General features: G+C 63.1%; 48 protein-coding genes and 2 tRNA genes (1 of these 50 only partly in view). 23 read left to right on the forward strand and 27 right to left on the reverse strand.

Annotated features, from left to right (window positions below):
- Window positions 1-97: 97 nt before the first annotated feature.
- The 3 genes from ABS761_RS12330 to ABS761_RS12340 are packed head-to-tail and all read left to right on the forward strand — an operon-like array spanning window position 98 to window position 6,079.
- Window positions 98-1,654, forward strand: coding sequence for a type I restriction-modification system subunit M (locus tag ABS761_RS12330; RefSeq protein ID WP_350408628.1), 1,557 nt, complete (start codon window positions 98-100; stop codon window positions 1,652-1,654).
- Complete coding sequence (locus tag ABS761_RS12335; RefSeq protein WP_350408629.1) at window positions 1,651-2,907, forward strand: restriction endonuclease subunit S; 1,257 nt, start codon at window positions 1,651-1,653, stop codon at window positions 2,905-2,907. The genes ABS761_RS12330 and ABS761_RS12335 overlap by 4 nt, the downstream gene beginning before the upstream one ends.
- A 1-nt stretch (window position 2,908) precedes the next feature.
- Window positions 2,909-6,079 carry a type I restriction endonuclease subunit R gene (locus ABS761_RS12340; RefSeq protein ID WP_350408630.1) on the forward strand — a complete coding sequence of 1,057 codons (3,171 nt, stop codon included), beginning with the start codon at window positions 2,909-2,911 and terminating at the stop codon, window positions 6,077-6,079.
- A gap of 72 nt (window positions 6,080-6,151) precedes the next feature.
- Here ABS761_RS12340 and ABS761_RS12345 read toward each other — a convergent pair whose 3' ends face one another.
- The 8 genes from ABS761_RS12345 to ABS761_RS12380 form a co-directional block, all read right to left on the reverse strand.
- Window positions 6,152-7,135 carry a hypothetical protein gene (locus ABS761_RS12345; RefSeq protein WP_350408631.1) on the reverse strand — a complete coding sequence of 328 codons (984 nt, stop codon included), beginning with the start codon at window positions 7,133-7,135 and terminating at the stop codon, window positions 6,152-6,154.
- Between the two features lie 889 nt (window positions 7,136-8,024).
- On the reverse strand, window positions 8,025-9,251 hold the full coding sequence (locus ABS761_RS12350) for a hypothetical protein (RefSeq protein WP_350408632.1): 1,227 nt from the start codon (window positions 9,249-9,251) through the stop codon (window positions 8,025-8,027).
- On the reverse strand, window positions 9,248-10,117 hold the full coding sequence (locus ABS761_RS12355; protein ID WP_350408633.1) for a TrbG/VirB9 family P-type conjugative transfer protein: 870 nt from the start codon (window positions 10,115-10,117) through the stop codon (window positions 9,248-9,250). The genes ABS761_RS12350 and ABS761_RS12355 overlap by 4 nt, the downstream gene beginning before the upstream one ends.
- Window positions 10,118-10,284: 167 nt before the next feature.
- Complete coding sequence (locus ABS761_RS12360) at window positions 10,285-11,598, reverse strand: extracellular solute-binding protein (RefSeq protein WP_350408634.1); 1,314 nt, start codon at window positions 11,596-11,598, stop codon at window positions 10,285-10,287.
- 7 nt (window positions 11,599-11,605) lie between these two features.
- Window positions 11,606-12,859, reverse strand: coding sequence for a D-amino acid dehydrogenase (locus ABS761_RS12365; protein ID WP_350408635.1), 1,254 nt, complete (start codon window positions 12,857-12,859; stop codon window positions 11,606-11,608).
- Entirely contained in the window at window positions 12,856-13,902 is a 1,047-nt protein-coding gene (locus tag ABS761_RS12370; RefSeq protein ID WP_350408636.1) for a CDP-6-deoxy-delta-3,4-glucoseen reductase, read from the reverse strand. The genes ABS761_RS12365 and ABS761_RS12370 overlap by 4 nt, the downstream gene beginning before the upstream one ends.
- Before the next feature lie 41 nt (window positions 13,903-13,943).
- Window positions 13,944-16,247, reverse strand: a complete 2,304-nt coding sequence (gene parC, locus ABS761_RS12375; protein ID WP_350408637.1) for a DNA topoisomerase IV subunit A — start codon at window positions 16,245-16,247, stop codon at window positions 13,944-13,946.
- A 10-nt stretch (window positions 16,248-16,257) separates the two neighbouring features.
- On the reverse strand, window positions 16,258-18,219 hold the full coding sequence (locus tag ABS761_RS12380; RefSeq protein ID WP_350408638.1) for a DNA topoisomerase IV subunit B: 1,962 nt from the start codon (window positions 18,217-18,219) through the stop codon (window positions 16,258-16,260).
- A 258-nt stretch (window positions 18,220-18,477) separates the two neighbouring features.
- Between ABS761_RS12380 and trxA the strand changes: the two genes are divergently transcribed.
- From trxA to ABS761_RS12405, 5 genes are all read left to right on the forward strand, one after another.
- Window positions 18,478-18,804, forward strand: coding sequence for a thioredoxin TrxA (trxA, locus tag ABS761_RS12385; protein ID WP_350408639.1), 327 nt, complete (start codon window positions 18,478-18,480; stop codon window positions 18,802-18,804).
- 83 nt (window positions 18,805-18,887) lie between these two features.
- On the forward strand, window positions 18,888-20,144 hold the full coding sequence (gene rho, locus ABS761_RS12390) for a transcription termination factor Rho (RefSeq protein ID WP_350408640.1): 1,257 nt from the start codon (window positions 18,888-18,890) through the stop codon (window positions 20,142-20,144).
- A gap of 13 nt (window positions 20,145-20,157) precedes the next feature.
- On the forward strand, window positions 20,158-21,498 hold the full coding sequence (gene gdhA / locus ABS761_RS12395) for an NADP-specific glutamate dehydrogenase (RefSeq protein ID WP_350408641.1): 1,341 nt from the start codon (window positions 20,158-20,160) through the stop codon (window positions 21,496-21,498).
- Between the two features lie 200 nt (window positions 21,499-21,698).
- Window positions 21,699-22,928, forward strand: a complete 1,230-nt coding sequence (locus tag ABS761_RS12400; RefSeq protein ID WP_350408642.1) for a DUF3422 domain-containing protein — start codon at window positions 21,699-21,701, stop codon at window positions 22,926-22,928.
- Window positions 22,929-22,950: 22 nt separating this feature from the next.
- A complete protein-coding gene (locus ABS761_RS12405; protein WP_350408701.1) occupies window positions 22,951-24,093 on the forward strand; it encodes an AI-2E family transporter in 1,143 nt (380 codons plus the stop codon).
- On the opposite strand, the gene ABS761_RS12410 is transcribed toward ABS761_RS12405, so the two are convergent.
- Window positions 24,044-24,412: an MAPEG family protein gene (locus tag ABS761_RS12410; protein ID WP_350408643.1), complete on the reverse strand. Its 369-nt coding sequence runs from the start codon at window positions 24,410-24,412 to the stop codon at window positions 24,044-24,046. The two genes, ABS761_RS12405 and ABS761_RS12410, sit on opposite strands and share 50 nt — an antisense overlap.
- A gap of 81 nt (window positions 24,413-24,493) precedes the next feature.
- On the opposite strand from ABS761_RS12410, the gene ABS761_RS12415 reads away from it, so the two are divergent.
- The 7 genes from ABS761_RS12415 (at window position 24,494) to ABS761_RS12445 (ending at window position 31,291) form a co-directional block, all read left to right on the forward strand.
- Window positions 24,494-24,569: transfer RNA gene (locus ABS761_RS12415), tRNA-Thr, on the forward strand.
- A 401-nt stretch (window positions 24,570-24,970) separates the two neighbouring features.
- A complete protein-coding gene (locus ABS761_RS12420) occupies window positions 24,971-25,489 on the forward strand; it encodes a Csu type fimbrial protein (protein ID WP_350408644.1) in 519 nt (172 codons plus the stop codon).
- 26 nt (window positions 25,490-25,515) lie between these two features.
- Entirely contained in the window at window positions 25,516-26,262 is a 747-nt protein-coding gene (locus tag ABS761_RS12425) for a fimbrial biogenesis chaperone (protein ID WP_350408645.1), read from the forward strand.
- Entirely contained in the window at window positions 26,246-28,606 is a 2,361-nt protein-coding gene (locus ABS761_RS12430; RefSeq protein WP_350408646.1) for a fimbria/pilus outer membrane usher protein, read from the forward strand. Before ABS761_RS12425 ends, ABS761_RS12430 begins: the two co-directional genes overlap by 17 nt.
- Window positions 28,607-28,685: 79 nt before the next feature.
- A complete protein-coding gene (locus ABS761_RS12435) occupies window positions 28,686-29,669 on the forward strand; it encodes a Csu type fimbrial protein (protein WP_350408647.1) in 984 nt (327 codons plus the stop codon).
- Window positions 29,670-29,728: 59 nt separating this feature from the next.
- Window positions 29,729-30,127 carry a hypothetical protein gene (locus ABS761_RS12440; protein WP_350408648.1) on the forward strand — a complete coding sequence of 133 codons (399 nt, stop codon included), beginning with the start codon at window positions 29,729-29,731 and terminating at the stop codon, window positions 30,125-30,127.
- A 60-nt stretch (window positions 30,128-30,187) separates the two neighbouring features.
- Window positions 30,188-31,291, forward strand: coding sequence for an ADP-ribosylglycohydrolase family protein (locus tag ABS761_RS12445; protein ID WP_350408649.1), 1,104 nt, complete (start codon window positions 30,188-30,190; stop codon window positions 31,289-31,291).
- Here ABS761_RS12445 and ABS761_RS12450 read toward each other — a convergent pair.
- Both ABS761_RS12450 and ABS761_RS12455 read right to left on the reverse strand, forming a co-directional pair.
- Entirely contained in the window at window positions 31,269-31,982 is a 714-nt protein-coding gene (locus tag ABS761_RS12450) for a hypothetical protein (protein WP_502881429.1), read from the reverse strand. The two genes, ABS761_RS12445 and ABS761_RS12450, sit on opposite strands and share 23 nt — an antisense overlap.
- Window positions 31,982-32,914, reverse strand: a complete 933-nt coding sequence (locus tag ABS761_RS12455; protein WP_350408650.1) for a 2-hydroxyacid dehydrogenase — start codon at window positions 32,912-32,914, stop codon at window positions 31,982-31,984. Before ABS761_RS12455 ends, ABS761_RS12450 begins: the two co-directional genes overlap by 1 nt.
- Window positions 32,915-33,044: 130 nt before the next feature.
- Between ABS761_RS12455 and ABS761_RS12460 the strand changes: the two genes are divergently transcribed.
- Window positions 33,045-33,734: a class I SAM-dependent methyltransferase gene (locus tag ABS761_RS12460; RefSeq protein ID WP_350408651.1), complete on the forward strand. Its 690-nt coding sequence runs from the start codon at window positions 33,045-33,047 to the stop codon at window positions 33,732-33,734.
- A gap of 81 nt (window positions 33,735-33,815) precedes the next feature.
- On the opposite strand, the gene ABS761_RS12465 is transcribed toward ABS761_RS12460, so the two are convergent.
- The 8 genes from ABS761_RS12465 to ABS761_RS12500 all read right to left on the reverse strand — a co-directional run bounded on the left by ABS761_RS12465 (window position 33,816) and on the right by ABS761_RS12500 (window position 42,395).
- Window positions 33,816-34,829: an asparaginase gene (locus ABS761_RS12465; protein WP_350408652.1), complete on the reverse strand. Its 1,014-nt coding sequence runs from the start codon at window positions 34,827-34,829 to the stop codon at window positions 33,816-33,818.
- Between the two features lie 115 nt (window positions 34,830-34,944).
- A complete protein-coding gene (locus ABS761_RS12470) occupies window positions 34,945-35,721 on the reverse strand; it encodes an IclR family transcriptional regulator (protein WP_350408653.1) in 777 nt (258 codons plus the stop codon).
- Between the two features lie 142 nt (window positions 35,722-35,863).
- The gene (locus ABS761_RS12475; RefSeq protein WP_350408654.1) at window positions 35,864-37,138 is read right to left on the reverse strand and encodes a TRAP transporter large permease; all 1,275 of its coding nucleotides are present in this window, start codon (window positions 37,136-37,138) and stop codon (window positions 35,864-35,866) included.
- 30 nt (window positions 37,139-37,168) lie between these two features.
- A complete protein-coding gene (locus tag ABS761_RS12480; protein WP_350408655.1) occupies window positions 37,169-37,681 on the reverse strand; it encodes a TRAP transporter small permease in 513 nt (170 codons plus the stop codon).
- 25 nt (window positions 37,682-37,706) lie between these two features.
- Entirely contained in the window at window positions 37,707-38,726 is a 1,020-nt protein-coding gene (locus ABS761_RS12485; protein WP_350408656.1) for a TRAP transporter substrate-binding protein, read from the reverse strand.
- Window positions 38,727-38,880: 154 nt separating this feature from the next.
- Window positions 38,881-39,900: a TRAP transporter substrate-binding protein gene (locus tag ABS761_RS12490; protein ID WP_350408657.1), complete on the reverse strand. Its 1,020-nt coding sequence runs from the start codon at window positions 39,898-39,900 to the stop codon at window positions 38,881-38,883.
- 54 nt (window positions 39,901-39,954) lie between these two features.
- Complete coding sequence (locus tag ABS761_RS12495) at window positions 39,955-41,472, reverse strand: LVIVD repeat-containing protein (RefSeq protein WP_350408658.1); 1,518 nt, start codon at window positions 41,470-41,472, stop codon at window positions 39,955-39,957.
- 32 nt (window positions 41,473-41,504) lie between these two features.
- Entirely contained in the window at window positions 41,505-42,395 is an 891-nt protein-coding gene (locus tag ABS761_RS12500) for a polysaccharide deacetylase family protein (protein WP_350408659.1), read from the reverse strand.
- A 360-nt stretch (window positions 42,396-42,755) separates the two neighbouring features.
- Between ABS761_RS12500 and ABS761_RS12505 the strand changes: the two genes are divergently transcribed.
- Together ABS761_RS12505 and ABS761_RS12510 are read left to right on the forward strand one after the other, a co-directional pair.
- A complete protein-coding gene (locus tag ABS761_RS12505; RefSeq protein WP_350408660.1) occupies window positions 42,756-43,961 on the forward strand; it encodes a CynX/NimT family MFS transporter in 1,206 nt (401 codons plus the stop codon).
- A gap of 309 nt (window positions 43,962-44,270) precedes the next feature.
- Window positions 44,271-44,346 (forward strand) — tRNA-Lys (locus tag ABS761_RS12510).
- Between the two features lie 77 nt (window positions 44,347-44,423).
- Here the strand turns inward: ABS761_RS12510 and purB are convergent.
- Window positions 44,424-45,800, reverse strand: a complete 1,377-nt coding sequence (purB, locus tag ABS761_RS12515; RefSeq protein ID WP_350408661.1) for an adenylosuccinate lyase — start codon at window positions 45,798-45,800, stop codon at window positions 44,424-44,426.
- Between the two features lie 196 nt (window positions 45,801-45,996).
- On the opposite strand from purB, the gene ABS761_RS12520 reads away from it, so the two are divergent.
- Entirely contained in the window at window positions 45,997-46,614 is a 618-nt protein-coding gene (locus ABS761_RS12520; protein WP_350408662.1) for a glutathione S-transferase N-terminal domain-containing protein, read from the forward strand.
- Between the two features lie 21 nt (window positions 46,615-46,635).
- Here ABS761_RS12520 and mnmA read toward each other — a convergent pair whose 3' ends face one another.
- The 6 genes from mnmA to aroG are packed head-to-tail and all read right to left on the reverse strand — an operon-like array spanning window position 46,636 to window position 54,166.
- Complete coding sequence (gene mnmA / locus ABS761_RS12525) at window positions 46,636-47,754, reverse strand: tRNA 2-thiouridine(34) synthase MnmA (RefSeq protein WP_350408663.1); 1,119 nt, start codon at window positions 47,752-47,754, stop codon at window positions 46,636-46,638.
- Window positions 47,747-48,979 carry a glycolate oxidase subunit GlcF gene (glcF, locus tag ABS761_RS12530; RefSeq protein ID WP_350408664.1) on the reverse strand — a complete coding sequence of 411 codons (1,233 nt, stop codon included), beginning with the start codon at window positions 48,977-48,979 and terminating at the stop codon, window positions 47,747-47,749. The genes mnmA and glcF overlap by 8 nt, the downstream gene beginning before the upstream one ends.
- Before the next feature lie 9 nt (window positions 48,980-48,988).
- Window positions 48,989-50,083 (reverse strand): glycolate oxidase subunit GlcE, encoded by a 1,095-nt coding sequence (gene glcE / locus ABS761_RS12535; RefSeq protein ID WP_350408703.1) that lies wholly within the window; start codon window positions 50,081-50,083, stop codon window positions 48,989-48,991.
- Between the two features lie 29 nt (window positions 50,084-50,112).
- Window positions 50,113-51,606: an FAD-linked oxidase C-terminal domain-containing protein gene (locus ABS761_RS12540; RefSeq protein WP_502881430.1), complete on the reverse strand. Its 1,494-nt coding sequence runs from the start codon at window positions 51,604-51,606 to the stop codon at window positions 50,113-50,115.
- Window positions 51,607-51,623: 17 nt separating this feature from the next.
- Complete coding sequence (locus ABS761_RS12545; protein WP_350408666.1) at window positions 51,624-53,042, reverse strand: FAD-binding oxidoreductase; 1,419 nt, start codon at window positions 53,040-53,042, stop codon at window positions 51,624-51,626.
- Between the two features lie 32 nt (window positions 53,043-53,074).
- Window positions 53,075-54,166: a 3-deoxy-7-phosphoheptulonate synthase AroG gene (gene aroG, locus ABS761_RS12550; RefSeq protein WP_350408667.1), complete on the reverse strand. Its 1,092-nt coding sequence runs from the start codon at window positions 54,164-54,166 to the stop codon at window positions 53,075-53,077.
- A 343-nt stretch (window positions 54,167-54,509) separates the two neighbouring features.
- On the opposite strand from aroG, the gene ehuB reads away from it, so the two are divergent.
- Genes ehuB through ehuA form a run of 4 tightly spaced genes read left to right on the forward strand, consistent with a single transcriptional unit; the run spans window position 54,510 to window position 57,533 of the window.
- A complete protein-coding gene (ehuB, locus tag ABS761_RS12555) occupies window positions 54,510-55,370 on the forward strand; it encodes an ectoine/hydroxyectoine ABC transporter substrate-binding protein EhuB (RefSeq protein WP_350408668.1) in 861 nt (286 codons plus the stop codon).
- 13 nt (window positions 55,371-55,383) lie between these two features.
- The gene (ehuC, locus tag ABS761_RS12560; protein WP_350408669.1) at window positions 55,384-56,055 is read left to right on the forward strand and encodes an ectoine/hydroxyectoine ABC transporter permease subunit EhuC; all 672 of its coding nucleotides are present in this window, start codon (window positions 55,384-55,386) and stop codon (window positions 56,053-56,055) included.
- A gap of 3 nt (window positions 56,056-56,058) precedes the next feature.
- Window positions 56,059-56,751, forward strand: coding sequence for an ectoine/hydroxyectoine ABC transporter permease subunit EhuD (ehuD, locus tag ABS761_RS12565; RefSeq protein WP_350408670.1), 693 nt, complete (start codon window positions 56,059-56,061; stop codon window positions 56,749-56,751).
- Window positions 56,748-57,533 carry an ectoine/hydroxyectoine ABC transporter ATP-binding protein EhuA gene (gene ehuA, locus ABS761_RS12570; protein WP_350408671.1) on the forward strand — a complete coding sequence of 262 codons (786 nt, stop codon included), beginning with the start codon at window positions 56,748-56,750 and terminating at the stop codon, window positions 57,531-57,533. Before ehuD ends, ehuA begins: the two co-directional genes overlap by 4 nt.
- A gap of 42 nt (window positions 57,534-57,575) precedes the next feature.
- Here ehuA and thpD read toward each other — a convergent pair whose 3' ends face one another.
- On the reverse strand, window positions 57,576-57,671 hold the 3' end of the coding sequence (gene thpD, locus ABS761_RS12575; protein ID WP_350408672.1) for an ectoine hydroxylase. 831 nt of this gene lie beyond the right edge of the window; only the last 96 of its 927 coding nucleotides appear in the window; its start codon lies beyond the right edge, outside the window — the gene reads right to left on this strand; its stop codon occupies window positions 57,576-57,578.

A 57,671-nucleotide genomic window follows, 5' to 3' on the forward strand; every position in this document is an offset into this window, starting at 1 on the left:
GCGAGCCTTACCTCCAGTATCATGTAACAGGCTTGTGAGGAGGCTGAACGCCCCTCGCAACAAGCACATCTGCTGACGCATGACCTGAGGTATTCCATTGTCTGTCGACCTTCACGACCTTTCCCGGCGCTTATTCGCTACGGCAAACCAACTCTGGACAAACACAGAGTTACGGCCGGATCAATACGCCCAGCCGGTGTTGGCATTGATTGCCCTTCGGCAAATGGAAGCCAGATTTAATGTTGTCGATGCGGAGCTTCCTCGTGGTGGCCGACTGGGTAATCCGACCCCTCCCGACTACCATGCGAAAGGTGCGATTTTTCTTCCACCACATGCTCGCTTTTCTTATCTGATCGGCCTGCCTGAGACGGAGAACCTGGCGGAAGCGCTGAACAAGGCGATGCAGGCAATCACTGAGCACAACCCTGATCTGGCGGGAGTCCTACCTCAAGGTTACGGGACTTTGCCCAACTCAGTGCTGCGCGAACTTCTACGGCTACTGCAACCCTTGGAGATTGATGGCGATGCGTACGGGTTGATCTTTGAGTACTTCATGGGAGAGTTCGCTTCCGCCTTCATGCAGAAAGGTGGCGAATACTTCACCCCCAGCTCCATCGTGAGGCTCATCGTTGAGGTAATAGAGCCCTTCTACGGCCGCATCTTTGATCCTGCCTGCGGCTCCGGAGGTATGTTCGTGCACTCGGCTGAGTTCGTGAAACGACATAACGAAAACCCCGCCAGAGCCATCAGCATCTACGGTGTAGAAAAGATGGCTGACACGCAAAAGCTGTGCCGGCTTAACCTCGCCGTTCACGGGCTTTGGGGCGATATTCGCGTTGCCAGTAGCTATTACGAGGATCCCCACCAGATGGTGAGGAAGTTCGACTTTGTCATGGCCAACCCTCCGTTCAACCAGAAGGAGGTGGATACCACCCGCCTGATGAACGACGCAGGACGCGTGGATGCTCGTTTTTCACTGGGGGTGCCGAGTGTTAACAATGCGAACTACCTTTGGATTGGCTTGTTCAATGCGGCGCTCAATGAGACGGGCCGTGCCGGTTTCGTAATGGCCAACTCAGCCTCGGATGCAGGTAACTCCGAACGAGAAATGCGCAGGAAATTGGTAGAAAGCGGAGCCGTTGACGTCATCATCTCCACCTCGCCCAATATGTTCTTCACCGTCACTCTTCCTGTGACTCTGTGGTTCCTGGACAAGGGCAAAAAAGGGAGCGCCCGCGAGGACCAGGTTCTCTTTATTGACGCTCGCCATATTTTCCGCCAAGTCACACGAGCCCATCGAGATTTGACCCCTGAGCAGATCGAATTTCTCGGTAATATCGTTCGGCTGTGGCGAGGCGACACCGTTGAATCGGGGGCTGGTAGTGTTAAGGATATGGAGGTGCATTTCGGCGATGGGATCTATAAAGACATTGCTGGCTTGTGCAAAGCAGTTGGCCGTGCCGATATTGCTGAACAAGATTGGAGCCTGAACCCGGGCCGATATGTGGGTATTGCCGCTGGGGAACGGCCTGACGAAGAAGATTTTCGCGAACGGCTAGAGGCGTTGCAAGAGGAGCTAGAAGGGCTGAATGCCGAAGCCGAACGGTTGCAGAGTTTGATCGCAGCAAGTGTTGCTGAGGTGCTGGCAGGATGAAAGCCTGGGAGACTGTAGAGCTTGGGCAACTTGCGGAGTTCCGAAATGGTCTGAACTATTCAGCTGCCAATGCCGGATCGGGACTTGCTGTGGTTGGCGTTTCTAACTTTCAACAGAACTCATTTGTTAATTTTGCGTCTCTTGACGAGCTAGATCCATCGGCGCTCTCTACCCCAACTGCTCTCATTCATAAGGATGACATCCTATTCGTCCGCTCCAATGGCAATCGTGAGTTAATTGGGCGTTCTCTGTTTGTGCTCCGTGAGCCACCAAAACCGACTTCACATTCAGGATTCACCATAAGGCTCCGCTTCACAGACGAAAGAGCTTACCCAAGGTTCTTCGCATATGTACTGCGTGGAGGTGTGGTTCGCCAACAGTTGTCTAACCAGGGCGGTGGCACCAACATCAACAATCTAAATCAAGGAATTCTGGCTCGATTAAGGGTTCCGATTCCTCCATTAGAAACCCAACACAGAATTTCTAGGATTTTAGAGTTTTATGACAATCTGATCGAGGTCAATCAACGCAGAATTGCCGTGCTAGAAGAAATGGCTCGCGGGCTATTCTCTGAATGGTTCACCCATCTGCGTTTTCCTGGTTACGAGGAGGTTCCTATTAAGGAGGCTCCTGATGGAAGGTTACCGAAGGGGTGGGCGTACGTTAGATTGGGGAGTATTGCCTCACTTAACTCAGCGTCTTTAAAGCCCGCAACTGCACCAACTAAGATCGGATATATTGACATTGCATCTGTCTCGCCGGGCCGAATCGATGCTATCAACTGGATGGCGTTTTCGGACGCACCAGGGCGAGCGCGTCGAAAAGTTCAAGATGGCAGTATTTTGTGGTCAAACGTACGCCCAAATAGGCGCTCATTCGCGCTGGTGCTTAACCCAATATCGAATGTTATCGCCTCTACGGGATTTACTGTTCTGGATTCTCATGAAATTTCATTTGCATACCTCTATCATTGGGTTACGTCCGATGACTTCGTGGGCTATCTCGTTGGAAACGCTCAAGGTGCAGCATATCCAGCAGTAACCGGTGCAACATTTGAACGTGCAATGGTGCTGTTACCTACAAAGAGCCTCGTGGATCGTTATACCGTAGTTGTTGAGCCAATGCTTAGACTGATTGACCAGATACAAAAGGCCAATGTAAAGCTTGCTGCCTCCCGAGACCTACTTCTCCCCCGCCTAATATCTGGCCAGCTTTCCGTCGATCAGGCTGAAAAGGAATTGGAGATTATTTGATATGAATTCCCTGTCTCTCTCCAGTGAGTTTTCCGAAGACGGTGCGGTAGAGCAACCCGCGCTGGCGCTGTTCCAGCAATTAGGCTGGCAGCATATCAATTTGATGGAAGAAAAACTGGGGCAAGACAGCTTCACCGGCCGCACTAGCTTCCAGCAAACCTGGCTCCCTGCTCGGCTACGGTCGGCTCTCACCAAGCTCAACCCGGATTTGCCTGTTGATGCCTTGCAACTCGCAGAAGAGGTCCTCACCCAGGATCGATCCTCCCTGGCGCCTATAGCAGCCAACCGCGAGCTTTATTACTTACTGCGAAACGGCGTGCGGGTAGAGGTGAAGCGTCCAGAGGACGGTAAAAACGAAACAGTCACTGTGCAGGTAATCGACTGGAAGGACGCAAGCGCCAACGAGTTCCTAGCCGCTAGCCAGGTTTGGATCACAGGGGTGCTGCACAAACGGCGACCAGACACCATTGGGTTCGTCAACGGCATACCGCTATTGCTGGCCGAGTGGAAGGCGCTTTCCAAACCGGTCTACAACGCTTACGACCAAAATCTCCGCGACTATCGCGACACCATCCCCCAGCTATTCCCATTTAACGGCTTTGTGATCCTCTCGAATGGCCATGAGTCATTGATGGGTGGCTCTCATACGGATTTCGAGTTCTTTGCCCCCTGGAAACGCCTTGATGAGGACGGGCCGGAAGACCCAAGCCTCCAGACGATGCTTCAAGCCACATGCGAGCCGGTGCAATTTCTGGACCTGCTTGAGAACTTCGTATTGTTCGACGAAACCAAGAATGGCCTCCGCAAGATCATTGGCAAATACCATCAAGTACTAGGGGTTAACCGTGCCATGGCGGCAGTGGACCACGTCAGGCAGAACAAAGGCCGCTTGGGGGTGTTTTGGCATACCCAGGGTTCAGGAAAGTCCCTTTCGATGGTGATGTTTGCCGAGAAAGTGCTGCGCCGCGTAGGAGGGAATTACACGTTCGTGGTCGTGACTGACCGCACCGAGCTGGATGACCAGATTGCGGGCCAATTTGCCTCTGTTAGCGCTCTGACCAAGGACACGCAACAAGTCCAAGCCAATAGCCGGACACATCTGCGAGAATTGCTGGCTGGTAACGAGCGCTACGTCTTTACACTGATCCAGAAGTTCTCGACGGCTGACCGAGAGCCCATGCCGGTGCTTTCCGAGCGTTCTGACATCATCGTGATCACCGATGAAGCGCACCGAAGCCAATACGATCAGTTGGCCGCTAACATGCGTGCAGCGCTGCCCAACGCAGCCTTCATGGGCTTCACTGGGACGCCACTGATTCAAGGGGAGGACAGCCGTACCCGAGAGGTGTTCGGTGACTATGTGTCCATCTACGATTTTGCCCAATCTGTGCGAGATGGGGCAACGGTTCCGCTTTACTACGAGTCCAGAAAACCCGAGCTTCAGCTTAATTCGGAGGAACTCAAAGAAGAGTTGGGTGAGTTGCTAGACAACGTAGAACTGAGCGAAGAGCAGGAAAAAGCACTTCAGCGTCAATTCGGCCGGCAATATACGCTCATTACCAACCCAGATCGTCTCGATAAGGTAGCTGATGATGTAGCCCAGCATTTTGCAATGCGTGGCTATCGAGGCAAAGCGATGTTCGTCGCCATCGATAAGGCAACGGCAGTTGCCATGTATAACCGCGTCAAAGCAGCTATCAATAGACAAATTGAGGCCGACGAACGGGCTCTCAAGACTGCGCATGAAGCGGAGGGTGCTGCCATTGCTGACAGGCTACTATGGCTTCGAGAGCTCGATATGGCTGTGGTCGTGAGCCAAGGTCAAAATGAAATCGACGACCTCAAGCATAAAGGGCTCAATATCCTGCCGCACCGAGAGCGGATGCAGAAAGAGAACCTAGAGGAAAAATTTAAGGACAAAGACGACCCCTTAAGGATTGTTTTCGTCTGCGCAATGTGGATCACTGGCTTCGATGTACCTAGCATCGGTACTGTCTACCTAGATAAGCCGATGAAGAACCATACGCTCATGCAAACCATCGCGCGCGCTAATCGCAACGCGCCAGGCAAGACAAGTGGGGTGATTGTTGATTACGTCGGCGTGTTCAACAATCTGCAAAAAGCCCTAGCCATTTACGCGGGTAGCGGGAATAGCACAGATGGGGATAAAGGCCCCATCAAAGATAAGGAAGACCTTGTTAAAGCACTAGAAACTGCGCTCGAACAGGCAAAAGATTTTACGCAGCCTCTAGGTGTCAATGCCAGTGCCATCATGAACGCAGACGCAGTTTCCCGCTTGGTGTTGATTGCCAAAGCCGTGGAAATACTGGTTGCACCTGATGATCTACGTAGGGAGTTTATCCAGCTTGCGGGAGCCGTAACGAAAGCATATAAGGCGCTGCTACCAGATGAGCGAGCAGCCCCCTACCTCAAATCGGTCGCAGTCTTCCACATGTTGGCGGATGCAGTCCGAGCTAAGCTTGGTCCCATTGATATTTCCGCCATTGAAGCGAAGATTGCTGAGCTGCTGGACGAAAAGCTGGAGGGCGTAGCCATTCTCACTCCTATTATCGAGGGAGCCGGCGCAGAAGGTCGAGTCGATCTTTCAGGTATTGACTTCGAAAAGTTGGCCAGCTTATTCAAGACAAGTCCTAGGGTCGCTGCAGAGCGAGCAAGGGAAGAAGCAGAAAGGAAGGTCAGGGACATGGCGGAAGCCAATCCGACCCGAATCAATCTTGTTGAAAAGCTAGAAAAGCTGGTTGCCGAGTACAACGCAGGCTCTATTGACGCAGAAAAATTCTTCGATGCGCTCAAGGAGTTCGTCTCCGGACTATCCGAGGAAGAACAGCGAGGCGCTCGAGAAGGTCTGACAGAAGAGGAACTGGCTATATTTGACCTCTTGACCACCCCGGAGCCTAAGCTCAATAAGGCTGAAGAAGCGGAGGTAAAACGGGTAGCTAGGGCATTACTAGATAAGCTTCACGCCCTAGTGGATGGCGTGGATTGGTTACGCGGCCAGGAAACCCGGGGCGCTGTATGGTCGGAAATTCGCTTGAGATTGAACGAATTACCGCAGGAGCCCTATCCAGACGCGCTCTGGAACGCAAAGGTCAACGAGGTATGGAGTTTCGTAACACGGCGCTATGCAGACGGCAGTATGAGGCTGAATTAACTGTCCAAGATAGCTTAAAAACCATTCCCGTCACAATCGGTGGACTGGGTCACTTGATCAAACTTGAATAACTTACCGCATTTCGATTGCATCAACCCCAAGCTTCTGCTTCAGTGCCACCTCTTGTTCAGCAAGCCATGTTTTCGCTTTCTCCTTGCCGCCCTTGACCCCGGATTTTCGCATTGCAACCCCGGCACATCTGTAGCGATTGACCTTATCATTGATGAGGAAACAGAGCAAAAGGGGATCATTACCAAATAGCCTTTCCTCTAGATCAAGCAGCTGAGTACTCGATCTGATCACATGGTCATACTGACCCAGCCGACTTGCCAAAGCATTAACTTCATCGGCTTTTGGTTTTTCTCCAAGATGATCAGCTTCTTCGTGAGCACGCTCAACATCACTCATCACTGCATAGATAGACGAAAACAGCGAATGCCGCAAAAGGTCTAAACCAGCGAGCGCCCCGAGTCTCTGCTGAAAGTCACTTCGCTCACGCTTTGTTCGACCCTCGTCATCCGTGTACTCTCTATACCTAACCGCTGTCACAGTCACTACTGGTTGGCCCCGTTGAGCCATATCCTGAAGTATGCGCACAGTTGCTGTACCCATCTCGTCGGCAAACTCACTGACCCGACCTTCCAAAGCCTTCAACTGAGATCTCAGCTGCCCAATCCGCCCGAGCCGCATAGGTTTTTCTTGGACTTGAAGGAATATCGCAGACAAACGCTCCCGACGGCGCTTTTCATTGTTGTACTGGCTTCTATCAGCAATCAGGCGGGAATCTGCACCAAACTTGTCTTCAGCGCAATGGTTCCCAATTATTGTCACTGAGCCGTCTGACAACTCAGCGACCCAGCCTCGTTTGTGGGGCTCACGGCATAGCTTGCCAGGCTGCTTCTCGTAGCAACACCGTACTTCCTCGTTAAAGTTGTAATCGCCAATCAGGCGCTTGTAATTGACCTGATTGATCGGATTTTCTTCCGTGAAGGTAGGAAGCTCCCAAATTTCCTCGGGACTGGTGAACGTCTGAATTTCTATGAACGGAGTAGCCATACTCGGATGTCCAAAGCAAGCGCAATGCGTTGTGAACATTGTACTGTACAAATGCACAGTATCTAGCATTCACATATATCGCCACATGGGCATCCCGTCCTCCCCTCCCAATGTGAGGCGCCCGGAAAGTTACCGTTTCCGATTCGACTGAGAAACGACACTCCCAGCCAGAGTCTTCGTCCCGGCAGCCGAGCGGGAACTTGCCAAAGCGTGCGAGGCTTTCGGCTCCATCCTCGCGCCAGTCTGAGCTGTTGTGCCCGACTGTCTCAATGCTGAGCCGGCTAGCGACTTCTGCCGTGCACTGGATGAAGGGCTGCTCAGCGTTTTAGCAGCAGTGGATGCCACGCGATGCGATGTTTGCTTAGTGTTAGCCATTTGTTGGCTCCATAGACCCCAGGCGGGAAAGGAATGGCCGTTACCGCTGGGGCGAGATACGCGGCCATTCTGTCAATGTTACATCTAAATTTCTACATGTTGTGCTTGATTTAATTAAAAACCACAATATGTAGTGCTCACGCCACGAGGGTATGCCCTAAAAGGGCTGCGATGGAGAGGCTTTGCCGAAGTGGCAGGCGGCCCGAGCCAGAGAAAAGGTCGATGACTCTTCATAGCTGCCTGGGGGCCGAAAGCCGGAACAGAACTTTAATGTCACTGCCGATTTCGGGAACAGAACTTATTGTCACTTTGGGGCGTGTAACAGGGTCGAGTAGAAAAAACAGCTACATTCCCGGTCTATTGGCAGTTATTTCCACTAGTCATCCACTTTATCCACAGCCTAGGTTGTTTTCCCGCTCGGGAGCTGATTCATGACAACTCTCATAGGAGAACAGATCTTTATTGTCACTGCAAAACTGTGGATAAGTCCTTTTTGGAACAGAACTTATTGTCACTAAACCGCCGGAACAGAACTATTTGTCACGGAACAGAACTTTAATGTCAGTGACCAGACCCGATCGATATACGAGAACGTCGTGCGCACCGCGTGGGTCACGGGGCGGCGATTGAGGGTCAGCATGGGCACGGTGCTGCTGCGCACCAGGCGCACGGCCTCGCCCAGCGCCTGGATCACCGCCTCGCTGCCCGAAAACGGGCCCTGGGTGAGACCAACGCCGAGCGCGCCCGACTGCGCCGTCCCCAGCCCGGGCATCGCCAGACTCGCGGCCACGCGCGTCCCGGCAAAGATCAGATTCCAGTCCAGGCTGGCCAGGGCCTGGTCCGTCAGGGCCACGGTCAGCTCCTCGAACACCAGGCGCACGCGCCGCGTCAGGGCGCGGTTCTCGAGGTCGAGATAACGGGCGACGCGCTCCAGCGCGTCGGGCGTGTCGGTGACGACGATGGTGGCGCTGGCACCGGGCTCGGCCACGAGCAGGCCCGCACGCGACAAAAAAGGCTCGATGCGCGCGCGGATGGTCTTGATCACATCCTGTCCCGGGCTGCTGAGGCGGGTGCCGGAGGCGCCGACGAAGCCTCCCGCCCCGCGCGCGCCCGAAAACCCCAGCGAGGCTTCGGTATGGGCCTCGAGCGCCAGCGCCCGGACATTGAACAGGCGGGTCTCGGTGCGGAAGAACTCGATACGTCCCTCATGAAAGCGCCACAGGACGCCGAAATGGCCACATAGGCGGTCCAGCGTCTGGGCGAGCGGCTGTGGCGCATCGGCCAGGACGAAAGGCTCGGAGACGGGCGGCGCGGAGGGGCCGGGGCCCGCCACCCCAGTCAGCCTGGGCATAAAATGCCAGGCGGGCAGCAAGGCGTCGGGCCGCACGTGGACAGGAATCCCTGTCACCGCGGAGATTCTGCGGCCAATGCGGCGCAAATCGTCGTCCCCATCGGAAAACAGCAGCGTCGTGCGAACCTGGGCCCGCAGGGCGGGCGGCAGGGTCAATTCGCGCGCCAGGGGCTGGGCGCGCCCCGCGAGCCAGGGCTTGTCTACCTCTTGGGCGGCCTGCCGCGCCTCGGCGGCATCGTGCGCGGCATCGGCAAATCCGTCATGGCCGCGCGCGAGGACGGCGCGCGCCTGCGAGAACTCGTGCGCCGCCTCGCGCAGCCGCTGCGACAGAGCGCAGCCTGCGAGCAGCCCGCACAGCACCACGACCCCCGCCAGCCGCCGCGCCCTCACGAGGGTCTCCCGGTGCCGGCCGTGCGGTCGCAGCGTTGGGCCAGCGGCACCACGCGCAATACCCGGTTGGCGTAAAAACAGGGTTGCAGGGGGCGCTCGCCCAACTCGGTGGCGGCCAGCAGCGCGCGTACCGCCGGCCGGAACGCATCCCCGAACGCCGCCGACCCCGCCAGGGGAATATCCACGTCGACAGCCCAATGTTCAGCCTCGAACACCCAACCCGCATCGCGCGCCCAGCGGCCGAGCGCCTTGCGGATATTGACATCCGCCGGACCAGCCTGGAACATCGGCGAGGCGACCGGAGGGGGTGCGGGCGGCGGCACCGGCGGAGGCGCCGTGGGCACCCGGCGCGGCAGCGGCGGCGGCGCGGGCGCCGGGAACGCAAGTGCCACGTCCTGCGCCGCAAGGGGCGCGGGAGCGTCGGTCGGCAAGGCAGCCGACGCCGCGGAACCCTCGGTCGACGCAGGGGCGGCCGGCGGAAGGACCTCCGGTGCAGCCTGCTCGTCGCGCTGCGCCTCGGCCTGCAGGTGTCCACCGCGCATCACCAGGTGCGCCGGCACCCCCTCGACGATCAGGTAGTCGCCCCGCCGCGTCGGCAGCAACAGACGGTCGCCGCGCCCCGTGCGCTCGAACAGCGCCGGCGCGGCCTGGCCCGCCGGGTATTGCAGCCAGATCCGCTCGCCGTCATCGAACACCTGCAAGGGCGCGAGGCTGGGTTCGCCGTCGATGCGCCAATCGAAACTGAAGCGGCCCGGCGCCTGATCGACCGGGCGGCGCCCCTGCGAGTCCAACCAGGCCCACGGAGACGTCTGGGCGCAACCGGCCAGCAACACCGACGCGGCGGCCAACACAATAAACCTCGACACGAACGCACCCTCCATCAACGAAACAGGCACCGGATCCTGTGGATCGGGTGCCTATCTTGGGATGGATGCCGGCCCTGCGCCAGACTGGGGATTACGGATGGAGCAAAGCGTCCCCGCCATCGCGGCCTGGCTCATCGAGCCGCGCGGCGGGATTCCGGATCAAACGATCATTTCTGGCGAACCATTTTGTTGGCCTCGGTCGCCGCGAGCTTCAGAGCAGTGACGGCGGGCTGCTGGCCTTCGAGGGCAGAATCCAGGATTTGGTGGAAGCGCGCACGGATGCTGGGGTAATTGGCGATGCGAAAGCCCTGCCCCGTCGCGCTCGCCTTTTGGGAATACACCGCCACCAACTCGCGCCATTGGCCCATATTCTTGTAGTAGGTGTCCGGCGTCTGCTCGAAGGCCGCACGCGTCAGCGGCAGAAAGCCCGTGCGCTGGTACCATTTCGCGGCCTGCTCGGGCTGCGCCAGCCAGGCGAGGAACTGGACTGTGGCCTCGGTGCGAGGCTTGTCGCCCTTGGTCAGCCACAAACCGGCACCCGATACGAAGGGGCTGCCGGGCTGTTTGGTGACCTCTGGATAGTACGGCAGGCCGGAAACGGCATAGCGCAGCAGCCGCTTGTCGTTGAAGCGACCGATGTGGCCGGAATTCGACATCAGGATCGCGCACTCGCCGGCCGCAAAGCGGTCGACCGATTGCGGTCCGAACTGGGGCCCGACCATGATTTCGCTGCGCACCCAACTGATCATCAGGGACAGGTGACGCACGTAGGTGGAGTCGAACGAGAAGCTGGGCAGCCCCTTGGCCTTCAACCCGTTGCCCTCGCTGGCAAAGAGCTGATTGTTGACCGCCGCGAGATTCTCGAGATTGATCGAGACCGGCAAGTCAGAAGTCAGCGGGCATTTGCGCGACCCGTTGTTCGCCAGGCTCACCAGTTGGCCCTGCAGCTCGATCCAGGTGCGCTGCGGCACCGCGGGCTCGACGTCGGCCTTTTTAAAGGCATCCCGGTTGTAATACATGACCGGGATCTCGAGCATGTAGGGAAAGGCCATCAGGCGACCTTTGGCGTCATAGATAAAAGCATTGTCCGAGGACAGGAACCAAGGGGTGTTCTTGAGCGCCGGATTGTTCTGCTGTGTGTAAAACGGCTGGATGTAGCTGCGCTGCGCGATCTGATCCAGCATCTGATCATCGCCCAGTTCGACGAGCGCGGGCAGATTCTTGGCGCGCGCCGCCTCATCGAGGGCAGCCTCGAGTTTTTGCGGACTCTCGAAGGCCCGCAGCTTGACCTGTACGTCGGACTGGCCGCGATTGTAGGCCTTGACCAGATCCTGGAAGGCGCCGGCATTGTGTTCGTCCATGGTGTGCCAGACCTGAATGTCCGTCGCCGCGAACGACGGAGCGGCGGCCAGGGCCGCGACGAGCAGCCACGCGGCATGACGCCCCGGACGAAAAAAACCGGGGTCGTTGATGAATTTCATAGTGGATCTAACCTAAAAAAGGGAAATCGACCTCTGGTGTCCGACCGGACACCAGATCCGCCAAGGCCTTGCCCGAGCCCACACCCATCGTCCACCCCAGGCTGCCGTGCCCGGTATTCAGGTACAGATTACCGATACGCGTGCGGCCGATCAGGGGAACGTTGGAGGGGGTCGTAGGCCGCAAACCGGCCCAGAACCGAACATTATCAAAATCGAGGGCGCTTGGAAACATGGTCCGTGCCCGCTGGACCAGATTATTGCAACGCCGTGTATTCAGCGTACGTGAATAGTCGCCGATTTCGGCCGTGCCTGCCATGCGCAAATGGCTGCCCAAGCGGGAAAATACGAGCTTGGCCTCTTGGTCGATCAGGCTGACCTCGGGGGCCAAGGCCGGATCGCGCAAGCCGAATGTCGCCGAGTACCCTTTGGCCGGGTAGACCGGGCAGTCGATGCCCAACGGGCCGGCCAGATCGGGCGTGAAACTGCCCAGGGCCAGCACGTAGGCATCGGCATGCAGGGGCCGGAACCAACCGTCGGGCTCGACGACCTCGGCGACCGCCACCCGCCGCTCGCCCGGCACCAGGCGACTCAGCCGGGTGTTGAACCGAAAGACGACGCCCGCCGCGCGGGCATGGTCGGCCAGCGCGCGGGTGAACAGATGCACGTCGCCCGACTCGTCGTCGGCGGTATAGTCGCCGCCGATGATCTGGCCGCGCAAGGCCTCGAGCGCCGGCTCGATGCGCAGCACCTCATCCGCATCCACGATATGGCGGGCCACCCCCAGCTCGCGCATGCGCTCGGCACTCGCGCAAGCATGGTCGAACTCGCGCGCATCGCGGTAAAAGGCCAGGATGCCGCGCTCGAGGTGATCGTAGCGAATATCCAGCGCCACACGCAGGTCCCGCAGGACCGCGCGACTGTACTGCGCCATGCGCACCATGGCGCGAAGATTGGCCGCATTGCGCGAGGTTCGGCACTCGTTCAGATAGCGCATGCACCACAACCACTGCCGCGGGCTGAGTCGCGGCGAAAACGCCAGAGGCGCATCGCGCCGACCCAGCCAGCGCAGCACCTTGCGCAGGGTATGGCCGCTCGCCCACGGCTCGGCGTAGCAGACCGAGATCTGGCCGCCGTTGGCGCGGCTGGTCTCGAGCGCGGCGCCGGGGCGCCGCTCGATCACCTCGACCTCGTGGCCGGCGCGCGCCAGCCACCAGGCGCTGGAGACCCCGATGATGCCGGCGCCGAACACAGCGACTTTCATGCACCCGCCACGATCCGATCGGCCTCGGAGGTAAACGCGTCGGCGTAGAACTCTTCGACCGGCAGCCCGCAGGACTGGGCGAAGTCCCGGCGGGCTGCCTCGACCATGACGGGCGCGCCGCAGGCATAGACCTGGCGGCCCGACAGATCGGGGAAATCCTCCATGACGGCGCGATGGACGAACCCCTCGCGTCCCGTCCAGCCATCCTGCGGCAGGGCCTCGGAAACCACGGGCACATAGCGAAACCCCGGCAGGCGGGCCTCCCATTCGCGCGCCAGGGCGTCCAGGTACAAGTCGGCCGGGCGTCGCCCGCCCCAATACAGCACCGCCGGGCGCTGGATGCCGTCGACGAGCATCTGCTCGATGATGGCCTTGATCGGCGCAAAACCCGTGCCGCTGGCGAGAAAGATCAGGGGCTTGTCCGAGTCCTCGCGCAAAAAGAACGAGCCCAGCGGCCCCTCGATGCGCAGGATGTCCCGGACCTTGAGCGGCGCGGCGCCGACGCCGAACACCTGGCTGGTGAAGGCGCCGCCCGGCATGTGGCGCACATGCAGACGCACGGTGTGGTCCTCGCCCGGGGGCGCGGCCATGGAATAGCCGCGGCGGCGGCCGTCCTTGAGGATGAATTCGAGGTACTGGCCAGGGTTGTAGCGATAAGCCTCGGCCGAGGGCAGTTGCAGCGTGATCTCGATCACGTCGGGCGCCAGCGGCTGCAAGGCCAGCACGCGCACGGGCATCTTGCGCACCTGAATGTCGCCCGCCATGCGCACCTCGCGGGCCTCGATGACGAGATCCGAGGCGGGCCTGGCCTGGCACAGCAGGGTGTAGCCGCGGGCGAGTTCCTCGCCCTCGAGGATGCGCCTGGGCGCCTCCCCGGCGTCGTATTCCCCCGACACCACCCGGCCGCGACATGTGGAGCACGCCCCCGTGCGGCAGCTATAAGGCAGCACCAGCCCGGCGGCGAGCGCCGCATCCAGCACCGTCTGCCCGGGCTCGACCGTAAAGGCCTGACCGCCGGGCAACACCGACACCTTGAAGCTCATGAGCCGTCCCGCATCCCGATGAGTGAATGACACCCGGTATTCTAGCCCGCGGGCCACAGGCTGGGCTGCTTGACCTTGACGGCGAGCAGCTTGCCCTTGCGCGCGCGCCGGCCCTCGTATTCACGCAAAGCCTCGAGATCCAGCGTCAGGACCGTATCCCTGGCACGATAGACCCCGCGCAGGCTCACCCCCGCCGGCCCGACCGCCGCCCACTGCTCGAGCCGATCCTCGGCATCCAGGCCCATCAGGATCGTGCCGCGGCCGCCTCCCGACAGGGCCTTGACCTCATCGAGGGACAGGACCAGGAACTTGCCCTTTTTACTGAGCAGGGCCAGGGCATGGTCGTCCTCGCGCAGCATCAGCGGCTTGAGCAGGACATCGCCGCGATCAAGGGCCACGAACTGCTTGCCCGCGTGCTGGCGGGTACTCAGGTCGCCGAGGCGGGCGAGAAAGCCGATGCCGGCGCGCACGCCCAGCATGACCCGGCGGTCCGCCGCGCCCGCCATCATGTGGACGATGCGGGCGCCCGCCTCCATCGATACCATGGAGGTCACCGGCTGGCCGTCGCCGCGCGCCGAGGGCAGGCTCGAGACGGCGATGGCATAGCTGCGGCCGGTGCTGGACAGGGCGATCAGCTCATCGGTGCTGCGGCACTCGATCGCATCGTACAGGGTATCGCCGGCCTTGAAGCCGAACTGCGCGGGATCGTGCCCATGCCCCTGGCGCAATCGCAGCCAGCCCTTTTGCGAGATCACCACGGTGACCGGCTCGTCGAGCACCTGGGTCTCCATCACGGCCCGGCTGGCGGTCTCGATCAAGGTGCGCCGCTCGTCGCCGTACTGCTTGGCGTCGGCCTCAATCTCGCGGATCATCAGGCGGCGCATGGCATCGGGCTTGTCAAGCAGCTCTTGCAGGGACAACTGCTCCTCGCGCTTTTGCGCCAGCTCCTGCTCGATGCGGATCCCCTCCAGGCGCGCGAGCTGGCGCAGGCGCATGTCGAGAATGTCCTCGGCCTGGCGCTCGGTGAGGCCAAAACGCTCCATCAGTGCCGGGCGCGGCTCCTCGGCTTCGCGGATGGTGCGGATGACCTCGTCCACATTCAGGTAGGCGATGCTGCGCCCCTCGAGAATGTGGATGCGGTCGAGCACCTTGTCCAGGCGATGACGGGTGCGCCGCGTGACCGTGGCCGAACGAAATGCGAGCCAGGACTCCAGAACCTGGCGCAGGCTGCGCTGGCCCGGACGGCCATCCGTGTCGATGCAGACCAGGTTCATGGGCACATTGCCTTCGAGGCCGGTGCGCACCAACAGCATATTGACGAACTCGTCGCGATCGATCCGGCTGGTCTTGGGCTCGAACACCAGGCGCACAGCGGCCTGCTTGCCGGACTCGTCACGCACGGCGTCGAGCATGCCCAGGACCAGGGCCCGCGTCTGTTGCTGCTCGGCGCTCAGGCTTTTTTTACCAGCGCGCGGCTTGGGATTGGTGACATCCTCGATCGTCTCGAGGATTCTTTGCGCGGAGGTGCCGGGCGGCAGCTCGGTGACCACGAGCTGCCACTGCCCCCGGGCGAGGTCCTCGAAATGCCAGCGCGCGCGCGCCTTGATCGTCCCGCGCCCCACCGCGTAGATCTGGGCGATGTCCTCGGGCGCCGAGATGATCTGCCCCCCGCCAGGAAAATCCGGGCCGGGCACCAGTTCGTAGAGCTCCTCGTCGCGCAAGGCGGGCTTGCGCAGCAGCGCCACACAGGCGCGCGCGATCTCGCGCAGATTGTGCGAGGGAATCTCGGTGGCCATCCCCACCGCGATCCCCGAGGCGCCATTGAGCAGCATCATCGGCAGGCGCGCGGGCAGGCACACGGGCTCTTGCTGGCTGCCGTCGTAGTTCGGGACGAAATCCACCGTCCCTTCGTCGAGCTCATCGAGCAGCAGGCGCGAAATTGGCGTCAGCCGCGCCTCGGTATAGCGCATGGCGGCGGCATTATCGCCATCGCGCGAGCCGAAATTTCCCTGTCCGTCGATGAGCGGATAGCGCAGGCTGAAGTCCTGGGCCATGCGCACCATGGCGTCGTAGGCGGCCTGGTCGCCATGCGGGTGGTACTTGCCCAGCACGTCGCCCACGACCCGCGCCGACTTGACCGGACGCGACTGGGCGGCGAGGCCCATTGCATCCATGGCATAGAGGATGCGGCGCTGGACAGGCTTCTGGCCGTCGGACACCTCGGGCAAAGCCCGGCCCCGCACCACGGAAACCGCGTAGTCGAGATACGCCTGCTCGGCATAGCGGGCGAGGATCAGACCCTCGTCCCCTCCCGAGTCCAGCGAAAAATCCTGTGTTGCATCCATGCTCATGCCCTCAGATATCGATATCGGCCAGATTGCCCTTTTCTTCGAGCCAGGCGCGCCGCTGCGCGGCCTCGCCCTTGCCCATGAGCATATCGAACATGCGGCGCGAGGCGCCGGTGCCCTCGCCGCCATGCCGCACCCGGACCAGACGCCGGGTGTCAGGATTCATGGTGGTGTCCCAGAGCTGCTCGGCGCTCATCTCGCCCAGGCCCTTGAAACGGCTGATGCGCCAGGCGCTCTCGCGCAGGCCCTCGCCGCGCAGCTTTTCCTGCACGGAGTCGAGCTCGCTTTGGTCCAGGCAGTAGATCTTGCGGGCCGGGCGCTTGCCCGCGGCGGGCACATCGACGCGAAAAAGCGGCGGGCGGGCAACGTAGATGTGGCCCTCCTCGATGAGCCGCGGAAAGTGGCGCAGGAACAGCGTCAGCAGCAGCACCTGAATGTGCGCGCCGTCCACATCCGCGTCCGAAAGGATGCAGATGCGCCCGTAGCGCAATCCCGACAAGTCGACCGCCTGGTCGGGGCCGTGGGGATCGACCCCTATCGCCACCGAGATGTCGTGGATTTCGTTGTTCGCGAACAGGCGGTCGCGCTCGACCTCCCAGGCGTTGAGGATCTTGCCGCGCAACGGCAGGATCGCCTGGAATTCCTTGTCGCGCCCCATCTTGGCCGATCCGCCCGCGGAATCGCCCTCGACCAGGAACACCTCGGTGCGCGCCGCGTCCGAGGACTCGCAATCGGTGAGCTTGCCCGGCAGGACCGCCACCCCCGAACCCTTGCGTTTTTCGACCTTGCGCGCGGCGCGGGTGCGCGCCTGCGCCTGGCCGATGGCGAGCTCGGCGACACGCTTGCCGTGTTCGACATTGGCGTGCAGCCAGAGCTCGACCGCGTTGCGCACGAACCCGCCGACCAGGCGCACCGCATCGCGGCTGTTCAGGCGTTCCTTGATCTGACCCTGGAACTGCGGGTCCAGGATCTTGGCTGACAGAATGAAGCTCGCGCGGGCATAGACGTCGTCGGGCAGCAGGCGGACGCCCTTGGGCACCAGATTATGCAGCTCGGCAAAGGACTTCACCGCGCCGAACAGCCCTTCGCGCAGGCCCGCCTCATGCGTGCCACCCGCCGTCGTCGCGATCAGGTTCACATAGGATTCACGCAGCACCGGCCCATCCGCGGTCCAGGTCACCACCCACTGAGCGCCCTCGCCGTGGGCATACTGCTCATCGTCGTCGGACGCATACTGCGCCCCCTCGAAGAGCGGCACGACCGTCTCGGCGTCGCCCAGGGCCTCGGTCAGGTAGCCGCGCAGGCCGGATTCATAACACCATTCCCGACGCTGACCCGACCGCTCGTTCAGCAGGCCGACGCGGATACCGCTCAGCAACACCGCCTTGCTGCGCAAGGCGTGCTCGAGGTCGCCCAGGGGGATCTGGGCACTGTCGAAATAGCGCGGATCCGGCCATACGCGGACCCGCGTGCCCGTGCGCCGGCGGGCGACGGACCCGATCTGCGACAGGGGTTCGACCACCTCGCCGCCGGCGAAGGCGATGCGGTGTTCGGCACCGTCGCGCCAGATCGTCACCTCGAGGCGCGTGGACAGGGCATTGGTCACCGACACCCCCACCCCGTGCAGTCCGCCCGAGAACGCGTAGGCGCCGCCATCGGCCTTGTCGAACTTGCCGCCCGCATGCAGGCGGGTATAGACCAGTTCCACCACCGGCGCATGCTCTTCGGGGTGGTCGCCCACGGGGATGCCCCGGCCGTCGTCCTCGATGGTCACGCTGCCGTCGGCATGCAGTGTGACCTCGAGCGCACGGGCAAAGCCCGCCAGGGCCTCGTCGGCCGCATTGTCGATGACCTCCTGCACGATGTGCAGGGGATTGTCGGTGCGCGTGTACATCCCCGGGCGCTGGCGCACGGGCTCCAGCCCCTTGAGGACGCGGATCGAGGACTCGTCGTAGCGTGTGGTGGCCAATGTCGTTCCGTAGTCGGTGTGATCAAAGACCGCTATTTTACGGAAAGTTCGCCGACCGGCCGTGGCCCGGGACGCAAAGGGCACACATCGCGTGGGACGAGGCGCGCAACATCGCGCGACAATGCAGCGCTCACAGTGGTATGCTTTATCGCATTGTGCCGGGCTGGCGCAAAACTCTCGCGGCAGCCCTGCCGCGGGTGCCGGACACGGCCGCCGCGCAGGCGCGCATCCTCCACCCTCTCTGATCCTTGCATAACCATGAGCGATTTCATCAAGCACGTCAGCGACGCGTCCTTCGAGACCGACGTTCTCAAGTCCGATCTGCCCGTCCTGGTGGACTATTGGGCCGAATGGTGCGGTCCCTGCAAAATGATCGCCCCTCTCCTCGAAGAGGCCGCCGCCAAATACCAGGGGCGTGTTATCATCGCCAAGGTCAATGTCGACGAAAACCCCGACAGCGCCGCCAAGTACGGCATCCGCGGCATCCCCACCCTGATGCTGTTCAAAGACGGCAAAGTCTCCACCACGAAAGTAGGCGCGCTGTCCCGGACCCAGCTCCAGGCCTTCCTCGACGACTCCATCTGAATCCATAAACCTGCATTCGCACGCTCGCGCGAGCCCGTTCCGGGCTCGCCGCCCATCCGACGACCTTTTCTCCCCTCCTTCTCATGCACCTCAACGAACTCAAAGTGCTGCACGTCTCGCAGCTGCTCGAAATGGCCGCCGGTCTCGAGATCGAAAACGCCAGCCGCCTCCGAAAGCAAGAGCTCATGTTCGCCATCATGAAGCGACGCGCCAAGCAGGGCGAGCAAATTTTCGGCGACGGGGTACTGGAAGTCCTGCCGGACGGCTTTGGCTTCCTGCGCTCGCCTGAAACATCCTACCTGGCCAGCACCGACGACATCTACATCTCGCCCTCGCAGATCCGCCGCTTCAATCTGCACACCGGCGACTCGATCGAGGGCGAGGTGCGCACGCCCAAGGACGGCGAGCGCTACTTTGCCCTGGTCAAGGTCGACAAGGTCAACGGCATGCAGCCCGAGGCGATCAAGCACCGGATCATGTTCGAGAACCTGACGCCGCTGCACCCCGACGAGCCGATGGTGCTCGAGCGCGACATCAAGAGCAAGGAAAACATCACCGGGCGGATCATGGATATCTTCGCCCCGATCGGCAAGGGCCAGCGCGCCCTGATCGTGGCCAGCCCGAAATCGGGCAAGACCGTGATCATGCAGCACATCGCCCACGCCATCACCACCAACTACCCCGACGCGGTGATGATCGTCCTGCTGGTCGACGAGCGTCCCGAGGAAGTCACCGAAATGCAGCGCACCGTGCGCGGCGAGGTCGTCGCCTCGACCTTCGACGAGCCTGCCACCCGCCACGTGCAGGTCGCCGAAATGGTGATTGAAAAAGCCAAGCGCCTGGTCGAGCTGAAAAAGGATGTGGTGATCCTGCTGGACTCCATCACCCGCCTGGCGCGCGCCTACAACACGGTCGTCCCCGCCTCGGGCAAGGTCCTGACCGGCGGCGTCGACGCCAACGCGCTGCAGCGGCCCAAGCGCTTCTTTGGCGCCGCGCGCAATCTCGAGGAAGGCGGCTCGCTGACCATCATCGGCACCGCGCTGATCGAGACCGGCAGCCGCATGGACGAGGTCATCTACGAGGAATTCAAAGGCACCGGGAACTCGGAAGTCCACCTGGAGCGCCGCCTGGCCGAGAAACGCATCTACCCGGCCATCAATCTGAACAAATCCGGCACACGCCGAGAGGAACTCCTGATCAAACCGGAACTTCTACAAAAGATCTGGGTGTTGCGCAAGTTCATACACGATATGGACGAAGTCGAAGCCATGGAATTCATCCTGGACAAAATCCGGGCGACCAAAAACAACGCAGAATTCTTCGACATGATGAAAAAATAAGCGAGCATCCTTGATGACAAACCCCTCCCTCGATCAGTTCCTATCCCAGGTCCAGGCCCGCGACCCGCACCAACCCGAATTCATGCAGGCAGTGACAGAGGTCATGCACAGTCTGTGGCCCTTCATCGAGAAGAACCCGCGCTACGGCAGCCTGGCGCTGCTCGAGCGCCTCGTCGAACCCGAACGCGCGATCCAGTTTCGCATCTGCTGGATGGACGACACCGGCCGCACCCAGGTCAACCGCGGCTTTCGCATCCAGCACAACTCGGCGATCGGCCCTTTCAAGGGCGGCATGCGCTTTCACCCCTCGGTGAACCTGTCCATCCTCAAATTCCTGGCCTTCGAGCAGACCTTCAAGAACGCCTTGACCACCCTGCCCATGGGCGGCGGCAAAGGGGGCTCGGACTTCGATCCCAAGGGCAAGTCCGACGCCGAGGTCATGCGCTTTTGCCAGGCCTTGATGGTCGAGCTGCACCGCCACCTCGGCCCCGACACCGACGTGCCGGCGGGCGACATCGGCGTGGGCGCGCGCGAGGTCGGCTTCATGGCCGGCATGATGAAAAAACTCTCCAATTCGTCGGCCAGCGTCTTCACCGGCAAGGGCCTGTCGTTCGGCGGCAGTCTGATCCGCCCGGAGGCCACCGGCTACGGCACGGTGTACTTCGCCGAGGAAATGCTGCAGCATGCCGGCCAGTCCCTCGAGGGCTACACGGTCGCGGTCTCGGGCTCGGGCAACGTCGCCCAGTACGCCATCGAGAAATGCATCCAGCTCGGCGCACGCGTGATCACGGTGTCCGACTCGCACGGCTACGCGTTCGACAAGGCCGGCTTCACGGCCGAAAAATTGGCGGCCCTGATCGAACTCAAGAACCACAAGCGTGGGCGTGTCGAGGAATACGCCAAGCAATTCAATTTGGTCTACGAGGCCGGCAAGCGCCCCTGGCACGTGCCGGTCGACGTCGCCCTGCCCTGCGCCACCCAGAACGAACTCGAACTCGAGGACGCCCGCGCCCTGATCGCCAACGGCGTACGCTGCGTGGCCGAGGGTGCGAACATGCCGACCGTCTTCGACGCGGCCGAGGCATTCATCGGGGCCGGCGTGCTGTATGCCCCGGGCAAGGCCAGCAATGCCGGCGGCGTGGCCGTGTCGGGGCTGGAAATGAGCCAGAATGCCCAGCGCCTGCACTGGACGCGTGACGAGGTCGACTCCGAGCTGCGCGCCATCATGCGCAACATCCACGAAAACTGCGTGCACCACGGCGGGGACGGCAAGTCGGTCAACTATCTGAACGGCGCGAATATCGCCGGCTTCGTCAAGGTGGCGGACGCGATGCTCGCGCAGGGCGTGTACTGACATGGTGGCCGTGCATCGTCCCCGCCCCACTGAAAAGGCTCCCTCCGGGAGCCTTTTTTTGGCCCATCGCATCCCACCGGCGCACGCCGCGCCGGGAAAACGTCCCCCGACCTCCAGCCGGGCCGGACATTTTTTCACATGCAGCGCACATTCTTTCGATACACTGGACCGTTTCCGACAGCCAGTGGCCTTCGACCCGCATGCACCTCCAACGCAACGCCCTGCACAACGAGCTCCATGCGCGCCCTTCCATGTACTTCGAAGCGCCCGCACAGGTCTTCCACCTGGCATTCATCGACGAGGATGACGCGGCGGGTGCGATCCTGCGCGCGCTCTGCGACCGACACGTGGCCATGGCCGATCCCCAGCAGCCGCTGGGTGAAATCCCCATGGGCGACGCCAACCTGCGCTGGGAACGCCATACCGAATTCCTCACCCTGACCCTGCTGATGCCGGGCCGTCACCCGAGCGCCTGGCCGGAACTGCCCCCCGTGCTGGCCGAGATCACCGAGGCCCATGGGCGCCTGCTCATCAACGCCGACCAGGTGCGCGTCGAGTCCGCCTCTGACTGGGCGGGCGATGTCGCGGCCTACGGCTTCGACGACCCGCTGGGCTCAAATCTGGACCAGGACAAGGCCACCGTCTGGAGCGACCTGCGCCTGAACGGCTCGGGCCTGAACCGCATGCTGGTGGTCAATCGCCAGCTCGACGGCCGTCGGCTCGGCCGGATGGTGCGACGGCTGCTCGAGGTCGAGACCTACCGCTTGATGGCCTCGCTCACGCTGCCGCTGGCGCGCACGCTCGGCACCGAGCTCAAGCACTACGAGGCCGAGCTCGTGGCGCTATCCGACGACAATGCGCGCGCCGGCGCGCGCGAGGCCAAGGCGCTGCTCGAGCGGATCACCCACCTCTCGGCCCGCGTGACCCAGACTCGTGCGCGCACGCGCCTGCGCTTCAGCGCCACCGAGGCCTATGCCCAGATCGTCTTCGAGCGCATCGCCGAACTGCACGAAAGCCGCACGGGCGACTGCCAGCAACTCGGCACCTTCATCGCACAGCGCTTCCGCCCCACGGTCCGCTATTGCGCCTCCACGGACCAGCGCCTGTCGCGCATCGGCAACGCCGTCGCCCATCTGAGCGAGCTGCTGCAAGCCCGGGTCCAGGTCGAAATGGAGGAGCAAAACGCCCAGATCCTGCACAGCCTCAGCACGCGCGCCGACACCCAGATCAAGATCCAGAAGGCGGTCGAGGGCTTGTCGATCATCGCGATCAGCTACTATCTGTTCAGTTTGTTCAAGCTGCTGTACGAGGGCCTCCTGGTGCTGGGCATCGACCTCTCCGCGCGCACCGCCCTGCTGGCGGGGACGCCGCTGGGCATTCTCACGATCGCCGCGGTGGCCTACCGCATCCACAACACCAAGCGGCACTGAACACACCGGGATCACCGCAAAAATCATGCAAACGTCCACCCTCCACTTCCGCAGCTTTCTGTTCCTGCTGGCCGCCGTATCGTTCGCCTTTCTCAGCATCCTGCTGCCCTTCTACCCGGCAATTTTCTGGGGCGGGGTGCTGGCCGTGGTCTTTGGGCCGCCGCACCGGCGTCTGCGGGCCGCCCTGGGGGGGCGCCGCAACCTGGCGGCGCTCCTGATGGTCCTGATCATCATCCTGATCGTGATCCTGCCGCTGATCTTCATTGCGGGCGCACTGGCCAACGAGGCCGCGGGCCTGTACAACCGGATCAGCAGCGGTCAGTTGAACCTTGGCGCCTACTACGAGCAGATCGTATCCGCGCTGCCGCCCTCTGTGCACGGCTGGCTGGAATCCTGGGGAGTCGGCGACCTGCTCAGCATCCGGGAAAAGCTGTCCGCGGGTGCCCTGCAGGCCAGTCAGTTCTTGGCCAAACAGGCCGTGAACATCGGCCAGAACACCTTTCAGTTCGTGATTGGCCTGGGCGTGATGATGTACCTGCTGTTCTTTCTGCTGCGCGATGGTCACGCCCTGGTGCCGCGCGTCAAAAACCTGATCCCGCTGTCCGATGCCCACCGTCGCCACTTGTTCCAGAAATTTACGACCGTGGTGCGGGCGACGGTCAAGGGCAATATCGTCATCGCCGTCACCCAAGGCTTCCTGGGCGGGCTGATGTTCGCCTTCCTAGGGATCCAAGGCTCGCTGTTCTGGGGGGTGCTGATGGCATTCCTGTCGCTGTTGCCCGCCGTCGGGGCCTCGTTGATCTGGGCGCCCGTGGCCATCTATTTCGTGGTGACCGGCGCCTATGGCGAAGGCATCACGCTGATTCTGTTCGGCGTGCTGGTCATCGGCCTGATCGACAATCTGCTGCGCCCCGTCCTGGTGGGCAAGGACACCAAGATGCCCGACTACATCGTGCTGATCTCGACCCTCGGCGGGATGGCGGTGTTCGGCCTGAACGGTTTTGTCATCGGCCCGCTGTTCGCCGCGCTGTTCATCGCCTGCTGGGACCTGTTCCCCGACGCGGTCTTGATGAACGCCCAGAGCACGGCGGACGAACTGCCGGCCCCAGCCTCGGTCAAGTCAACAAAATCGCCAGATTCACCAGCAGCGCCAACCCCCAAATGATCGAGCGCACCGTGCCGCGCCCCAGGATGTAGGCCAGGACGTACAGCAGGCGCAACAGCACCCAGGCGAGCATCAGGCCGGCAATGCGGCCCCCGTCCGCCCCAGCGTACAGGGCATAGAGCACAGCGGCATAGAAAAACGGCAAACCCTCGAACAGATTCGCCTGAGCGGCGTCGGCGCGGGCCCGCCACCCCTGCTGGGCGGCGAGCCAGGCCCGGGGCGACTCATTGTCGAATGCGCGCCCTCCCGCCTTGGCCGCGATCGCGGCGCCATACGGCAAAACGGCGGCGGCGAGCAGCAGCCACGCTATGAGGGTCATGGCCATCTCCAGTGGTCTCTCGATCCATGTATAATAGCTGGCTTTGATGGGCGGTGAGGCAGTTTTCCGAACATCAGAATCGCCGGTGTAGCTCAGTTGGTAGAGCAGCTCATTCGTAATGAGAAGGTCGAGGGTTCGACTCCTTTCACCGGCACCACACACCCGCGTATTCCCTGGCTCTCGAGTAAAAATGGGGCAAAAATGGGGAAACCGCAAAGACGCAGCCCGCCACAGATAAAAAACAACACCAAGGCGTGCCTTGCGGGCGCATCGAGTGACAGCCCGCCCCCCCAGATGATATAGTCTCGGCACCGGGCGCATCATTTTACCGATGTTCTCGTCATTGATGCCGTTGTCACCTGCAATGGGTGCCTTTGGGTTCGTCGGAGAGTCGAACCCAATGTCCGAATACGAGGTTTCTCAATATTCGGCCTGCGGCATTGTTAACCACCTCCAAAACGACGTCCCTGGCATGCGCTCGTCCACTGAGTGCGCATCGAGCCGGCGGGCTCCGCGATCGCTTCCATCCGAAGCGCTCAACCCTGGAGATGAAACAGCATGAAGTTCAAATCACTGGCTCTGTATGGCGCGATCCTGAGCGGACTCGCCGTGTCCCTGCCCGCCTCGGCGCAAACGACAGCGGGATCAATGGATGTCCAGATCGTCATCACGGCCAACTGCACCGTATCCAGTACGACCAGCACCCTGGATTTCGGCAGCAATCCCTCGACCGCCGCCGACGCAAGCGCCAGCAACGGTGGCTTTTCGGTCACCTGCTCGAACCAGACGCCCTACAAGATCGGGCTGAAATCGAATTCCACGGGCGCGGTGGACGATGGCGTGGGCGTAATGGCCTCGACGGCGCCAGGCGTCACCCAGACCATCGGCTATCAGCTATACCAGAATCCCGGCTTTACGACGGTCTGGGGCAATGCCACCACCGGGACCGCCAACATCAAGACGGCCACCGGCACGGGCACGGCCCAAACCTACACCGTCTATGGGAAAACAACCACAACGCTGAACGTCCCCGCGGCAACCTATACCGACACCGTGGCCATTAATGTGTACTATTGAGGTTTCCATCACCTGAGGACTGACCCATGGGGATAGCCCATTTGGCCAGATGGGCGGTCTGCTCCGTCCTTGTCGCGTGGGGCGCGGTCCAGGGCACGGCCCTGGCCGCGGGTCTACAAATTTCGCCGATCAGCATCACCATGCCGGCGGACAAAAAGGCGGACGAGGTCTGGCTGCGCAACTCGAGCGCCGAGATCGTGCACGCCCAGGTGCGGATATATCGATGGACACAAGCCGACGGCGAGGACGTTCTGTCCCCGGAACAAAATATGGTGGCGAGCCCGCCGATGGTCCAGATCGAGCCGGGTCAACAGCAACTGGTGCGTCTGGTGCGCGTCGGGCCGCTCAGCGGCCCGGCGGCCGACGAGCGCTCGTATCGGTTGCTGATCGACGAGCTGCCTGTCGATCGGACGACCTCCAAGGCGGGGCTGAATTTCGTCTTCCGCTACTCGGTGCCGGTCTTCATCAGCGGCACGGCGCCCGCCAAACCCGTCCTGGACTGGAGCCTGTGGCAGGACAACGGGCAGGTCTGGCTACGGGTGGCCAACTCGGGGACCAGCCACGCGCAACTGGCCAATATCGAATTCACCCCGCCCGGCGAGAAAACAGTCGTGGCAATGAACGGGCTGGCGGGCTATGCGCTGCCCGGTCAATACCGCAGCCTCCGGCTCGATCTGCCGGCCGGCATGTTCGCGAGGGGCGGGGTTTTCTCCAGCCTGATCAATGCCGTCAAGGTTGAAACCCGCATCGGGCCGATTGGCAAGACTCCTTAGCCAGAGTTTCCTCACCGGGCTGGCCATGGGAGGCGCCATCACGACCTCCGCCCAGCCCGCCGGCGTCGGACCGGTCGGGGCCACGCCGAGCCTGGCGGCAAATGAAAACAGCAGCACCGTCTTTCTGTCCGTCTCGATCAACGGCAACGTCAGCCGCGACCTGGTCCCCTTCATCGAGCGCGGCCAACAGCTCTACCTGCCGCGGGAAAGCGCGCTGCAACTGAAGTTCAGCGCCGATTTCCTGCAATCGATTCCCGAGGATACGCCGCTGTCCAACTACCGGGGCGTCACCTACGAATACAACCGCAACCTGCAAAACATCAGCATCAAGGCGCCCCTGTCGAGCCTGGCGCTGGACACGGCCGTCCTCGGCACGCCGCAAGGCCTGCGCACGCGCGCATCCGCATCGCCGGGGGTGCTGCTCAATTACGACCTGTATTCCTCATACAGCAACAGGGACGCTATCAACCTCAGCGGATTCACCGAGCTGCGCGGCTTTGGCGACCTGGGCATCGTCAGCAGCTCGCATCTGTTCCAGGGCCAGCGCAACAGCGGCCAGGCACAATGGGAATACACCGCGGTGCGCATGGACACCGTCCTGGAACATTCCCTGCAGGACGCGCAACTCACCTTCCGGCTGGGCGACACACTCACCAACGGCACCGCCTGGAGCCGCAGGACGCGCATCGGCGGGTTTCAAGTCTCGCGCAATTTTTCGCTGCAACCCTACCAGACGACCGCGCCGCTGCCGGCCTACTTCGGCTCGGCGACACTGCCCACGGCGGTGGAACTCTACATCAACGGCATCCAGCAATACACCGGGCAGGTGCCGGCCGGCCCCTTCGAACTCAACGCCCTGCCCACCATCAGCGGGGCCGGCAACGCCCAGGTGGTCCTGACCGATGCGTTGGGCCGGCGCACCTCCGTCGATTTCCCCTTCTACAACTCCAGCCGGCTGCTGCGCGAGGGCCTGTCGGACTGGTCGTTCGAAACTGGTTACGTGCGCACCGATTACGGCTATCGCTCATTCGGCTATCACAGCCAGCCCATGGCATCCTCCACCCTGCGCTACGGCCTGACGAATTTCCTGACCGCCGAAACCCACCTCGAGGGTAGCCGGGGAATTTTTTCGGGCGGCGTCGGCGCAATCATGACCATCGGGACGATGGGCACGGTGTCGGGCTCGTGGGCGCAAAGCCGCAACGAGGACACCCAGGGCGCCCAATATACGATCGGCTACGACTTGCAGCGCGGGCCCATCGGCCTGGGCGCCAACCTGCAGCGGGCCGACGCCGGCTACCGCGATGTGGCCAGCGCCTTTGGTGGCGTCCCGGTCCTGCGCAGCGACAGCGCCTACCTGGGCTTCGATGCCGGCGTGCTGGGCAATGTCTCGCTGAATTACGCCTATCTGCAGCAAGCGGAGCAAGCCCGCGCCCGCTTCGGTGGCATGTCCTGGTCGCGCAACTTCGCGCACGGACTCGCGCTCAGCGTGAGCGCGAACCAGAACCTGGACGACCACGGCGACCGCTCGGTCTACCTCAACCTGACGCTCAGCCTCGACGGCGGCCTGTCCACCTATGGCTCGGTCGCGGAGTCGAAAGGCGCGAAAACCTATGCGGCAGGCGTCCGGCACACAGCCCGTGCCGATACCGAGTGGAGCTGGAACGTTCAGGGCCAGAGCTCGGAGTCGCAGCGCACCAGCGCCAGCGCGCAGGCCAACCGAAGCTTCCAGTCCATGGACCTCAACCTCGGCGTCAACAGTGCGGGATCGGACCAGAACGCCTATGCGGGCGCCTCCGGATCCGTCGTCCTCATGGGCGGCGGCCTGTTCACCTCGCGCAGGCTGTCCGACGGATTCGCCATGGTCTCCACCAGTGGCATGCCCGGCGTGCCGGTCAAGAGCGAAAACCAGCCAGTGGGCGTGACCGATGCCAACGGCCGGCTGCTGGTGCCCCGCCTGCGATCCTATCAGCACAACAAGATTACGATCGACCCCCTCGGGCTGCCCGTCGATGTGCGCGTCGACAAGGTCAACAAAGATGCCGTCCCCCGTCACGGCTCGGGCCTGAACATCGAATTCAAGATCGAGCGCGTGCAGGCCGCGACATTGATCCTGCACGACGCCGCCGGCCAGGTCGTCCCCATGGGCGCCCAAGCCACCCTGAACGACGACCCGCAAACCGCCGGATGGGTGGGTTACGACGGCCGCCTCTACCTCGAGGGCCTGCGGGCCACGAACCGCGTGGTCGTCCAGCACCAGGGCGCGCAATGCACCGTACAGTTTCCCTATACCTACACGCCCGATACCCTGCCGGAAATCGGTCCGCTGGCCTGCACGCCATGACCGCGGACACCACCCCTTCACCCGAATATCGCGACGGATCGACCCCCATGATGCCCCTCCTCGACACCCCATCATCGATATGAAAAACCTGATCCTCTTCTTGCGCGCGGGCCTGCTGGCGGCATTGCTGATGGCCATCGCCCCCCCCGCCAGCGCGGCGGATTGCAACGCCTACGCGGGCAACCTGCTCTTCGGCACCATCAGCCTGTTGAACGGCGGGGTAAAGGATGCCAACTCGACCATCAACTATGGATGCAGCGCAAGCCCCGGAGAGCGCGTCCTGCTGTGCATCAGCATGGGGGCGGACCCGGGCTCGGGGCTCTACGCTCCGCGGCGCCTGAACAGTTCGGGCAACTATATGGCGTTCAACCTGTACACGGACGCCAGCCGCTCGGCGATCTGGGGCAGCCGAGCCTCGAGCGGCGCGTATCCGCCCGTCCCCGTGGTCATCGACTTCTATGCGGGCGAATACTACAAGAAGGGGACGCTGACGCTATACGGTCGCGTCAATGCCACCGGCCAGACAGGCCTGCCCGCCGGCACCTACGACACGAACGCTATCGGCGGCTGGCCCATGTCGATCGACTACAAAGTCATCCCGACCTCCGCGCCCATCGATTGCGCCGCCGGGGGCATGGTCACAAGCAACTCCACGTACTACATCCAGGCGGTCGTCGTGAGTGAATGCCGGATCGACTCGTCGACCACCATGGATTTCGGGACGGTATTCATGAACCTGAGCCAGAACGTCGACAGCACCTCCACGATCACCGTGACCTGCAACGGCGGACAGTCTGGCAACGGCTACCATGTGCGGCTGGGCAACGGCCTGTACGCCAGCGGCCAGCAGCGCCGCATGCGCGGCTCGCTGGGCTATATCGCATATGAGCTGTACCGCGATCCCCAGCGCACCAACCGATGGGGTAACACCAACCAACAAGGTGTCGCTGGGACGGGAACCGGCCAGCCCCAGACCTTGACTGTCTACGGCCGAGTGCCGGCGCAGACGCCGCCCGGGCCAGACCGCTACGCCGATACGGTCGTCATTACTCTCAGCTATTGAGCGCGAATGCGGGTTTCCCGCCACCGCACCACGAGACAACAGTGCTATATTGACCATATATGTCAGCCAATACATCCCAAGGGAACAGAACGGGCCCGTCCAGGGCTCGAGCGCCGCTCGCCGCGCTGGCCGGTCTCGCGCTGGCGGCCTCGGCCTTCGCCAACCCCTCGTTCGAGGCTCGCATCACCATCCAGTCGCAGTGCAGCATCCAGCCGCTGTTCGGCAAGACCGCCGTCCAGACCACCGTCGTCTGCCAGCCCGGCGTCACACCCTACCAATCACTCGCCATCCTCCTGGACGGCGATGAGGGGCAAGCGCCGTTCGCGACCGATGCCCAGGCCCCGGGCACCCTCGATCCAGCGACCCTGGCGCCATTCCAGCCACGCCAGGCCAAGGCCATCTCCCCGCCGTTTTCCAACGTGACCGCCCAAAGCAAACTGCTCTATGTCATCTTCTGAGCGGTCGGCACCGGCGACCGGCCGGTCCGGTCGCCAGACCTCCCCTCCTAGAGACCACACATGTCCTCCGGCACTACGCTGCACCAACGCGTCCAGGGCGCCCTGATCGGCGCCTTTGTGGGCGATGCCCTGGCCCTCGGGCCCCACTGGTACTACGATCTCGACGCCCTGCGCGCGGACTACGGCGCCTGGATCACCGACTACACCGACCCGCGGCCCGGGCGCTATCATGCGGGCTTGAAGGCCGGTCAGTCCTCCCAGGCGGGGTATCTGCTCGAGCTCACACTGCGTTCCCTGGTCGAGCGCGAAGGCTATAACGAGGGCGATTTCTGCCGGCGGATGGATGCGGACCTGTTTTCGCGCATCGACGGCACACCGCAATCGGGGCCGGGCGGCTATACCAGCCAATCCATCCGCGAGGCCTGGCGGCTGCGGCGCCAGGGCCAGCCCTGGGGGCGGGTGGGCGGCCTTGCGGACAACACCGAGGCCGCCGAGCGGGCATTGGCGATTGCCGTGCGCTACGCACTGCAGCCCGGCGCGCTGGCCACCCACGTGGGCGCCAACACCGCGCTGACCCAGGTCGATCCCACAGTGGCGGCGATGACCGTCGCCTACGCCAGCGTCCTGGGCCTGCTGGTGCGTGGCGAAACCTTGGACGAACGAACGTCGGGGACACTGCTGGACCTGGTCCGCGCAGGCATCCTGCCCTTCCACACGGTGACCTCGGCGGGCGAGGACGTCCCGCCCCCGGGCTCCGAGGCGCCCCGCCGGGCCGGCCAGTTCGCCTCGCCCGACGCCCTGCTCACGGCCTCGAACATCGCGCGCGCCGCCGGCGACCCCGACGTGCGCATCGAGCCGCCCTGGAAGGTCTCCCTGGTCTACGGGATGCCCTGCGCGGTCTACCACCAGTTTCCCGCCGCCTACTATCTGGCGGCCCGTTTCCAGGGCGATTTCGAGCCCGCTGTGCTGCACGCGGTCAATGGCGGCGGCCAGAATCAGGCCCGCGCCATGCTGACCGGCGCGCTGTGCGGTGCGATCGGCGGCCTGCAAGCAATCCCCGGCCGCTTCATCGAGGGCCTCGAGGCCGGATCCGAGCGCCTGGCGCTCGCGGATCGGCTGGTGCGACAAATGGACGAGGCGACTAGCGCACCGGCAGGAAATTAAAAAACAGCAGGCCCTGCAGGTAATTGATGCCCACGCGGCGCAGGTTTTCGTCCAGCAGTTCAGCCACCAGATCGAGGCAGCCGATGATCCGGCCGAACTCGCGTTCGAAGCTCAGATTGGCCGCGCCGACACCGATCTCGTTGGACAACAGCAGCGGCCGACCCGCGGCGTCTCGGCGGGTCGCGAGCATCCAGGCGGCAATCTCGACGTTGCGCGCGGCATTGAAGACCTTTTGCCCCTCGGGCGCATCGGCGACGTAGAAGCGCAGCTTGCCGCCATGCGCGGTAATCAGCATGTCCGCCAAGCCCAGGACATAGGCTGCGACCCGATCACCCTCGTAGTCCGGGTCCATCGCGACCGAGAGCACCTCGATGTCCCGCAAGCCCTGCAAATCAATGGGCACCGTGCCGGCACGGATCCCCTTGCGCCCGTGGTCCAGGGCAGCCTGCAGATCGGCGAAACCACCCTTGCGCCACTCGGCGGGATTGCGACGGTAAAGTTTTTCCAACAGGCGGTCCAGGCTGTCGAGATTGTCGCGCATCGCCATGGTGAGGGTGCGATTGAAATCGGTCTGCCCCAACTGGTCGAATGACATGGCCTCGCCCTGCGGACCGCCACGTGGCGCGGGCGAGGTCGTGCACGCCGACAAGCACAGCATCAGGATGAACGCAAGCCCTCGCAGGCCACGCATCAGTACTGCAGCTCCGGATCTATCATCCCCGAAACGGGCTCGCCGCGCTGAAAGGCCTGGATCTTGGCCGAGATCTGGCGCACAGTCTGCCCCACCAGGCTGGCGCCAGCGATGTGCGGCGTGATCTGCAGGCGCGGATGCGCCCAAAAAGGGTGGCCGGGAGGCAACGGTTCCTGGGCGAACACATCCAGCGCGGCGCCCTCGAGCAGGCCGCCGTCCAGCGCGGCGAGCAGGTCGTCCTCGACCAGGTGGCGCCCGCGTGCGATATTGATCAGATACCCATGAGGCCGCATCCGCTCGAAGACCCGGCGACAGAGGATGCCCTCGGTCTGGGCCGTGAGGGGCAAAATGTTGACCAGCACGCGGGTGCGACCAAGAAACGCGGACAGACCCTCGTCCCCGCCATACCCCTCGATGCCCTCGGGCGCGCGGCCCGAGCGCGACCAGGCGGCAACCGGATACTCGAGGGCCGCGATGGTCCGTGCCACGCGCGCGCCCAACACCCCCGCGCCCATGATGCCCACCGGCCAATCCTCGCGCACGATGTCATCCAGACGCTGCCAGCGGCCCTGCGCCTGAAATTGCGCATAGCGTCCGAACCCGCGCGCGGCCCGCAACAGGAAATGCAGGACGTACTCGGCCATTTGCACCGCCATGCCGCCATCCTCGAGGCGCACGATCGGCACGTGGGCGGGCCGCCCCGGCATGCGCAGCAACGCGTCCACGCCGGCCCCCAGGGTGAACACGATCCGCAGGCGCGGTTCACGCTCGAACAGGTCGGCCGGCGGATTCCAGACCAGCGCGATCTCAGCGCCGCCGGCGGCTGATCCATCCCCCCAGGCACGCACTCGCATGCCCGGCAGCGCCTCCTGGAAAGCGCACACCCAATCCTCGGGCTGGGTTTCGCTCTGGGATGCAAAGACGACCTCCATCGAATACTCCTTTTTCCGGCGAAACAGATCGCCACGTTTGCATACCTCGCCGTATGCCCGGCGGCGATGCGCGGTGCTAATATGGATCGAGGAAAAACATCAATATACTCGACAGCCCGGGGAGGATCGCATGATCTGGCTCGACCACGCAATGCTCGCCAGGCGACTGGCCGGCCTCACCCGTCGCATCGCCGCACGCACCCGGCCCTGGACCGAGTATCGCCCGGGCCATCATCTCGGACGGCTGAGGAATGTATCCCTGTTCGTGGGCGAATGGCTGCGCGGGCCGGGGTCCGTGGGCGCCGTGTGTTCCAGTTCGCGCTGGCTGGCGCGGGAACTCGCGAGCCACGCCCCGATCGGCGAGGGCCTCGTGGTCGAACTCGGGGCGGGAACGGGCATCGTGACCGAAGCTCTGCTCGAACGAGGCATCTCGCCCGGGCGCCTGATTGTCGTCGAACGCTCGGAAGCATTCTCCGGGCACCTGCGGCGCCGCTTCCCGGGCGTCACCGTCATCTGCGGGGACGCTGCCCAGTTGGGTACCCTCCTACCCCAGGGCCTGCGCATCGATGCCCTGGTCTCAAGCCTGCCCCTCAGATCGGTGCCGCTCACCGAGCGGCACCGGATCATCGAACAATGGGAGCGCACGCTCGACCCGGACAGCGCGCTGATTCAGTTCACCTACGACATCCGGCCGCAGACGCGCACCTGTTCCTGCGACCAGGCCTTCGAGGTCCACGACAGTCGCATCGTCTGGGCCAATCTGCCGCCGGCCCGCGTGCTGCTGGCACGGCATGCGGGACGGCGGCAACCGCCTCAATGAGCCTCCTGATCAGCAGGAACAGGCTGTTGACGAACAACAACAGCCAACCCATCCTGTGACCACAGGCACCATCGCCCCAGGTCAGGAAGCGCAAGAAGAATCGCCTGACCAGGGGGCAAAGGCATCTGCTACCGCGCCCCTGCCGCCAGGGCAGTCTCGCAGCACCAGCGTCAGCAGCACCCGAGCTTTGCGGCCGTCGAGGCAGCCCGACGTCAACAAGCCACGGCGCTGCAGATCGATCTCGCTGCCGGGAAATCCATAGGTGCCGGTCAGCGTATCACCCACTCCGATGCGCGAGGCGAGGATCACCGGCATGGTGCGGGCGGCTTCTTCCAGGCTTTCCGCCATGCCCAAGGAGACGTGGCCCCCGCCGGTGGCTTCCACAACCAGGCCATCGAACCCACCCGCCAGGAGCAGTGCGCGCACCTGTTCACCATTGTCGCCCAAGCCGGCAGCCACCAGCGCCACCTGCGCCTGACGGCCTCCCCCGGCGAGCGCAAGCCCCGGCATACGGGGCGGACGCAGCGCCAGGCGGAAGCGGCCCTCGGCCACCCAGCCGATACGTCCACTGGCTGGCGATTCAAAGGCATCCGTGCGACTGGTGTGCATCTTGCGAACGAATCGCGCCGCATGCACCTCATCGTTCATGACGACCAGGCAACCCAGCCCGCGGGCCGCATCGCTGATCGCGACCTGAACCGAGGCCAGCAAATTGGCCGGCCCGTCGGCCCCCGCCACTGTGGGATTGCGCATCGCGCCGGTGACGACAACCGGGGCGTCGATATCGAGCAAGCGGTCAAGCGCGAACGCGGTTTCCTCGATCGTGTCGGTGCCCTGGGTGATGACGAAGCCACGCCAGCCGGCGGCATCGAGCTCGGCGATGGTCTGTGCGAGCGCCTCGATGTCTTCGAACTGCAGTTGAGCGCTGGGCAATTGACGGAACGAGCGTGCCTCGATCGCGGCGATCCGCTTGAGCTGTGGCACGGCGGCAACGAGCGCGTCGCCTGAGAGCGTGGGTACAACCCCGCCTTGATCGCTCTCGGTCATCGCAATGGTGCCGCCGAGGGAAAGGATGATCACCGAAGGCAAATTCATGAAAACCTCTGTATAAGACATTTCAAGGTGGGTCCGAAGAGCCCACCGTCTGGAGCAGGATCGGCGTGCGACCGCCGTGCGGCGGCCAGCACACTGGGTGGCGCCAATGACCCTGCTAACGAAATACGTGCTCGATAGAGCTCACACAGTCGACCAACAGCCGGGTGACCTGTTTTTGCCGGCTGTCCATCATGCGGTCACCGATGGACGCCACAAAGACCGATGCCACCGGCGCACGGCCGCGGTCGTGCACGGTGCGCCCGATCGCCGTCACGTCGAGGGCCGCGTTGCCGGCATCGATTGCAATGCCACCGCGGCCACGCGCGTCGTCTATGGATTTCAGTATGCGTTCCGGCGTGGTCTGATACGCCTGCAGGCGGGGCTCCACGGCTTGGAGCACCAGGTGAATCTCGGCATCGCTCATGGATGCCAGAATCGCGAGCCCGCCGGCCCCGACACCTAGAGGGTGGCGATCGCCTTCGGTCCGCGTCATGGTCTGGATGGGATAGTTGCCCGCTATCCGGCTGAGGCAGATCGATTCGTGCCCGCTGCGTCCGACGAGAAAGACCATGTCGCCCGTCGACTGCGCGAGGGTCTGCAGATACGGCTGCGAGACCTCTCGCAGATTGGTTCCGGGCAGCGCCACCAGGCCCAATTCGTAGATCAGGGGCCCGAGCCGGTAGCCCCGAACCGGATCGCGCACCGCCAGGCGTTCCAGCACGAGCCGCTGCAGCAATCGCTGGGCCGTCGATTTGTCGAGGGAAGCCATCTTGGCGATGTCTACCAGGCGCAGGCTCTGGTTGTGGCTCGAGGCAATGATCCTCAGCAACAGCGCGGCGCGCCCGACCGTCTGAGCGGGCGGCTGCGCAATGGATTTGGAAGCAGGCAGCATGTGTCAATGGCGCAATTCGCGGAACGAGAGACGGGCGGGCGCGGGCGGTGCCCCCGCACGGAAGTCGCTCACCGTCGCCGCATAGTAGTCGTACTGTCATGGAACCACAATTCGGCATTTTGCCAAAATATTACTCGCCAAGTCAGAACAGCAGATCGCGAAGCCATAGTGTGGATCCCGGGACGTAGGTCACGATCACAAGCGACACCAGCATCAGCAGCAAGAACGGCAACACCGCCTTGAGCGTTTCCTTGTAGCTGAGCTTGAATGTCGCCATACCGACGAACAGGTTCATTCCGAACGGCGGGCTGATCATTCCGATCGCGAGGTTCATGGCGACGACGGCACCCAGGTGGACAGGATCGATCCCCACCTTCAGGGCCGCCGGCATGATCAAGGGCGTCAGGATGATGATGGCCGAGTTCACATCGACCAGCATCCCGGCGAACAGAAATATCAGGTTGATCACCAGAAGCACCGTCACCGCGCTGTCGAAGGCGCCGATGTTCGCGACCAACTGCGGCACCTGCTGGAGCGTCAGATACCAGGTCAGCAAAGAGCCGCCGACGATCAGGATCATCACCATCGCGATCACTTTCGACGACGAGCGCGCGATCGAAACCAGGGCCGCCCAGTTCAGGCGTTTGTAGACGTAGATTTCGACGAGCACCGCGTAACCAACCGACACTGCGGCCGCCTCGGTGACCGTCGTGATTCCCCCATAGATCCCGCCCAATATGATCAGGGGAAACAGGATCGCCAGTGATGCGCGCCGCGCTGCCGCCATCAGCCCCTCGAGACTGAATTTCTGATCATTGCCCAGGCCGCGCACGCGGACATAGACCAGCGTGAAGGCGATCAGAATGATGGCAAAGACGATGCCTGCGGCAAGCCCCGTCAGGAAGGTCTGCGCGATCGACTGGTTGGCCTGCAGCCCGTACAGGATGATGGCGACGCTGGGCGGGATGAGCATCGACAAGGTGGCGCCGGACAAAATGAGCCCCAAGGCGAAGCCCCGGCTATACCCGCGCTTCAAGAGCACGGGATACGCGATCGGGCCGATGCTGACGATCGCGGCCACGCCGACCCCTGAAATGGCGCCGAAAAGCATCATGGTCATGATCGTCGCAATCGCCATTCCGCCCGGAATATGGCCAATGGCCGCTTCCATCAGGGCAACGAGCCTGTCCGCGATTTCGCCGCCCGCGATGATGTCGGCCGCGAACATGAACAAGGGCACGGCCAGCAAGGCGGGAATCGAAACGCCATTGATCGCGTGCTGCACGACCGCCACGGGCGGCATGCTCATGCCGAACCAGGTCAAGCCGGCGATCGCCGGCAGCAACAGGGATATGAATATCGGCAGTGACATCAACAGCAATATCACGACCGCGAAAATTACGCCTGGGAGAGCCATTTTGTATTCCTTTTCACTATACGTCCGCCGTTATTCTTCTGACGGATCATCCTGCTCTTGAATGCCCGGATAGCTCTCCGGTTTGCCCATGATCACGCCCCAGCCCAGCACCAGCGCGTTGCACAGCATCAAAAGCATTGCAGCCGTCACAAAAGCATAGATGTAGCCCTGGGAAATCCCGAGGGTCGCCACCTCGCCCCCCCTCATGTACAACTGATAGGCCAGTTGGGCACCATGCCAGACGAAGAAACAACTGATGGCAGTCGCCGCAGCCGCCGTCAAGAAGCCAATCAGGCGGAGCAGCCCGCGCCGCTTTTCCACCATCCGCAAGAAAAAGTCGACGCTGACGTGGCCGTAATGAAGGATGATCACGGCTGAGCCAATGAACGTGATCCATATCATGAAGTAGACGGCGAGCGTCTCTGTGCCGATGAACGACTGGCGGACCACATTTCTGGCGAACACATTCACGAGCATGAGCCCGCTCAAAGCCAGCAGGGCGAGAGCCGCAGTCAGCTCCGCTATATTGTTAATGCGTTTCATGATGGAAAGTCTCCGCCTCAAACCTTTACTTGATACCCATCTTCTTGAACTCGTCCTCGAACTTGGCCGCCAATTCCGCGCCCTTCGGCCCGACCATGTCGACGTAGTAATTCTTGACGGCGGGCTCGAGGACATTCTTGATCGCGGAGATTTCCTCGGGCGTGAGGTCCACGATGGTGGTTCCGGATGCCCTGATCTTGGCGAGGTCTTCCTGGATCAACTTCTCGTTCACCTCGAATGCTTTCTTCCCGCCTTCCGCCACCGCGGCCCGGATCTCGGAATGGCAGGCTTCCGGCAGCTTGTCCCAGAAGATCTTCGAGATGGCGAACACCTGATCCAGGATCCCGTGGTTCGTCATCGTGATGTACTTCTGCACCTCGTAGAACTTCATGTTGTATATCAGCGGGATCGGGTTGTCCTGCCCACCGATGGTGCCGCTTTGCAATGCAGAGTACGTATCGCCGAAGTTCATCGACACATTCTGCATCCCCAGCAACTCATTCTGCTTGTGCAGGACCTTGGACGGCATCACCCGCACAATCAGCCCCTTGAAATCGGCTGGCGTGCGCAAGGCCTTGTTGGAAGTCCAGTTCTTGTAGCCGGTATGCCAGACGCCGGGCACGATGAAGCCGTGGGGCTCCGGCACCTTCAGCAGATCGGCCATGGCTTGGCTCTCGTAGACCTTCAGCAGATCATGGGGATCCGAGGGCCAGAAATACGGAAGGTCCAATATACCCATCAACGGCTCATAGGGAACCAGCGGCGCCGCCGGTGCAATCATCACCTCGACGCCCCCCAGCTGAACCTGTTCCCAGATCGACTCGCTTCCGCCCAACTGGTCGGAAGGGAAGACCTGGACCTTGATGTCGCAGGTCTTGCTTTTGTTCAGGATATCGGCGACGAGGTTCGCCCCCTGATCGCGCGGATCACCCGGCGCGGCGGAGTGCGAAATCTTCATGGTGTGCTTTGCCGCGTACGCCGCCGGCGCGAACGCAAGCATGCCTGCCAGGCACGTGGCCAGTCCGGTCTTGATGAATTGATGCATGGCGATCTCCAAAGCCAAAGGTTGTGTGACTACAGGGTTGCTCTCGTTCGCCCTTCAGGCGGTTCGGTCAAGCTCGGGGATAGCAAGCGAGAGCCGCTGTCGACTCCGCAACATCGTGGATGCGTTTCATGACAGCGGCTCATCATTCACACCGTTACTCGATGCCCATCTTCTTGAACTCGTCCTCGAACTTGGCCACCAGTTCCGCGCCCTTCGACCCGACCATGTCGACGTAGTAATTCTTGACGGCGGGCTCGAGGACATTCTTGATCGCGGAGATTTCCTCGGGCGTGAGGTCCACGATGGTGGTCCCGGATGCCCTGATCTTGGCGAGGTCTTCCTGGATCAACTTCTCGTTCACCTCGAATGTTTTCTTCCCGCCTTCCGCCACCGCGGCCCGGATCTCGGAATGGCAGGCTTCCGGCAGCTTGTCCCAGAAGATCTTCGAGATGGCGAACACCTGATCCAGGATCCCGTGGTTCGTCATCGTGATGTACTTCTGCACCTCGTAGAACTTCATGTTGTATATCAGCGGGATCGGGTTGTCCTGCCCACCGATGGTGCCGCTTTGCAATGCAGAGTACGTATCGCCGAAGTTCATCGACACATTCTGCATCCCCAGCAACTCATTCTGCTTGTGCAGGACCTTGGACGGCATCACCCGCACAATCAGCCCCTTGAAATCGGCTGGCGTGCGCAAGGCCTTGTTGGAAGTCCAGTTCTTGTAGCCGGTATGCCAGACGCCGGGCACGATGAAGCCGTGGGGCTCCGGCACCTTCAGCAGATCGGCCATGGCTTGGCTCTCGTAGACCTTCAGCAGATCATGGGGATCCGAGGGCCAGAAATACGGAAGGTCCAATATACCCACCAGCGGCTCATAGGGAACCAGGTTCGCGGCGGGTGCAATCATCACCTCGACGCCCCCCAGCTGAACCTGTTCCCAGATCGACCCGCTTCCGCCCAACTGGTCGGAAGGGAAGACCTGGACCTTGATGTCGCAGGTCTTGCTTTTGTTCAGGATATCGGCGACGAGGTTCGCCCCCTGATCGCGCGGATCACCCGGCGCTGCGGAGTGCGAAATCTTCATGGTGTACTTTGCCGCATACGCCGCCGGCGCGAACGCAAGCATGCCTGCCAGGCACGTGGCCAGTCCGGTCTTGATGAATTGATGCATGGCGATCTCCAAAGCCAAAGGTTGTGTGACTACAGGGTTGCTCTCGTTCGCCCTTCAGGCGATTCGGTTGACGTGAGGCACCGACCATTCTTCGACCTTCTTCGGCTCGAGGACGGGGTCGCCGAGGAAGGGTGTGGACAGGCAATACAGCCCGGAGTGTGTCGCCACCCAGATCAGGCGCCGGTCCCACTCGATGAACACGGCCTCGGTCGTGCCGCGACGCCAGCTCATGTAGTCCGAGATCTCGCCATCGCGCGGCGGGACGAAGTACGCCACTTCCTTGGGTGCGGTGGGTTCCGAGATGTCGTACAAGCGGATGCCCGCATTCAGGTATGACATGGCGACGAGGTTGGGCTGAGCCTTCCCGGGGGCGATCCAATGCTGCATCACCCGTGAGCTGAACCGCCCGCGTGCCATTGCAAAATCCTTGTAGGGCGCGTCGGGATGCGGCATTGGCCGGGGAAAGAGTCCAATGATCCGGGGGTTTGCCGGATCCTTGACATCGATGACGTACGGCAGGTGAAAGGGCTCGCGACAATCGGCCTCGAGCGCTTCCGGCAGCGCGATGACCAGGTTCTGCAGTTGGGGGTGCTCTGTGGCGGATGCTCCCGCGACCGGCACGACATGGTGATATGGGATGCCGCCAATGGCTTCCAGGGGATGGGCCACCTTCCCGTACACCTTCGGGTTCTTGATGTCGGACAGGTCGTGCACATAGAAGCCGAAATGCCCCCAACCGCCATAGCCCACCGTGCCGCCATCCTCGACCCGCACGGGCACGATGCACGGCGTGCGGTTGCAGGTCCAGGAACACTGGTCGCCGGCAAACGGGTAGGTGCTGCGATACAGTTCTTCTTCTTCGAGCCGCTGGCCAGGGACCCACCAGCGCGAGACCTCCTTGACGGCGGCCGGGTCGGACATGTCGACGATCATGAGCGCATGGCTATTGACGCGCTCGGAGCTCTCCATCCGCAGTTGGTCGTCCCAGCCGCAGGCGAGATAGGCGTACTTGCCCCCATCATAGAAGGACAGATGCACCCCGTTCCCATTGCTTCCGGTGGCGAACTCATCCAACAGCACCGGCTTTTCCGGATTGGTGACGTCATAGGTCTTGATGCCACGAAAGCCAGTGTACGATGTCGCCTGCTTGCGGTATTCAGGGTGATATTTGCCCCGAGGATATTCGATGGTGCCCGGCGTCAGCGGAATCTGGTGAGCGACAATGCGAATCCATTTTTTCAAGCGCTCGTTGTATATGCAGCTCTGGAACGGCGCCAGGCCGTCTTCCTTGATGACCGTGGGCGCCTTGGGTTCCGTGATGTCGATCCAGCCGCCCTCGAAGGCAAGCATGCGGCGCTGGCCTTCGGTCCACATGCACGCATGTTCGTCTCCAAAGAAATCGACCTTGATGGATGGGTAGAACCCGATGATCTCCATGGATGAGATATATTGATTGCGGTCGAGATAATCCAGGGCGCCAGCGGGCAGCCGCATGGGCACGGCGCCTCCCCCCTGCATGACGCCATGGATGGCGGGGTTTACCGGTGAGTTCTTGTCGTGCTCAGTTGACATGTCGTGCTCCTCAAATGGTGATGAATGCGACTTCAGCTCTGTTGCGCCTGCGAGCGATACCACTCGAGCATCTCGGCGCCCGTCATCGGGACGACGCCTTCATGCCCGAGGATGTAGTCCAGGAGTTGCTCCAGATACTTGATGCGGTGCGGCACCCCGGTCAGGAAGGGATGGATCGAGATGGACATCACACGGACCGAGTCGGCGCTTTCCTGGTACAGGCGGTCAAACTGGTCCTTGCCACGGCGCCAGATCTCGTCTGAGGGCTGGAGCTGGACCGCGCTGATCACGACGTCATTGATCTCGACCGGGTATGGCAGCGCGGTCATGGTTCCGGTGCGGGTGTTGACCGGCACTGGCTGATCATCCAGAACCCAGTTGGCCACGTACTCGATGCCCGCCTCGGCAAGCAGATCGACCGTTTCATCGGTTTCGGTCAGGCCCGGGCTCTCCCAGCCACGCGGCGCCTCGCCGGTGAATTCCTTGATGGCCTCGATCGTCTTCCGTATGGCCTCGCCTTCATCTTCCATCGTGTGCATCGGCGCCTGCACATAGCCGTGGCCCATGAACTCCCAGCCAGCATCGCGGGCGGCTTCACAGGCTTCTGGATAGACGGCGCAGGCACTGCCGTTGACGGCAAGCGAGGCCTTCAGGCCGCGGCTGCGCAATGCGTCGAGATAGCGCCAGAAGCCGACGCGCATGCCGTATTCATGCCAGGCCCAGTTCGGGACGTCAGGCAGCATGGGTTGGCCCATGGGCGGCGGAAGGATCACACGCGGCATCGGTCTTTCCGGGCGCCAGTTCTCGATGTTGACGATAACCCACAAGATGATTTTTCCGCCGTTCGGCAGGCGCAGTTTTTTTCTCTTATGTATCGGCTCATAAGGAACACGTGCCCGGACACTGCTTCCTGCCTTCGACATCTCACTTCTCCATCAATAAAAAGCCCGCGAGCCAAGGAAACGGCTCAGCGGTGTCGTATGGGGATCATCCTAGGGCCCGGCTTTTGCCGTGTCAATCAACAGATCGAATTTATCTCATTTAATGAGAATATTAGGGATAATCCCCTATATGTGCTTCGTTGAAGCAGTTATTCTCCTTTATTACTGATATTGAAGGAATATATTGAGGAATTAGGCATTGCTCATCGCATTGAATCCTTCCTTGAATCCCAGGAGCCACAAAATAAAGAATCAATTAATGAGAATTTAAGATTGTATTTGAAAGAGGCTCGGACTATCATGGCGTCCGAGCCCCACTGCGGGAATCCGGGAAGATCGTCGATGCCAAGAAACGCCATAGCAGGCGGACTGGCGATTGGGGCGCTAGTGCTCCTCGCCTTCAACCTGCGCCTCATTTTTCCGAGTCTGTCCGTTCTCCTGCCGGAAATCACCCGGACGAGCGGGATCTCCGCCGCAACGGCCGGGTACGTTACGGCACTGCCCATGATCTGCCTGGGCGTGTTCGCACCGATCGCACCGATCTGCGTGCATCGCTTCGGCATCGAGCGCACCCTGGTCGTCGCCCTGCTGGGCCTGACCGCCGGCACGGCGCTGCGGGGCTTCCACGGCCTGCATGGGCTGGTGCTAGGGTCCCTGCTGGCCGGCGCCTGCATCGCGGTCTGCAATGTATTGCTGCCGGTCCTGGTCCGGCGCGATTTCAGCGGCCGGGTTGCGCTCGTTACGGCGCTCTACGTGACGTCGATGAACCTAGGATCGGCCGCGGCGGCGGCACTGACGATCCCCCTGATCCGCGCGCTGGATCTCGCCTGGAGCAGCGGTCTGGCACTATGGGCGCTGCCCGTCGCCCTGGCCAGCGCCCTCTGGCTGCCATGGCTCAAGAGGCGGCCAGATCGCCGCGGCGGAACGTATGCCTCCGGCGATGTCTGGAGAAACCGGCTGGCCTGGCAAGTCACCATCTACATGGGCCTCCAATCATCGATGGCCTATACGGTCCTGGGCTGGATGGCGCCGATCCTGCGTGAGCGCGGCATGGATCCGGCCACCGCGGGCCTGGTGACCTCGGCTTGCATCGTCGCGAACCTGGCGGGCAATCTATTGGCGCCCGCCGTGATCAAGCGGGCGCCTGACCAGCGGCTGTTGAGCCTGGCCCTCGCACTGGCTTGCGGCTTGCCGCTGACCGGCCTGCTGATAGCCCCGGTGGCCTGGGCGTTCCCGCTCTCGCTGGTCCAGGGGCTTGCTCAGGGCGCGACGTTCTCGACCGTGTTGACGATCATCGTGTTGCGCTCGCCCAATACCGAGACCGCCACGCTGCTTTCGGGCATGACCCAGAGCGCCGGCTACACGATCGGCGCTCTCGTCCCTTTGCTCATCGGCCTGATCCACCACTGGACCGGCAGCTTCACCGGCGTGCTGTGGCTGCTCGTGTTCGTGACCCTGGGCACGGCACTGTCGGGATGGTCTGCGGGGCGGAACCGGTATGTGGTGCTTCCCGGGGGATCTTCGCCTGCGGTCTCAACTCCGCATTGAGCCCACTGCCCACCCAGCGGACCGTGGCCACTAACGGATCAGGCCCGCCACACTGTCCGCAAGGGGCTGGGCCGCTTCCTCGCTCAAGGCCAAGCGGGTCTGGCCGACGCCTCGTCGCGCCCCCCCCCCCCCAACAAGGCATTGGGCAGGCTGTAGCCATCTCCAGGCCCAACCTGGATGAATACAACCTACCGACAATCCACACCTGGGCGCCCATGGTGATCACGGTCCTCCGTTTATAAGGGAGGACCGGTTTTTGCGCATGGCCCCTGAGTTGGTGTATGATTTCGTTCTTCGCAAAAACGCGATGGGCTGTTAGCTCAGTTGGTAGAGCAGCGGACTCTTAATCCGTCGGTCGGGCGTTCGAGCCGCCCACAGCCCACCAGGGATATACGCAAAAACGCCAGTCTTTCGGACTGGCGTTTTTTCTTTTCCGGCGTCTTTCAGCCGTCGCGGGGGCTCTCAGATGCGGGCCGCCAGCTCGGCCGCCAGGCCGATGTAACTGCGCGGTGTCAGCGCAAGCAGCCGTGCCTTGGGTTCGGCCGGCAGGTCCAGGCCCTGGATGAACTCGCGCAAGGCCTCCTCGGTGATGCCCTTGCCACGCGTCAGCGCCTTTAGCTGCTCGTAGGGCTGCGGCAGGCCATAGCGCCGCATGACCGTCTGCACTGGCTCGGCGAGAATCTCCCAGCACCGATCGATGTCCTCGTCGATCGCGGCGGCGTTCAGTTCGAGCTTGCTCAGGCCGCGCAGGCACGCATCGTAGGCGACCAGGCAATACCCCAGCGCCACCCCGAGGTTGCGCAGCACCGTCGAGTCGGTCAGGTCGCGCTGCCAGCGCGAAACCGGCAACTTCTCTGACAAGTGGCGCAGCACCGCGTTGGCCAGGCCCAGGTTGCCCTCGGAATTCTCGAAATCGATGGGATTGACCTTGTGCGGCATCGTTGAGGACCCGACCTCGCCCTCTTTCAGGCGCTGCTTGAAATAGCCGAGGGCAATGTAGCCCCAGACATCGCGGTCGAGATCGAGCAAAATGGTGTTGGCGCGACCGATGGCATCGAACAGGGCCGCCATCCAGTCGTGCGGCTCGATCTGGATCGAATAGGGATTCTGCGTCAGGCCCAGGCCGCCCAGAACATCGGCGCTGAAGGCCGGCCAATCCATGTCGGGATAGGCCGCCAGATGCGCGTTGTAGTTGCCCGTGGCCCCGTTCATCTTGGCCAGCGGTTCGACGGCGCGCACCGCGGCGAGCGCGCGCTCGAGCCGCGCGGCGACGTTGGCGAACTCCTTGCCCATGGTGCTGGGCGTGGCCGGCTGCCCGTGCGTGCGCGACAGCAGGGGCTGGGTGGCATACGCGCAGGCGAGCTCGCGCAGGCGCGCCAGCACGGCCTCGAGTTGCGGCACGATGGCCCGATCCCGCGCGCGGCCCAGCATGAGCGCATGCGAGGTATTGTTGATGTCCTCCGAGGTGCAGGCAAAGTGGATGAACTCCGCCGCGCGCGCCAGCTCCTCGTGATCGGCCACGCGCTCCTTCAGCCAGTACTCCACGGCCTTGACGTCATGGTTGGTGGTGCGCTCGATCGCCTTGATCCACGCCGCGTCGGCCTCGGAAAAATCCGCGACCAGCGCCGCCAACCGCGCACGCGCGTCGGCACTGAACGCGGGCAGCTCGGGCAGGCCGGCATCCGACAGGCCGATCAACCACGCGATTTCGACCTCGACCCGGTGTGCCATGAAGCCCGCCTCGGACAAGAGCGGCCTAAGGGCGTCGGCCTTGGCGGCATAGCGGCCGTCCAGCGGCGACAGAGCATTGAGCGTACTGAGCGAGGTGTCGATCTGCATGGGGAAATCACCAGTTGAAAATGCAGGCTGAATTCTAACATTCGCACGAGCCCCGTCTCCTCTGGCGCGGATATACCACAGAATCCCCGTCGAGACGCCACGAACCACGTCAAACGTGGCCAAACAGCCCCGCCCAGCCGATCGCCCCCCCCTGCTCCTGCTATACTTTCCAGGCCCGTGACTCCCTCGTTTTGCCATGAAATTGATCGGTACGCTGACCAGTCCGTACGTCCGTAAGGTACGTATCGTGATGGCAGAGAAAAAACTGGACTACGAGTTGGTCCTCGACGACGTCTGGGGCCCTGATTCCCAGGTGCCGGCACATAATCCGCTAGGCAAGGTACCCTGTCTGATCATGGACGAAAACGGCGCGCTGTTCGATTCGCGCGTCATCGTCGAATATCTGGACACGCTCTCGCCAGTTGGCCGGCTGGTCCCGCCATCCGGTCGCGAGCGCACCCAGACAAAGCTCTGGGAAGCCCTCGCCGATGGGGCCATGGACGCGGCCGTCACCGCCCGCCTCGAGCAGACCATGCGACTGCCCGCTCAACGCAGCCAGGACTGGATCGATCGCCAGTTGAACAAGGTCGCCGCCACGGTCGACCACATGGATGAGTTGCTGGGTGAACAGGCCTTCTGTACGGGCGTGAACCTGTGCCTGGCCGATATCGCTGTGGGTGCGGCGCTGAGCTACCTGGATTTCCGTTTTCCAGACATGAACTGGCGCGCCGGGCACGACAACCTTGATCGCCTGATGCAAAAACTCATGACGCGCCCGTCGTTCACGGGCACCCAATTCGCGGCGCCCAAATAAAACCCGGATTCGCGTGGGCCATCAGGCGTCGATGACGCCCCCGCCCAGGCACACCTCGCCGTCGTACAGCACGGCTGACTGACCGGGGGTCACGGCCCATTGATGCTCGTCGAAGGCCAGGCTGAATCCGTCATCGGCTTCGGGGCGCAACACACAGAGCGCATCGGACTGCCGGTAACGCGTCTTGGCTCCGTAACGTCCGGGCGTGGGCGCTTCGCCGGCGATCCAGCTCGCATCCCCGGCCTGCAGGGTCCGCGTCAACAACCAGGGATGGTCATGCCCCTGGACGACATACAGCGAATTTGTCCGCAAGTCTTTGCGTGCGACGTACCAGGCATCGGCCGTGCCGTCCTCGCGCTGCCGGCCGCGCACGCCGCCGATCCCCAGGCCCTTGCGCTGGCCCAGCGTGTAGAACGCCAGCCCCTGATGACGGCCCAGCTCGCGCCCGTCCGCCGTCAGGAGCGGCCCGGGCTTGGTCGGCAGGTAGCGGTTCAGGAACTCGCGAAAGGGCCGCTCGCCGATGAAGCAGATTCCCGTGGAGTCCTTCTTGCCCGCGTTGGGCAGGCCCAGCTCGCGGGCGATGCGGCGCACCTCGGTCTTGCGGATCTCGCCCAGCGGGAACAGCGTGCGGGCCAACTGATCCTGCCTGAGACGATGCAGAAAATAGCTCTGATCCTTGCTGGCATCCACGGCCTTGAGCAATTGGCTGCGGACGCCCGCGGGCGACTCGATGCGGCGCACCCGGGCATAGTGGCCCGTGGCGATGTAGTCGGCCCCGAGACTCATGGCATGGTCGAGGAAGGCCTTGAACTTGATCTCGGCATTGCAGAGCACATCGGGATTGGGCGTGCGGCCCGCGGAATACTCACGCAGAAACTCGGCGAACACCCGATCCTTGTATTCGGCCGCAAAGTTCACAGCCTCGAGGTCGACGCCGACGACATCGGCCACACTGGCCGCGTCCAGCCAATCCTGGCGCGCGGAGCAGTACTCGGTATCGTCGTCGTCCTCCCAGTTCTTCATGAACAGGCCGACGACCTCGAAGCCCTGCTGCTTCAACAACCAGGCCGAGACCGAGGAATCCACACCGCCCGACATGCCGACGACGACGCGCGCGCGCGTCGTGGAGCGTTCACCCATGGGTGATGGCCTCGTCGACGATCTCGATCCAGTGGCGCACCGGCGCCTGGGTGCCGCTTTGCAAATGCGTGATGCAACCGATGTTGGCCGAGACAATGTGCTCGGGCAGGGTCTCCTGAATCGCCTCGAGCTTGCGCTCGCGCAGCGCCTTGGACAGCGCCGGCTGGGTAATCGAGTACGTGCCCGCCGAGCCGCAGCACAGATGCGAGTCGGCAAAGGTCTGCAGATCGAAGCCCAGCTCGCCGAGCAGCCGCTCGGTCACCGCGCGCAGGCCCTGCCAGTGCTGCAGCGTGCACGGCGGATGAAACGCCGTGCGTCCCGGCGCGACGCGCATGCGCGCGCGCACCTCAGCGGCCATGGGTGCGAGGAACTCGGCCACGTCCCGGACGTGTTCGACCAAGCGCGCCGCTTTTTCGGCATACGCTGGATCGTGGCGCAGATGATGCGCGTACTCGCGCACCATTGCCCCGCAGCCCGAGGCGTTGATCACCACCGCCTCGACCTCACCTGACTCCAGCAGCGGCAGCCACGCATCCACATTTCGGCGCATCTGCGCTAGCGCCGCCTCCTGGGCATCGAGGTGAAAATTGATGGCCCCGCAACACCCCGAGCCGGTGGCAAATCGGGCCCCCACCCCGATCGCATCGAGCACCCGCATGGTGGCGGCATCGATCGAGGGCATCATGGCGGGCTGTACGCAATTGGACAGCATCAGGACCTGGCGCGTATGGCGGCGCGCATCGACGGGCAAGGCGCCCGCCGGGCGCGCGGCGGCAATCTTGGATTGGAGGACGGCCGGCAGCACGGGCCGCGCCAGGCGCCCGATCCGGTAGAGTGGCGCAAACCAGGGCGAGCCCAGCACCCGGCGCAGCGTCTCACGCAGCAGCCGCTCGCCCAGCGGCCGGCGCACTCGCTCGCTGACGATCTGGCGGCCGATGTCCACGAGCGCGCCATACTGTACCCCCGAAGGACAGGTCGTCTCGCAATTGCGGCAGGTCAGGCAGCGATCGAGGTGCTGCTGGGTGACCATTGTCGGCTCGGCCCCCTCGAGCACCTCCTTTATCTGGTAGATGCGCCCGCGCGGACTGTCGAGTTCATCACCCAGGAGTTGGTAGGTCGGACAGGTCGCCAGGCAAAAGCCGCAGTGCACGCAGCGGCGCAGAATCTCATCGGCCTCACGGCCCAAATCGGTGTCACGTGCCCAATCCGCAAGATTGGTTTGCATAGTCTGGCCTCAGAATTCCGGATATAAGCGATGGGGGTTGAACAGGCCCGCGGGGTCGAATTCGTGCTTCAGGCGCCGATGGATCTGCAGCACGCTGGCGGCCAGCGGGTGAAAGACCGCGTGCCCGCCGGTTTGGCCGTCATGGTGGTACAGACAGGCCGAGCCACCGACCGCCTGGGCGCGTGCGCGCACCTGGGCGCCGGCCTCCAGCGGCGCGGACACCCAGCGCAAGCCGCCCTGCCACTCGATGAGCGTCTCACCCAGCGCCAGCGGCTCGGTCGTCGGCGGTACCGCGAGGCGCCACAAGGGGCGCTGCGCAAAGAACGGGTGCGTCTGGTCGCGCAAGGCCTGCCAGAACGCCGCATCGGCCGCTTCGAGCACCTCGCCCCCGATTGCGGCGCTCGCCTGGTTGACGGCCGGTTCATTGCCCGAGAGGCGCACGTACAGCCGCCCGCCCTCGGGACCGTCGATCCAGGCGGTGGCCGACACCGGCAGGGGCTGCGCGCGCCAGCGCACGCACGAGGCCAGCGCCTGCGCCTGGTCGACCTCGAGCACGCGCGTCAGCTCGCGCCGGGGTAGCGGCATCACCTTCAGGGACACCTCGACGATCGCGCCCAGCACGCCCAGCGACCCCGCCAGCAGGCGCGAGACGTCGTAGCCCGCAACGTTTTTCATGACTTCGCCGCCAAAGCGCAGCACATTGCCATTGGCATCGAGCAGCCGCACGCCCAACACGAAGTCGGACAAGGGGCCGGCCGCCATCCGGCGCGGCCCCGACAGCCCCGTGGCCACGCAACCGCCCAACGTGCCCTCGGGCCCAAAGCGCGGCGGCTCGAAGGCCAGCATTTGGCCACGCTCGGCCAGCGCGTCCTCAATCTCGGCCAGCCGCGTGCCCGCGCGCGCGGTGATCACGAGCTCGGAGGGCTCGTAGCCGATGATGCCGTGATAGGGTGCGATATCCAGCCACAGGCGATCGGCCGCCGGCTCGAATCCTCGGGGCTCGCCATAGAACATCCGGGTCGCCCCGCCACGGATGAGCACGGGCCGCTGGGCAGCGCGCGCGGTGGCCACTTGATCGCAAAACTCGGTCAGCACGAAATCCATCATGAACGCCTTGCCGTGTGCGTACGGCACTAGAAACGTGGAAGATCGGCAAAGCGCAGCTCGCCGTTGTGGACATGCATCTTGCCGTACTCGGCGCAGCGCACCAGCGTCGGGATGAGCTTGTTCGGGTTGAGCAGGCCGTAGGGATCGAAGGCGCGCTTCAAGGCCGAGAACGCGTCGAGCTCCTCGCGCGTGAACTGGCTGCACATCTGGTCGATTTTCTCGATCCCCACGCCGTGCTCGCCGGTGATGGTACCGCCCACCTCGACGCATAGTTCGAGGATGGCCGCGCCGAAGGCCTCGGCACGCGCCACCTCGCCGGGCTGGTTGGCATCGAACAGGATCAAGGGATGCAGATTGCCATCGCCCGCGTGAAACACGTTCGCGCAGCGCAGCCCAAAGCGCTCTTCCATTGCCGCGATCTCCGAGAGCACCCGGCCCAGATGGCGCCGTGGAATCGTGCCGTCCATGCAATAGTAGTCGGGCGAGATGCGTCCGGCCGCCGGAAAGGCGTTCTTGCGCCCCGCCCAGAACCGCAGGCGCTCTGCCTCCGAGGCGGACGCCTGCAGCCGCGTGGCCCCAGCCTCGCGCAACAGCGCCTCGACGCGCGCCACCTCATCGGCCACCTCCTCGATCGTGCCGTCGGACTCGCACAGCAAAATCGCCTCGGCCTCCAGATCGTAGCCCGCCTGCACAAAGGGTTCGACCATGTGCACCGAGCGCTTGTCCATGAACTCGAGCCCTGCGGGGATGATCCCGTCGGCGATGACGCGCGCCACCGCCTGGCCGGCCGCCTCGACGCTGGCAAAGCTCGCCATGACCACCTGCGCGAGCTGCGGTCGGGGAATCAGCTTGACGGTCACCTCAGTGACCAGCCCCAGCATGCCCTCGGAGCCGATGAAGGCCGACAGCAGGTTCAGGCCCGGCGCATCCGGCGCCTCGCCCCCCAGCTCGATGATCTCGCCCTCGATGGTCACGACCCGCACCCGCAGCACGTTGTGCACGGTCAGTCCGTACTTCAGGCAGTGCACGCCGCCTGAGTTCTCGGCCACGTTGCCGCCGATCGAACAGGCGATCTGGCTGGACGGATCGGGGGCATAGTACAGCCCGTGCGCGGCAGCCGCCTCGGAGATCGCCAGGTTGCGCACCCCCGGACCCACCACCGCCACGCAAGCCTGATCATCGAGCCGGTGAATGGTGTTGAGCTTGGCCAGGCCCACCAGCACCCCCTGGGCATGGGGTGTGGCCCCGCCCGAGAGCCCGGTGCCCGCGCCGCGCGCCACCAGCGGCACGTTGAACGCCCGGCAGGCCCGCAGCACCGCCACCACCTGATCCTCGTTCTCGGGCAAGATCACCACCGGCGGGCGCTCCCGATACAGCGTCAGCCCATCGCACTCGTAGGCCGTGGTCTGCTCCACCCGGGTCAATATGCAGTGCGCCGGAACGTCGTGCGCAAGACTCGACAGCAGGCCGGCGAAGTCCGGCGCGCCACCTGGTGCTTGTTCTCGACGGGATGTATCCATGGTCATTGATGACTCGTTCATGGGGCTGGCGGCCGTGGCAGCACCTTCCCCGGATTGAGAATATCGCGCGGGTCGAGGGCGGCCTTGAGGGCCGCCATCACATCCAACGCATCCTGGCCGTGTTCTGCACGCATGAACACCTGTTTGTGCAAACCCACGCCATGCTCGCCAGTGCAGGTCCCTTGCATGGCGATGGCGCGCTCGACGAGCCGATGGTTCAATTGTTCGGATTCGGCCCATTCCCCCGGATCGTCTGGATCCAGGAGCATCAGGACGTGGAAATTCCCGTCCCCGACGTGCCCCACGATTGTATAAGGAAAACTCGCCTGGTCCAGTTCGGCGGCGGTCTGGCCGACGCACTCGGCCAGGCGCGAAATCGGCACGCACACGTCGGTGGTGCTGGCGCGGCAGCCCGGACGTAACTGCAGACCCGCGAAATAGGCGTTGTGCCGCGCCGTCCACAGGCGGTTGCGATCCTCGGGCCGCTCGGCCCACTCGAAATCCATGCCACCGTTCCCGCGGGTGACGTCCTGAACCTGGGCCGCCTGCTCGCGCACCGAAGCGGGGCTGCCGTGGAACTCGAACAACAGCAGGGGCGTCTCGCGCAGACTCAGATGGCTGTACCGATTGGTCGCGCGCACGGCGCCGGCGTCCATGAACTCGACGCGCGCCACCGGCACGCCGAGCTGGATGATCTCGATGACGCTGCGCACGGCCGCGTCCAGGCTGGGGAAATTGCAGATGGCGGCCGAGACGGCCTCGGGCAGAGGGTACAGGCGCACCGTGACCTCGACGATGATCCCCAGTGTCCCCTCGCTGCCCACGAACAAGCGGGTCAGGTCGTAGCCCGCAGAGGATTTGCGCGCCCGGTTCGCGGTCTGGATGACCCGGCCGTCGGCGGTCACGACCTTCAGCGACATGACGTTCTCGCGCATGGTGCCGTAGCGCACCGCGTTGGTGCCCGAAGCCCGGGTGGCCGACATGCCCCCCAGGCTGGCGTCGGCGCCTGGATCGATCGGGAAGAACAGGCCAGTATCGCGCAAAGCCTCATTGAGCTGCTTGCGCGTCACGCCGGCCTGGACCGCCGCCGTGAAATCCTCGGCATGGACCTCGAGGATCCCGTCCATGCCGGACAGATCGAGGCTGACGCCGCCCTGCACCGCCAGCAAGTGGCCTTCGAGGGAAGTGCCCGCGCCGTAGGGAATCAGGGGCACGCCATGCGCATGGCAGTGCCGTGCCGTCCAGACCACGTCGTCGATCGTCCGGGCGAACACCACGGCCTCGGGCGGCATCGGCGGATACGGCGATTCGTCGCGTCCGTGTTGCTCGCGCACCGAATAGGCGAGCGAACAGCGCTCGCCGAAATGCGTCTGCAAGGCGGCCAGGAATCCCTCCGGCACAGGCCGGGACCGCTGTTCGAAAATCAGGGTATCCATGTGTTTGTCCTATCGGATGCCGGCGGAATGGGTCAGGCGGCGTCGCCCACCGAGGCGGCGGCCAGGGCGGTGCGCCGGCCCACCACCGCCGCGGCCAGGCGCTCGAGCACCGTCACTGACGCATCCCAATCGATGCAGCCATCGGTGATGCTCTGACCATAGACCAGCGGTTGCCCCGGCACCAGATCCTGACGCCCGCCGACCAGATGGCTCTCGACCATGACGCCGAAGATCCGCTCGTCCCCCCCTTCGATCTGGCGCGAGATGTCCTCGATCACCAGCGGCTGACGGGTGTAGTCCTTGTTGCTGTTGGCATGGCTGGCGTCGATCATCAGCCGCGGCCGCATGCCCGCCTTTTCCAGCGCCTGCGAAGCCGCCTCGATGCTCTCGGCATCATAGTTGGGGCTCTTGCCGCCGCGCAGAATCATGTGGCAGTCCTCGTTGCCCACGGTGGACACGATGGCGGAATGGCCGCCCTTGGTCACCGACAGGAAGTAATGCGGCTGTGAGGCCGCCTTGATGGCATCCTGGGCGATACGGATGTTGCCATCCGTTCCGTTCTTGAAGCCCACCGGGCAGGACAGGCCCGAGGCGAGCTCGCGGTGCACTTGGCTCTCGGTCGTCCGCGCGCCGATCGCCCCCCAGGACACCAGGTCGGCAATGTACTGGGGCGTGATCATGTCCAGGAATTCGCTGCCCGCCGGCAAGCCCAGGCCGTTGATGTCGATCAGCAGTTCGCGCGCCGTGCGCAGGCCCTGGTTGATGTTGAAACTGCCGTCCAGGCCCGGGTCGTTGATCAACCCCTTCCAACCCACCGTGGTGCGCGGCTTTTCGAAGTAGACACGCATGATGATTTCCAACTCGCCCCTGAAGCGCTCGCGCTGCTCGGCCAGGCGCCGCGCATATTCGAGCCCGCTCGTCGGATTGTGGATCGAACACGGCCCGATCACCACCACCAGCCGGTCGTCCCGGCCCTGCAACACCTCGTGGATGACCCGCCGCGCATCGTAGACCCCCTTGGAGATCGCGGGCGTGCAGGGAAACTCGCGCATGATGTGGGCCGGAGGGGCGAGTTCCTTGATCTCGCGGATACGTAAATCGTCGGTATTGTGTGACACGGTCATGCTCCATCGGTTGCCGGATTCCGAGGCGGCACAAAAAAAGCCGCCTGGCTGCGCCGGCGGCTTTTTTGGGAATTTTGTTCGACTACTTTTTTGTACAACGATCCCCTTCCTCCACCAGCGGCTTTGGAAACATAAAAAAGTAAAAAAAATAGGGAACGGCGTACATGGAATCATCCTAGCACATTCGCGCCCGGATGCCAAACGGTGCCTCACGAGGCGCCGCCGATATTCAGCCCGCCATCGTTTCCTGGTGAATGATTTCCATGAAATTGATTCGTATAGAAATCATTCTATAATTGATCATTCGAAGAAGTATCATTTGATGTGAACACAGGAGACCCGCATGAACAATAAACGCAAACAACTCGTCCTGGGCCTGGCCGGCGCCTGCGTCATGAGCCTGGCCGGCACGTCGGCGGTCTCGGCCGATCTGGCTGAAATCCAGAAAAATGGCGTGCTGCGCGTCGCGGTCGCCAACGAAATCCCCTATGGGTACATGGATGTGAGCGGCGAGGCCAAAGGCGTCGGCCCGGACGTCGCCAAGCACATCGCCAAGGCGCTGGGCATCAAGAAGATCGAATGGACGACCACCAATTTCGGCTCGCTCATCCCCGGGCTGAAGGCCAAGCGCTACGATATGGTGGCCGCCGAGATGGCGATCCTGCCGCAGCGCTGCGAGCAGGTGCTGTTCTCGGAGCCCAACAGTTCGTATGGCGAGGGCCTGCTGGTCGCCAAGGGCAATCCCGAGAACATCCACAACTACGAAAGCTTCGCCCAATCCGGCCACAAGATCGCCATCATGGCGGGTGCCGATCAGCTCGAGATGCTGCAGGCGCTGAAGGTCCCCGATGCCCAAATCGTCACGATCGCCAACAACGCCGATGCCATCTCGACCGTATCGACCGGGCGCGCCGACGGCTATGCCGCCACCAGCCTTACCGTGGGCCAGCTTGCGGCCAAGAGCGACAAGGTCGAGGCCGCCAAGGATTTCAAGGACCCGGTGGTCGACGGCGCGCCGGTGCGCAGCTGGGGCGGTTTCACGTTCGACCAGAGCTCGACCGCGCTGCGCGATGCCGTGAACGCCGAGCTGGCACAGTTCAAGAAAACCCCGGCCTGGGGAAAAATCCTCAGCGGCTACGGCTTCTCGGCCGAGGACGCCAAAGGCTCCTTCACCAAGACCACCGCCCAGCTCTGCGCACAATGACCGTCCAAACCGCATGGACTGGATGGATTATGCCCGCCCGCTGCTGCAGGGCGCGCGCGTCACGATCGAGCTGACGTTATATTCCACGCTGCTGGGTGGGGTGTTTTCGTTTGCCTTCGGCATCGGCAGGCTGTCGACGCGCCGACTGCTGCGCTGGGGTTCGATCGCCCTGATCGAGGTCTTCCGGGGCACCTCCCTGCTGGTGCAATTGTTCTGGCTCTTCTTTGCGTTGCCGGTGGCTGGTGATTTGCTGGGACTGGATCTGCGCCTGTCGCCGGTCGTTGCCGGAACCCTCGCGCTTTCGCTGAACATCGGGGCCTACGGGGCCGAAGTGGTGCGCGGCGCCATTCAGGCCGTGCCGGCGGCCCAGCACGAAGCGGCCAAGGCGCTGGACTTCACACCGCGCCAGATCCTCTGGCGCATCGCCATTCCACAGGCGATCCCTGAAATGATGCCGAGCTTCTGCAACCTCACGATCCAGAACCTGAAAGACACCGCCCTGGTCTCGCTGATTGGCCTGGGCGATCTGGCGTTCCAGGCCGAGCGCATCCGCAATTTCACGCAGGACAGCGTCTCGCTCTACACCGTGCTGCTGCTCATGTACTTCGGCATGGCGCTCGTCCTGGCCGCATTCATGCGCATGCTCGAGCGCCACGCGGGGCGCTGGCGCCCACGGGGGACCTGAGCCATGCTGTTCGGCATCGAATGGAACACCGCCGATAACTGGACCTTCGCCTGGTCGATCCTGCCCATCCTGCTGCGCGGCATGGTGGTGACCATCCAGGCGACGCTGCTGGGATTCGCCGTGGCGGCCGTCCTGGGCCTGATCCTGGCCGGCCTCAAGAGCGTCCGCGCCCGGTGGATCGCCTGGCCGGCCCGAGTGTTCACGGAGTTCCTGCGGGACACGCCGCTGCTGGTCCAGCTGTTCTTTCTCTATTACGTGCTGCCGGAATACGGACTGGTCCTGCCGGCCTTCATGACTGGAGCTCTGGCCCTTGGCGCGCAATATAGCGCCTATACCTCGGAGGTCTACCGTGCCGGCCTGGAGTCCATCACGCACGGACAGACCGAGGCCGCCCGGGCCCTGGACATCTCGCCGCTGCGCACGTTCGGCGTCATTGTCCTGCCCCAGGCCCTGCCGCGCATCATCCCGGCTCTGGGCAACTACCTGGTATCGATCATGAAGGATGTGCCGGTGCTGTCGGTGGTGTCCATCCTGGAAATGCTCAACGTCGCCCGCATCATCGGAGACCGCAGCTTCAACTATATGGTGCCGTTGACCATGGTCGGCGCGCTCTACCTGATTCTGACTCTGGTCGCGTCGGCCGGCGTGCGCTATCTGGACGAGCGCCTGCCCAAACAAGGAATTCCCCTGCGATGAACGAAGCCATCATCACCATGGAAAAAATCGTCAAGCGCTTTGGCGAAGCCATCGTGCTGGACCACCTGGACTTCGAGGTCCGCAAGGGCGAGAAAGTCACGATCATCGGCCCCTCGGGATCGGGCAAGTCCACCGTGCTGCGCATCCTGATGACGCTCGAGACCATCGACGAGGGCATGATCCACGTGGCCGGCAAGCCCCTGTGGCACGAGTACCGGGGCGGGCGGCTGGTGCCCGCTGGCGAACCGCACCTGCGCGCCATGCGCAAGGAAATGGGCATGGTCTTTCAGCAATTCAACTTGTTCCCCCACATGACGGTGCTGCGCAACATCACCGAATCCCCCATCCACGTCCTTGGCCTGAGCAAGGCCGAGGCCCGCGAGCGTGCCCGCGAATACCTCGAACTGGTGGGCCTGTCGGACCATGCGGAGAAATTTCCCAGCCAGCTATCGGGCGGCCAGCAGCAGCGTGTCGCCATCGCCCGTGCGCTGGCCATGCGGCCCCATATCATGCTGTTTGACGAACCGACCTCGGCCCTCGACCCGGAATTGGTGGGCGAAGTGCTGACAGTGATCCAGCGGCTGGCCGAGGAGCACGACCTGACCATGCTGCTGGTGACCCATGAAATGGACTTCGCCCGGCGAATCTCGGATCGAGTCTGTTTCTTCGACAAGGGCACGATCGTCGAGCAGGCCCCGCCCGAAGAAATCTTCAGTACGCCACGCGAGGCGCGCACGCGCGAATTCCTCAAGGGCTTCATGGAGGCGCGCCAGTCTGGTTGAGCGCCCCGCCCCGCCGCGCGGGGCCGGTCCCCGGAGGAGTGCTCAAGCCACGTGGCTACAGGCCTCGCGCACGCGAAAGGGCCTTGGCGTCAGCGCCTCGGGGGCGCCGCGCGCGGCGATGTGCCGCGGCCGGGGCGG

The sequence above is a fragment of the Castellaniella sp. GW247-6E4 genome (assembly GCF_040276065.1).
In the GTDB taxonomy this organism is placed as follows: Bacteria; Pseudomonadota; Gammaproteobacteria; order Burkholderiales; family Burkholderiaceae_B; genus Castellaniella.

What these genes read in the sequence shown, in the direction of transcription:
- ABS761_RS12345 (WP_350408631.1), bottom strand. Translation starts at nt 7,135, where the DNA reads ATGGCTACTCCGTTCATAGAAATTCAGACGTTCACCAGTCCCGAGGAA.
- ABS761_RS12495 (WP_350408658.1), bottom strand. Translation starts at nt 41,472, where the DNA reads ATGTCAACTGAGCACGACAAGAACTCACCGGTAAACCCCGCCATCCAT.
- ABS761_RS12340 (WP_350408630.1), top strand. Translation starts at nt 2,909, where the DNA reads ATGAATTCCCTGTCTCTCTCCAGTGAGTTTTCCGAAGACGGTGCGGTA.
- ABS761_RS12445 (WP_350408649.1), top strand. Translation starts at nt 30,188, where the DNA reads ATGTCCTCCGGCACTACGCTGCACCAACGCGTCCAGGGCGCCCTGATC.
- gdhA (WP_350408641.1), top strand. Translation starts at nt 20,158, where the DNA reads ATGACAAACCCCTCCCTCGATCAGTTCCTATCCCAGGTCCAGGCCCGC.
- ABS761_RS12540 (WP_502881430.1), bottom strand. Translation starts at nt 51,606, where the DNA reads ATGGATACATCCCGTCGAGAACAAGCACCAGGTGGCGCGCCGGACTTC.
- ABS761_RS12470 (WP_350408653.1), bottom strand. Translation starts at nt 35,721, where the DNA reads ATGCTGCCTGCTTCCAAATCCATTGCGCAGCCGCCCGCTCAGACGGTC.
- ABS761_RS12420 (WP_350408644.1), top strand. Translation starts at nt 24,971, where the DNA reads ATGAAGTTCAAATCACTGGCTCTGTATGGCGCGATCCTGAGCGGACTC.
- ABS761_RS12460 (WP_350408651.1), top strand. Translation starts at nt 33,045, where the DNA reads ATGATCTGGCTCGACCACGCAATGCTCGCCAGGCGACTGGCCGGCCTC.
- ABS761_RS12435 (WP_350408647.1), top strand. Translation starts at nt 28,686, where the DNA reads ATGAAAAACCTGATCCTCTTCTTGCGCGCGGGCCTGCTGGCGGCATTG.
- ABS761_RS12485 (WP_350408656.1), bottom strand. Translation starts at nt 38,726, where the DNA reads ATGCATCAATTCATCAAGACCGGACTGGCCACGTGCCTGGCAGGCATG.
- mnmA (WP_350408663.1), bottom strand. Translation starts at nt 47,754, where the DNA reads ATGGGTGAACGCTCCACGACGCGCGCGCGCGTCGTCGTCGGCATGTCG.
- ABS761_RS12505 (WP_350408660.1), top strand. Translation starts at nt 42,756, where the DNA reads ATGCCAAGAAACGCCATAGCAGGCGGACTGGCGATTGGGGCGCTAGTG.
- ABS761_RS12520 (WP_350408662.1), top strand. Translation starts at nt 45,997, where the DNA reads ATGAAATTGATCGGTACGCTGACCAGTCCGTACGTCCGTAAGGTACGT.
- ehuD (WP_350408670.1), top strand. Translation starts at nt 56,059, where the DNA reads ATGCTGTTCGGCATCGAATGGAACACCGCCGATAACTGGACCTTCGCC.
- ABS761_RS12480 (WP_350408655.1), bottom strand. Translation starts at nt 37,681, where the DNA reads ATGAAACGCATTAACAATATAGCGGAGCTGACTGCGGCTCTCGCCCTG.
- ehuA (WP_350408671.1), top strand. Translation starts at nt 56,748, where the DNA reads ATGAACGAAGCCATCATCACCATGGAAAAAATCGTCAAGCGCTTTGGC.
- ABS761_RS12425 (WP_350408645.1), top strand. Translation starts at nt 25,516, where the DNA reads ATGGGGATAGCCCATTTGGCCAGATGGGCGGTCTGCTCCGTCCTTGTC.
- ABS761_RS12545 (WP_350408666.1), bottom strand. Translation starts at nt 53,042, where the DNA reads ATGGATACCCTGATTTTCGAACAGCGGTCCCGGCCTGTGCCGGAGGGA.
- ABS761_RS12455 (WP_350408650.1), bottom strand. Translation starts at nt 32,914, where the DNA reads ATGGAGGTCGTCTTTGCATCCCAGAGCGAAACCCAGCCCGAGGATTGG.
- ABS761_RS12410 (WP_350408643.1), bottom strand. Translation starts at nt 24,412, where the DNA reads ATGACCCTCATAGCGTGGCTGCTGCTCGCCGCCGCCGTTTTGCCGTAT.
- parC (WP_350408637.1), bottom strand. Translation starts at nt 16,247, where the DNA reads ATGGATGCAACACAGGATTTTTCGCTGGACTCGGGAGGGGACGAGGGT.
- ABS761_RS12490 (WP_350408657.1), bottom strand. Translation starts at nt 39,900, where the DNA reads ATGCATCAATTCATCAAGACCGGACTGGCCACGTGCCTGGCAGGCATG.
- ABS761_RS12400 (WP_350408642.1), top strand. Translation starts at nt 21,699, where the DNA reads ATGCACCTCCAACGCAACGCCCTGCACAACGAGCTCCATGCGCGCCCT.
- ABS761_RS12370 (WP_350408636.1), bottom strand. Translation starts at nt 13,902, where the DNA reads ATGAGCTTCAAGGTGTCGGTGTTGCCCGGCGGTCAGGCCTTTACGGTC.
- ABS761_RS12450 (WP_502881429.1), bottom strand. Translation starts at nt 31,982, where the DNA reads ATGCGTGGCCTGCGAGGGCTTGCGTTCATCCTGATGCTGTGCTTGTCG.
- glcE (WP_350408703.1), bottom strand. Translation starts at nt 50,083, where the DNA reads ATGGATTTCGTGCTGACCGAGTTTTGCGATCAAGTGGCCACCGCGCGC.
- ABS761_RS12475 (WP_350408654.1), bottom strand. Translation starts at nt 37,138, where the DNA reads ATGGCTCTCCCAGGCGTAATTTTCGCGGTCGTGATATTGCTGTTGATG.
- ABS761_RS12500 (WP_350408659.1), bottom strand. Translation starts at nt 42,395, where the DNA reads ATGTCGAAGGCAGGAAGCAGTGTCCGGGCACGTGTTCCTTATGAGCCG.
- ABS761_RS12335 (WP_350408629.1), top strand. Translation starts at nt 1,651, where the DNA reads ATGAAAGCCTGGGAGACTGTAGAGCTTGGGCAACTTGCGGAGTTCCGA.
- ehuB (WP_350408668.1), top strand. Translation starts at nt 54,510, where the DNA reads ATGAACAATAAACGCAAACAACTCGTCCTGGGCCTGGCCGGCGCCTGC.
- ehuC (WP_350408669.1), top strand. Translation starts at nt 55,384, where the DNA reads ATGGACTGGATGGATTATGCCCGCCCGCTGCTGCAGGGCGCGCGCGTC.
- ABS761_RS12465 (WP_350408652.1), bottom strand. Translation starts at nt 34,829, where the DNA reads ATGAATTTGCCTTCGGTGATCATCCTTTCCCTCGGCGGCACCATTGCG.
- ABS761_RS12365 (WP_350408635.1), bottom strand. Translation starts at nt 12,859, where the DNA reads ATGAAAGTCGCTGTGTTCGGCGCCGGCATCATCGGGGTCTCCAGCGCC.
- ABS761_RS12360 (WP_350408634.1), bottom strand. Translation starts at nt 11,598, where the DNA reads ATGAAATTCATCAACGACCCCGGTTTTTTTCGTCCGGGGCGTCATGCC.
- glcF (WP_350408664.1), bottom strand. Translation starts at nt 48,979, where the DNA reads ATGCAAACCAATCTTGCGGATTGGGCACGTGACACCGATTTGGGCCGT.
- trxA (WP_350408639.1), top strand. Translation starts at nt 18,478, where the DNA reads ATGAGCGATTTCATCAAGCACGTCAGCGACGCGTCCTTCGAGACCGAC.
- aroG (WP_350408667.1), bottom strand. Translation starts at nt 54,166, where the DNA reads ATGACCGTGTCACACAATACCGACGATTTACGTATCCGCGAGATCAAG.
- ABS761_RS12440 (WP_350408648.1), top strand. Translation starts at nt 29,729, where the DNA reads ATGTCAGCCAATACATCCCAAGGGAACAGAACGGGCCCGTCCAGGGCT.
- purB (WP_350408661.1), bottom strand. Translation starts at nt 45,800, where the DNA reads ATGCAGATCGACACCTCGCTCAGTACGCTCAATGCTCTGTCGCCGCTG.
- rho (WP_350408640.1), top strand. Translation starts at nt 18,888, where the DNA reads ATGCACCTCAACGAACTCAAAGTGCTGCACGTCTCGCAGCTGCTCGAA.